Origin of the sequence: Burkholderia sp. BCC1644, from assembly GCF_902833225.1 — a bacterium.
In the GTDB taxonomy this organism is placed as follows: domain Bacteria; phylum Pseudomonadota; class Gammaproteobacteria; order Burkholderiales; family Burkholderiaceae; genus Burkholderia.
Map to the genome: position 1 here is coordinate 226,441 of NZ_CADFEI010000005.1, position 56,701 is coordinate 283,141.

51 protein-coding genes (2 of these 51 running past the window's edge) are annotated in these 56,701 nt (G+C 67.1%); 17 read left to right on the forward strand and 34 right to left on the reverse strand.

All coding sequences use genetic code 11. From position 1 onward, the window contains the following. Together HWX87_RS12015 and HWX87_RS12020 are read right to left on the reverse strand one after the other, a co-directional pair. Positions 1-50: the 5' portion of a DUF2182 domain-containing protein gene (locus HWX87_RS12015; protein WP_176047319.1), read on the reverse strand. Its footprint begins 757 nt before the window's first position; only the first 50 of its 807 coding nucleotides appear in the window; it begins with the start codon at positions 48-50; its stop codon lies off the left edge, out of view. A 30-nt stretch (positions 51-80) separates the two neighbouring features. Continuing rightward, on the reverse strand, positions 81-845 hold the full coding sequence (locus HWX87_RS12020; protein ID WP_176047320.1) for a DUF899 domain-containing protein: 765 nt from the start codon (positions 843-845) through the stop codon (positions 81-83). 114 nt (positions 846-959) lie between these two features. Here HWX87_RS12020 and HWX87_RS12025 point away from each other — a divergent pair, with 114 nt between their 5' ends. The 3 genes from HWX87_RS12025 to HWX87_RS12035 all read left to right on the forward strand — a co-directional run bounded on the left by HWX87_RS12025 (position 960) and on the right by HWX87_RS12035 (position 4,000). Further along, complete coding sequence (locus HWX87_RS12025; RefSeq protein WP_176047321.1) at positions 960-2,180, forward strand: helix-turn-helix domain-containing protein; 1,221 nt, start codon at positions 960-962, stop codon at positions 2,178-2,180. A gap of 31 nt (positions 2,181-2,211) precedes the next feature. Then, positions 2,212-2,898 (forward strand): glutaminyl-peptide cyclotransferase, encoded by a 687-nt coding sequence (locus tag HWX87_RS12030; protein ID WP_176047322.1) that lies wholly within the window; start codon positions 2,212-2,214, stop codon positions 2,896-2,898. A gap of 136 nt (positions 2,899-3,034) precedes the next feature. Further along, complete coding sequence (locus HWX87_RS12035) at positions 3,035-4,000, forward strand: DMT family transporter (RefSeq protein WP_176047323.1); 966 nt, start codon at positions 3,035-3,037, stop codon at positions 3,998-4,000. A gap of 44 nt (positions 4,001-4,044) precedes the next feature. Here HWX87_RS12035 and HWX87_RS12040 read toward each other — a convergent pair whose 3' ends face one another. Both HWX87_RS12040 and HWX87_RS12045 read right to left on the reverse strand, forming a co-directional pair. After that, the gene (locus HWX87_RS12040) at positions 4,045-4,368 is read right to left on the reverse strand and encodes an RnfH family protein (protein ID WP_176047324.1); all 324 of its coding nucleotides are present in this window, start codon (positions 4,366-4,368) and stop codon (positions 4,045-4,047) included. A gap of 4 nt (positions 4,369-4,372) precedes the next feature. Continuing rightward, positions 4,373-4,810, reverse strand: coding sequence for a type II toxin-antitoxin system RatA family toxin (locus HWX87_RS12045; RefSeq protein WP_176047325.1), 438 nt, complete (start codon positions 4,808-4,810; stop codon positions 4,373-4,375). A 99-nt stretch (positions 4,811-4,909) separates the two neighbouring features. On the opposite strand from HWX87_RS12045, the gene smpB reads away from it, so the two are divergent. Next, positions 4,910-5,356 carry an SsrA-binding protein SmpB gene (gene smpB, locus HWX87_RS12050; protein WP_014896751.1) on the forward strand — a complete coding sequence of 149 codons (447 nt, stop codon included), beginning with the start codon at positions 4,910-4,912 and terminating at the stop codon, positions 5,354-5,356. A gap of 249 nt (positions 5,357-5,605) precedes the next feature. Here smpB and HWX87_RS12055 read toward each other — a convergent pair whose 3' ends face one another. The 3 genes from HWX87_RS12055 to ppsA form a co-directional block, all read right to left on the reverse strand. After that, on the reverse strand, positions 5,606-6,541 hold the full coding sequence (locus HWX87_RS12055; RefSeq protein ID WP_166959996.1) for an SPFH domain-containing protein: 936 nt from the start codon (positions 6,539-6,541) through the stop codon (positions 5,606-5,608). Between the two features lie 33 nt (positions 6,542-6,574). Further along, positions 6,575-7,009: an NfeD family protein gene (locus HWX87_RS12060; RefSeq protein WP_176047326.1), complete on the reverse strand. Its 435-nt coding sequence runs from the start codon at positions 7,007-7,009 to the stop codon at positions 6,575-6,577. A gap of 204 nt (positions 7,010-7,213) precedes the next feature. Beyond that, on the reverse strand, positions 7,214-9,616 hold the full coding sequence (gene ppsA, locus HWX87_RS12065; RefSeq protein WP_176047327.1) for a phosphoenolpyruvate synthase: 2,403 nt from the start codon (positions 9,614-9,616) through the stop codon (positions 7,214-7,216). 375 nt (positions 9,617-9,991) lie between these two features. On the opposite strand from ppsA, the gene HWX87_RS12070 reads away from it, so the two are divergent. After that, the gene (locus tag HWX87_RS12070; protein WP_047900996.1) at positions 9,992-10,807 is read left to right on the forward strand and encodes a pyruvate, water dikinase regulatory protein; all 816 of its coding nucleotides are present in this window, start codon (positions 9,992-9,994) and stop codon (positions 10,805-10,807) included. Between the two features lie 95 nt (positions 10,808-10,902). Here HWX87_RS12070 and HWX87_RS12075 read toward each other — a convergent pair whose 3' ends face one another. From HWX87_RS12075 to rpsB, 16 genes are all read right to left on the reverse strand, one after another. Continuing rightward, a complete protein-coding gene (locus HWX87_RS12075; protein WP_176047328.1) occupies positions 10,903-11,685 on the reverse strand; it encodes an RNA methyltransferase in 783 nt (260 codons plus the stop codon). Continuing rightward, positions 11,682-12,326 carry a ribonuclease HII gene (gene rnhB / locus HWX87_RS12080; protein ID WP_176047329.1) on the reverse strand — a complete coding sequence of 215 codons (645 nt, stop codon included), beginning with the start codon at positions 12,324-12,326 and terminating at the stop codon, positions 11,682-11,684. Before rnhB ends, HWX87_RS12075 begins: the two co-directional genes overlap by 4 nt. Next, entirely contained in the window at positions 12,323-13,492 is a 1,170-nt protein-coding gene (gene lpxB / locus HWX87_RS12085) for a lipid-A-disaccharide synthase (protein ID WP_176047330.1), read from the reverse strand. The genes rnhB and lpxB overlap by 4 nt, the downstream gene beginning before the upstream one ends. A gap of 3 nt (positions 13,493-13,495) precedes the next feature. Continuing rightward, positions 13,496-14,284, reverse strand: coding sequence for an acyl-ACP--UDP-N-acetylglucosamine O-acyltransferase (gene lpxA / locus HWX87_RS12090; protein WP_175845272.1), 789 nt, complete (start codon positions 14,282-14,284; stop codon positions 13,496-13,498). 58 nt (positions 14,285-14,342) lie between these two features. Then, positions 14,343-14,810 carry a 3-hydroxyacyl-ACP dehydratase FabZ gene (gene fabZ, locus HWX87_RS12095; RefSeq protein WP_006495559.1) on the reverse strand — a complete coding sequence of 156 codons (468 nt, stop codon included), beginning with the start codon at positions 14,808-14,810 and terminating at the stop codon, positions 14,343-14,345. 129 nt (positions 14,811-14,939) lie between these two features. Next, entirely contained in the window at positions 14,940-16,049 is a 1,110-nt protein-coding gene (gene lpxD / locus HWX87_RS12100) for a UDP-3-O-(3-hydroxymyristoyl)glucosamine N-acyltransferase (RefSeq protein WP_176047331.1), read from the reverse strand. A 16-nt stretch (positions 16,050-16,065) separates the two neighbouring features. Next, entirely contained in the window at positions 16,066-16,563 is a 498-nt protein-coding gene (locus tag HWX87_RS12105; RefSeq protein WP_048248617.1) for an OmpH family outer membrane protein, read from the reverse strand. A gap of 64 nt (positions 16,564-16,627) precedes the next feature. Continuing rightward, entirely contained in the window at positions 16,628-18,937 is a 2,310-nt protein-coding gene (gene bamA / locus HWX87_RS12110; protein ID WP_176047332.1) for an outer membrane protein assembly factor BamA, read from the reverse strand. 61 nt (positions 18,938-18,998) lie between these two features. Beyond that, positions 18,999-20,384, reverse strand: a complete 1,386-nt coding sequence (rseP, locus tag HWX87_RS12115) for an RIP metalloprotease RseP (RefSeq protein ID WP_176047333.1) — start codon at positions 20,382-20,384, stop codon at positions 18,999-19,001. 11 nt (positions 20,385-20,395) lie between these two features. Continuing rightward, entirely contained in the window at positions 20,396-21,592 is a 1,197-nt protein-coding gene (locus tag HWX87_RS12120) for a 1-deoxy-D-xylulose-5-phosphate reductoisomerase (RefSeq protein ID WP_176047334.1), read from the reverse strand. 15 nt (positions 21,593-21,607) lie between these two features. Continuing rightward, positions 21,608-22,429, reverse strand: coding sequence for a phosphatidate cytidylyltransferase (locus tag HWX87_RS12125; RefSeq protein ID WP_176047335.1), 822 nt, complete (start codon positions 22,427-22,429; stop codon positions 21,608-21,610). Further along, positions 22,423-23,205 (reverse strand): polyprenyl diphosphate synthase, encoded by a 783-nt coding sequence (gene uppS / locus HWX87_RS12130; RefSeq protein WP_006478494.1) that lies wholly within the window; start codon positions 23,203-23,205, stop codon positions 22,423-22,425. The genes HWX87_RS12125 and uppS overlap by 7 nt, the downstream gene beginning before the upstream one ends. Positions 23,206-23,254: 49 nt before the next feature. Further along, the gene (gene frr, locus HWX87_RS12135; protein WP_014896735.1) at positions 23,255-23,815 is read right to left on the reverse strand and encodes a ribosome recycling factor; all 561 of its coding nucleotides are present in this window, start codon (positions 23,813-23,815) and stop codon (positions 23,255-23,257) included. Between the two features lie 90 nt (positions 23,816-23,905). Further along, positions 23,906-24,619: a UMP kinase gene (gene pyrH / locus HWX87_RS12140; RefSeq protein ID WP_011352459.1), complete on the reverse strand. Its 714-nt coding sequence runs from the start codon at positions 24,617-24,619 to the stop codon at positions 23,906-23,908. 156 nt (positions 24,620-24,775) lie between these two features. Then, positions 24,776-25,657, reverse strand: coding sequence for a translation elongation factor Ts (tsf, locus tag HWX87_RS12145; protein WP_176047336.1), 882 nt, complete (start codon positions 25,655-25,657; stop codon positions 24,776-24,778). A 162-nt stretch (positions 25,658-25,819) separates the two neighbouring features. Beyond that, a complete protein-coding gene (gene rpsB / locus HWX87_RS12150) occupies positions 25,820-26,560 on the reverse strand; it encodes a 30S ribosomal protein S2 (RefSeq protein WP_011352461.1) in 741 nt (246 codons plus the stop codon). Between the two features lie 377 nt (positions 26,561-26,937). On the opposite strand from rpsB, the gene map reads away from it, so the two are divergent. From map to HWX87_RS12165, 3 genes are read left to right on the forward strand one after another with little or no spacing between them, the layout of a single operon-like run. Continuing rightward, positions 26,938-27,753, forward strand: a complete 816-nt coding sequence (gene map, locus HWX87_RS12155; protein WP_176047337.1) for a type I methionyl aminopeptidase — start codon at positions 26,938-26,940, stop codon at positions 27,751-27,753. Positions 27,754-27,798: 45 nt separating this feature from the next. Then, positions 27,799-30,375 carry a [protein-PII] uridylyltransferase gene (locus tag HWX87_RS12160; protein WP_176047338.1) on the forward strand — a complete coding sequence of 859 codons (2,577 nt, stop codon included), beginning with the start codon at positions 27,799-27,801 and terminating at the stop codon, positions 30,373-30,375. Positions 30,376-30,391: 16 nt separating this feature from the next. Continuing rightward, positions 30,392-32,122, forward strand: coding sequence for a pseudouridine synthase (locus HWX87_RS12165; protein WP_176047339.1), 1,731 nt, complete (start codon positions 30,392-30,394; stop codon positions 32,120-32,122). An 81-nt stretch (positions 32,123-32,203) separates the two neighbouring features. Here HWX87_RS12165 and def read toward each other — a convergent pair whose 3' ends face one another. The 5 genes from def to HWX87_RS12190 form a co-directional block, all read right to left on the reverse strand. After that, positions 32,204-32,737, reverse strand: a complete 534-nt coding sequence (gene def / locus HWX87_RS12170) for a peptide deformylase (protein WP_176047340.1) — start codon at positions 32,735-32,737, stop codon at positions 32,204-32,206. Continuing rightward, positions 32,734-34,809, reverse strand: a complete 2,076-nt coding sequence (gene ligA / locus HWX87_RS12175; RefSeq protein WP_176047341.1) for an NAD-dependent DNA ligase LigA — start codon at positions 34,807-34,809, stop codon at positions 32,734-32,736. The genes def and ligA overlap by 4 nt, the downstream gene beginning before the upstream one ends. A 165-nt stretch (positions 34,810-34,974) precedes the next feature. Then, positions 34,975-36,243, reverse strand: coding sequence for a cell division protein ZipA C-terminal FtsZ-binding domain-containing protein (locus HWX87_RS12180; protein WP_176047342.1), 1,269 nt, complete (start codon positions 36,241-36,243; stop codon positions 34,975-34,977). Positions 36,244-36,329: 86 nt separating this feature from the next. Further along, complete coding sequence (gene smc, locus HWX87_RS12185) at positions 36,330-39,842, reverse strand: chromosome segregation protein SMC (protein ID WP_176047343.1); 3,513 nt, start codon at positions 39,840-39,842, stop codon at positions 36,330-36,332. 139 nt (positions 39,843-39,981) lie between these two features. Further along, on the reverse strand, positions 39,982-40,923 hold the full coding sequence (locus tag HWX87_RS12190; RefSeq protein WP_176047344.1) for a DMT family transporter: 942 nt from the start codon (positions 40,921-40,923) through the stop codon (positions 39,982-39,984). Between the two features lie 159 nt (positions 40,924-41,082). On the opposite strand from HWX87_RS12190, the gene dapC reads away from it, so the two are divergent. The 6 genes from dapC (at position 41,083) to cls (ending at position 47,247) form a co-directional block, all read left to right on the forward strand. Beyond that, positions 41,083-42,315 carry a succinyldiaminopimelate transaminase gene (gene dapC, locus HWX87_RS12195; protein ID WP_176047345.1) on the forward strand — a complete coding sequence of 411 codons (1,233 nt, stop codon included), beginning with the start codon at positions 41,083-41,085 and terminating at the stop codon, positions 42,313-42,315. Between the two features lie 43 nt (positions 42,316-42,358). Continuing rightward, positions 42,359-43,186, forward strand: coding sequence for a 2,3,4,5-tetrahydropyridine-2,6-dicarboxylate N-succinyltransferase (gene dapD / locus HWX87_RS12200; RefSeq protein WP_014896723.1), 828 nt, complete (start codon positions 42,359-42,361; stop codon positions 43,184-43,186). Further along, entirely contained in the window at positions 43,186-43,554 is a 369-nt protein-coding gene (locus HWX87_RS12205) for an ArsC family reductase (protein WP_034184733.1), read from the forward strand. Before dapD ends, HWX87_RS12205 begins: the two co-directional genes overlap by 1 nt. An 85-nt stretch (positions 43,555-43,639) precedes the next feature. Then, positions 43,640-44,779 carry a succinyl-diaminopimelate desuccinylase gene (gene dapE / locus HWX87_RS12210; RefSeq protein WP_176047346.1) on the forward strand — a complete coding sequence of 380 codons (1,140 nt, stop codon included), beginning with the start codon at positions 43,640-43,642 and terminating at the stop codon, positions 44,777-44,779. A gap of 11 nt (positions 44,780-44,790) precedes the next feature. Beyond that, the gene (prmB, locus tag HWX87_RS12215; RefSeq protein WP_176047347.1) at positions 44,791-45,699 is read left to right on the forward strand and encodes a 50S ribosomal protein L3 N(5)-glutamine methyltransferase; all 909 of its coding nucleotides are present in this window, start codon (positions 44,791-44,793) and stop codon (positions 45,697-45,699) included. A gap of 108 nt (positions 45,700-45,807) precedes the next feature. After that, positions 45,808-47,247: a cardiolipin synthase gene (cls, locus tag HWX87_RS12220; protein WP_176047348.1), complete on the forward strand. Its 1,440-nt coding sequence runs from the start codon at positions 45,808-45,810 to the stop codon at positions 47,245-47,247. 33 nt (positions 47,248-47,280) lie between these two features. Here the strand turns inward: cls and HWX87_RS12225 are convergent, their stop codons facing one another. Then, positions 47,281-47,760 carry a glutathione peroxidase gene (locus HWX87_RS12225; RefSeq protein ID WP_175845253.1) on the reverse strand — a complete coding sequence of 160 codons (480 nt, stop codon included), beginning with the start codon at positions 47,758-47,760 and terminating at the stop codon, positions 47,281-47,283. Between the two features lie 136 nt (positions 47,761-47,896). Between HWX87_RS12225 and HWX87_RS12230 the strand changes: the two genes are divergently transcribed. Next, positions 47,897-49,828, forward strand: coding sequence for an ATP-binding cassette domain-containing protein (locus HWX87_RS12230; protein WP_176047349.1), 1,932 nt, complete (start codon positions 47,897-47,899; stop codon positions 49,826-49,828). Positions 49,829-49,987: 159 nt separating this feature from the next. Here the strand turns inward: HWX87_RS12230 and HWX87_RS12235 are convergent, their stop codons facing one another. From HWX87_RS12235 to alr, 3 genes are all read right to left on the reverse strand, one after another. Then, entirely contained in the window at positions 49,988-50,254 is a 267-nt protein-coding gene (locus tag HWX87_RS12235; RefSeq protein ID WP_176047350.1) for a DUF2866 domain-containing protein, read from the reverse strand. A gap of 146 nt (positions 50,255-50,400) precedes the next feature. Then, positions 50,401-51,777: a DNA repair protein RadA gene (radA, locus tag HWX87_RS12240; RefSeq protein ID WP_176047351.1), complete on the reverse strand. Its 1,377-nt coding sequence runs from the start codon at positions 51,775-51,777 to the stop codon at positions 50,401-50,403. Between the two features lie 11 nt (positions 51,778-51,788). Next, the gene (gene alr / locus HWX87_RS12245) at positions 51,789-52,859 is read right to left on the reverse strand and encodes an alanine racemase (RefSeq protein ID WP_176047352.1); all 1,071 of its coding nucleotides are present in this window, start codon (positions 52,857-52,859) and stop codon (positions 51,789-51,791) included. A gap of 218 nt (positions 52,860-53,077) precedes the next feature. On the opposite strand from alr, the gene lplT reads away from it, so the two are divergent. Both lplT and thiD read left to right on the forward strand, forming a co-directional pair. After that, positions 53,078-54,385 carry a lysophospholipid transporter LplT gene (gene lplT, locus HWX87_RS12250; protein WP_176047353.1) on the forward strand — a complete coding sequence of 436 codons (1,308 nt, stop codon included), beginning with the start codon at positions 53,078-53,080 and terminating at the stop codon, positions 54,383-54,385. Between the two features lie 58 nt (positions 54,386-54,443). Next, on the forward strand, positions 54,444-55,253 hold the full coding sequence (gene thiD, locus HWX87_RS12255; RefSeq protein WP_176047354.1) for a bifunctional hydroxymethylpyrimidine kinase/phosphomethylpyrimidine kinase: 810 nt from the start codon (positions 54,444-54,446) through the stop codon (positions 55,251-55,253). An 18-nt stretch (positions 55,254-55,271) separates the two neighbouring features. Here thiD and HWX87_RS12260 read toward each other — a convergent pair whose 3' ends face one another. Then, the gene (locus HWX87_RS12260) at positions 55,272-56,237 is read right to left on the reverse strand and encodes a DUF1853 family protein (protein WP_176047355.1); all 966 of its coding nucleotides are present in this window, start codon (positions 56,235-56,237) and stop codon (positions 55,272-55,274) included. Further along, positions 56,234-56,701, reverse strand: partial view of a uracil-DNA glycosylase gene (locus HWX87_RS12265; protein ID WP_176047356.1) — the final stretch only. 531 nt of this gene lie beyond the right edge of the window; 468 of the gene's 999 nt are visible here — the last part of the coding sequence; its start codon lies beyond the right edge, outside the window; it ends in the stop codon at positions 56,234-56,236. The genes HWX87_RS12260 and HWX87_RS12265 overlap by 4 nt, the downstream gene beginning before the upstream one ends.

Consider the following 56,701-nt stretch of genomic DNA (forward strand, 5'->3'; position numbering starts at 1 on the left):
CCGAATGCCCGTGGATCAGGGTCTGCCCCGGCGGTTGCCGACCGCGCCATCGCACGCTCCCGCCCGTCGCCGGCCTGCGCTCAGCCGCGCGCGTACTCGTCGTGACGGCGCCACCAGGGGCCGGCCTCGTTGCGCCCGCGCGGCGCGCGATCGAGCCACTGATACATCCCCCACAGCCCGTCGAGCCCGCGCGCATAGGTCGAGTACGTGTGATGGACGACGCCATCCTCGCGCACGAATGCGCTCATCCCCGGCCGGTCGAGCGAGTACGTGGCCGCATCGGTACCGCAGGTCGCCGCGAACTGCACGACCGGCGCCGGCGGCGGATCCATGTCCATCGCATGGCCGGCCCGCGCGTAGTTGTATTCGATGTCGCCCGCGCGCTGCTGCGTTTCGGTGAACGATACGTTGAAGTCGAAGTTGAAATCGCTGCCGACCGACGATGCCCACGGGAAGGTCCACCCCATCCGCTCGCGGTACGCGAGCAGCTTCGCGAGCGGTGCGCGCGACACGGCCGAGAGCGTCACGTCGTGGTGCGCAAGGTGCACGGCAAAGCCGTCGAAGCCGTCGGCGAGCGCCGAGCACGACGGGCAACCGGCCTTGTAGTCGGGGCCGAACATGAAGTGATAGACGAGCAGTTGCGAACGGCCGCGAAACAGGCCGTCGAGCGTCACCTGCCCGTCCTCGGTGTCGAACCGGTAGGTCTTGTCGACGCGCACCCATGGCAGCGCCTGGCGCCGCCGTGCGAGTTCGTCGCTTTGCCGCGTCAGCGCCTTTTCGGCATCGAGCAGTGCGCGGCGCTCGGCCAGCCATTCGTCGCGCGTTCCGGTGAGATGGGTCGTCATTGCGGGTTCCTCCTTCCGATGGGTATCCGGGCACGGCGGACGGTGCCGTGTGCGTGGTGCTAGATTAGTGGCGGGTATCGGACCGGAGGGAGTGACAAGTGTGTCGGGATTCGGATGGATTCGCTGATCACCGCGGCCGCGCGCGCGCTCGCGGCCGGTGACGCGCTCGGCGCGCTGAACCGCGTCGCGCTGCGTGACGATGCGCCGGCGCTCGCGCTGCGCGGCATCGCGATGGCGCAGCTCGGCGATTTCGAACGCGCGCGTGCCCTCGTGCGCGGCGCCGCACGTGCATTCGGCGCGAAGGAAGCCGTTGCACGGGCGCGCTGCGTCGTCGCGGAAGCCGAGATCGCACTCGCGTCGCGCGACCTGCGCTGGCCGACGCGCGCGCTCGATGCGGCCTGCGCAACGCTCGACGCGCACGGCGACCACGCGAACGCCGCACACGCACGCTATCTCGGCGTACGCCGGCTGCTGCTGATCGGCCATATCGACGACGCCGAGCAACTGCTCGCGCATCTCGATCCCGCGCCGCTGCCAGCCGCGTCGCGCGCCGCCCACGAACTGATCGCGGCCGGCATCGCGATGCGCCGCATCCGTACGCACGCGGCCCGCGCGGCGCTCGCCCGTGCGCACGCGGCCGCGCGCGACGCCGGCATCGCCGCACTGACGGCCGAGGTCGACACCGCCGCACACGTGCTCGACGCACCGGCCGCGCGCCTCATCGCGCGCGGCACCTCGCAGCTCGTGCGGCTCGACGAAGTCGAGACGCTGTTCGCATCGAACGCGCTCGTCGTCGATGCGTGCCGCCACACGGTGCGCGATGCGCGCACGACCGTGTCGCTCGCGCGGCGCCCCGTGCTGTTCGTGCTCGCCCGCGCGCTCGGCGAGGCCTGGCCGGCCGACGTGTCGCGCAACGCGCTCGTGGCCGCCGCGTTCCGCGCGAAACATGCGGACGAATCGCATCGTGCGCGGCTGCGCGTCGAGATCGGCCGGCTGCGCGCGGTGCTGCGGCCGCTCGCGAACGTCATCGCGACACCGCGCGGCTTTGCGCTCGAACCGCTCGGCGTGCGCGAGACCGTCGTCCTCGCGCGCCCGGTCGACGATCGCCACGCGGCCGTGCTTGCACTGCTCGCCGACGGCGAGGCATGGTCGAGCTCCGCGCTGGCGCTCGCGCTCGGCGCAAGCCAGCGCACCGTGCAGCGCGCGCTCGACGCGCTCGCGGAGGCCGACAAGGTGCAGGCGCTCGGCCGCGGCCGCGCGCGCCGCTGGATGACGCCGCCGCTGCCGGGATTCGCGACGACCTTGTTACTCCCTGCCCCGCTGCCGGGCGATTAGGATGGCCTCACCGAACGACGAGGTGACGAACATGAAACGCTCCAATGCAGAAATCATTCGAGAATACGGCCCGTTTCCGGGCGTCGACGGCGTGCACGGCGTCACGTTCGACGGGCAGCACGTGTGGTACGCGTCCGGCGACAAGCTGAATGCGCTCGATCCCGAGCGCGGCACGACCGTCCGCTCGCTCGACGTCGCCGCGCATGCGGGCACGGCATTCGACGGCCGCCACCTGTTTCAGATCGTCGAGGACCGCATCGAGAAGCTCGACCCCGAATCGGGCCGCGTGCTCGCGACGATCCCGGCCCCCGGCGGCGGCGCCGATTCGGGGCTCGCGTGGGCCGAAGGCACGCTGTGGGTCGGCCAGTACCGCGAACGCAAGATTCATCAGGTCGATCCGGAATCGGGCGCCGTGCTGCGCACGATCGAATCGAACCGCTTCGTCACCGGCGTGACGTGGGTCGACGGCGAGCTGTGGCACGGCACGTGGGAAGCCGACCAGAGCGACCTGCGGCGCATCGACCCGCGCACGGGCCAGGTGCTCGAGCAGGTCGACATGCCGGCCGGCGTCGGCATATCGGGGCTCGAATCCGACGGCCGCGACCGCTTCTACTGCGGCGGCGGCAACAGCGGCAAGCTGCGCACCGTGCGGCGCCCGGCGCACTCGAGTGCAGCGGGCGACGGCGCGGGCGCGACGCCCGATCCGGCGGACGGTTGATCCGTCGCCGGTCCACGCCGCTCCGGCACGCAATGCATCGAAACCCCGCCATGCGCCGAGTGCAGGAATGAACAAGACGCCGCCGCGACGGCGTCGCTAAGATGCGCGCACATCAGTCATTTGTTCGGAGCAGTCGATGCAGCGCGGCGTGGTTTATGGTGTCCTGGCAGGTGCCCTGTGGGGCATGGTGTTTCTCGTTCCGCGGCTGCTGACCGACTTCTCGCCGCTGCTGTTGAGCGCCGGTCGTTATGCGATGTATGGCCTCGTGTCGCTCGCGGCCGCGCTGCCGGCCGCCCGCTCGCTGCTCGCGCGGCTCACCCGCGAAGATCTCGTCGCGTTGATGAAACTCGCCGTCGTCGGCAACGTCGCGTACTACATGCTGCTGTCCGGCGCCGTGCACCTGATCGGCATCGCGCCCAGCTCGCTGATCGTCGGCGTGCTGCCCGTGACCGTCACGCTCGCCGGCCTCGGCGACCATGGCGCCGTGCCGCTGCGGCGGCTCGCCGCCCCGCTTGCACTGGTGATCGCGGGCATCGTCTGCATCAACGTCGACCTGTTCACCTCCGAGGCCGCACACGCGACGACCCTCGGCCAGAAACTCGCGGGCATCGCCTGCGCGGCCGGCGCGCTCGCGAGCTGGACCTGGTACGCGGTGGCGAATGCACGCTACCTGCAACGCCATCATCGTTTCGGCGGCAACGAATGGTCGGTGCTGTGGGGTGTCGTGACGGGCCTGATCGGCGGACTCTGCTGGATCGCGATCCTCGCGCTGCCGGCGGGCACGGTGCAGGCGGCCGTCCCGGCGTCGCGCTGGCAGTTGTTCTGGCTGCTGAACCTCGTGCTCGCGATCGGCGCGTCGTGGCTCGGCAACGGGCTGTGGAATGCCGCGTCGAAGCGCCTGCCGCTCACGCTGTCGGGCCAGCTGATCGTGTTCGAAACCGTATTCGCGATGCTGTACGCGTTCGTGTACGACCAGCGGATGCCGCACGCGCTCGAAATCGCCGCGCTCGTGCTGCTGCTCGCCGGCGTGTACGGCTCGGTGCGGCAGCACGGCGACACGCCGGGCAGCGCGTCGACAAACGCAAACGCCGCGGCCCACTGAGCGCACCGCGGCGTTTGATCAGACGAACTGGAGCGGAAAACGCGTCAGCGCGCGTCCTTGTGCATCCACTTGCGGCCCTCGATCGAGCCGGCGCGGCGGGATTTGTCAACGCGCCGCTGGCGCGCCAGCTTCGGATCGACGATCAGCGGGCGGTAGATCTCGACACGGTCGTGGTCGGCGAGCGGCGCGTCGAGCGGCGCGAGCTTGCCGAACACGCCCGTCTTCGCGTGCGCGAGGTCGATCTCCGGATGCAGCGCGAGCACGCCGCTCGCGTCGATCGCCGAGCGAACGGTCGCCCCTTCGGGCAGCGACAGCGGGATCAGCGTCTGGCGATCCGGCAGCGCATAGCAGACTTCGATCGACAGCATCGCGTCACCCCTTCCCGTAGCGCTGGTCCGCACGCTTCACGAACGAATCGACGAACGTGTTCGCGATGTGGCTGAACACGGGCCCGATGATCTTCTCGAGCAGGATGCTCGAAAACTCGTAGTGCAGCGCGAATTCGATCTTGCATGCATCGGCACGCAGCGCCGTGAAGCGCCACGTGCCCGTGAACTTCTTGAACGGGCCGTCCGTGAACTCCATGTCGATCCGCGTCGGGCGTTCCTGCGTATTGCGCGTCGCGAAATGCTGCTTGATGCCCTTGAAGTTGATATCGATGCGCGCTTCCATCCCGCGCTCGTCCTGACGGCGAATCTCGACGCCGCCGCACCAGGGCAGGAAATTGGGGTAGTCGGCCACGTCGGTGACGAGGTCGAACATCTGTTCCGCCGAATGGCGGATCAATACGGTTTTCTGGACATCTGCCATAAATCGCGCGGCATCGCTGAAGGTGGAAACGCCAAGCCGGGCGATTCCCGCCCCGCTTTGCTAAAATCGTGATTTTAAACGAGTTGGCCCGATCCTTTCATGAGCATCATCGACAACAGGAAAGCGCACTTCGATTATCACATCGAGGAACGCTACGAGGCGGGGCTCGTGCTGGAGGGCTGGGAAGTCAAGGCGCTGCGCGCCGGGCGCGGCCAGATCCGGGAAGGTTACGTCGTCGTGAAGAGCGGCGAGATCTTCCTGATCGGCACCCATATCAGCCCGCTGCCCGAAGCCTCGACGCACATCACGCCCGACCCGGTTCGCACGCGCAAGCTGCTGCTGCACCGCGAGGAAATCAAGAAACTGATCGGCAAGGTCGAGCAACGTGGCTACACGCTCGTGCCGCTGAACTTCCACTACAAGGGCGGTCGCGTGAAGTGCGACATCGCGCTCGCGAAGGGCAAGAAGCTGCACGACAAGCGCGAAACCGAGAAGAAGCGCGACTGGGAGCGCGAGAAGGCACGCATCATGCGCGCCGGCACCTGACGCGCGCAACCTGCAACGCAAACGACACGGCCCGCTCGAAGCGGGCCGTGTTGCTTTGGGTTCCGTCAATCCCACATACCGATCGCCCGGAGGCGGCCGGCGGCGTTCAATACGCGGAGCCGGTGGTTTTGCCTGACGATTCGCGCCGAAGGCGCCTTACGGGCTCCGGCGGAACGCGCCCGAACGCGTGACGATTGGCCGCACGCGGATCGCAGACAGCGGCCGCCAGCGCATCAGGTACGCCCCCGCTCAGCCCTTCCCGCCGGCGGCCGGCGACGCGTGCTTGACGATCGACATCGCCGATGCGATCGCACTGCCGAGATCCGACAGGTTCGACGGCACGATCAGCGTATTGCCCTGCTTCGCGAGATTCGCGAACGCGCCGACATACTGCTCGGCGACCTTCAGGTTCACCGCGTCCATCCCGCCCTGCGACTGCATCGCATTCGCGATCTTCTGGATCGCCTGCGCGTTCGCCTCGGCGACCGCCAGAATCGCGGCGGCCTCGCCCTGCGCCTGGTTGATCGCGGCCTGCCGCTCGCCTTCGGACTTCTGGATCGCCGCTTCACGCGCGCCCGACGCGAGGTTGATCTGTTCCTGCTTGCGGCCCTCGGATGCGGCGATCAGCGCACGTTTCTCGCGCTCCGCGGTGATCTGCGCCTGCATCGCGTGCAGGATTTCCTTCGGCGGCGTCAGGTCCTTGATCTCGTAGCGCAGCACCTTCACGCCCCAGTTCGACGCGGCCTCGTCGAGCGCCGACACAATGCTGTGGTTGATGAAGTCGCGTTCCTCGAAAGTCTTGTCGAGTTCCAGCTTGCCGATCACCGAGCGCAGCATGGTCTGCGACAACTGCGTGATCGCGAGCACGAAGTTGCTCGACCCGTACGACGCCTTCATCGGGTCCATCACCTGGAAATACAGCACGCCGTCGACCTGAAGCTGCGTGTTGTCGCGCGTGATGCAGATCTGGCTCGGCACGTCGAGCGGGATTTCCTTCAGTATGTGCCGGTACGCGATGCGATCGACGAACGGCAGCACGATGTTCAGACCGGGCGACAGCGTCGCGTGATAGCGCCCGAAGCGCTCGAGTACCCATGCATGCTGCTGCGGCACGATCTTCACCGTCTTCGACACGATCACGATCGCGATGACGAGCAGGACAACCCAGATGATCAGCGAATCCATGAAGTATTCCCTCCTTGTTGTATCGGCGGACGATCAGCCCGCGGGTTTCGCCACGACCACGAGACAATTGCCGCGCACGGCACTCACCTGATACACGCGCACATCGTCGCGCTCGCCGTTCGCAAGCTCGACGTCCCAGTCGGCGCCACGATACTGCACGCGCGCGCGGCCGTCACGCCACGCATCGACCGTGACGGTCGAGCCGATGTCGAGATTGACGTCGGGATTCGTCGACGTGTCGCGCTTCTGCTTGCGGCCGAGCCCCGAGCGGCGCAGTGCGATCATCGCGACGATCGCGACCACGGCCGCCGCGCCGAACTGCGCGTGCGGCGCGAAGCCGGCCAGTTGCAGCAAGCCGCCCGCGAGAAAGCCGAGCGCGATCATCAGCAGGTAGAACGTGCCCGTCAGCAGTTCGGCCACGACCAGCACGCCCACCGCGACCCACCAGAACAGATGCCCCGACATCATTTTGGCCTCCAGAAAAACGCCCCCGATACTCACTATATTCGTTGCCGCGAGCGGAGGCGACCGGCACGCCCGGATCGGCACGTTGCGTACTGACAAAAAAAACACCCCGGTGCGTACCGGGGTGTTTATAACACGAACCTTGCATTTTGCCTTCAACGAAAACGCGGCGGCACCGCGCTTTCGCCGAGGCGGCATCACCGACCGTTACTTCCGGTTGGCGGCGAGCGCCTGCCACGTATCGATGATCGTGTCGGGGTTCAGCGAGATCGACACGATGCCTTCGTCGGTCAGCCATTGCGCGAAGTCCGGGTGATCGGACGGGCCCTGGCCGCAGATACCGACGTACTTGCCCATCTTGAGGCAGGTATCGATCGCGCGCTTCAGCAGGAACTTGACGGCCGGATCGCGTTCGTCGAAGTCGACGGCCAGCAGTTCCATGCCCGAGTCGCGGTCGAGGCCGAGCGTGAGCTGCGTGAGGTCGTTCGAGCCGATCGAGAAACCGTCGAAGTGTTCCAGGAACTCTTCGGCGAGGATCGCGTTGGTCGGCACTTCGCACATCATCACGAGACGCAGGCCGTTTTCACCGCGCTTCAGGCCGAACTTCTCGAGCAGGCCGACGACACGCTCCGCCTGCTTCACGGTCCGCACGAACGGCACCATGATCTCGACGTTGGTCAGGCCCATCTCGTCGCGCACGCGCTTCAGTGCGCGGCACTCCATCTCGAACGCCTGCGCGAAGTCTTCGGCGATGTAACGCGACGCGCCGCGGAAGCCCAGCATCGGGTTTTCCTCGTCCGGCTCGTAACGCGAACCGCCGATCAGCTTCTTGTACTCGTTCGACTTGAAGTCGGACAGACGCACGATCACGGGCTTCGGATAGAACGCCGCAGCGATCGTCGCGACGCCTTCGGTCAGCTTGTCGACGTAGAACTGACGCGGCGATGCGTGACCGCGCGCGACGCTCTCGACCGCCTTCTTCAGGTCCTGGTCGATGTTCGGGTACTCGAGGATCGCCTTCGGGTGAACGCCGATGTTGTTGTTGATGATGAACTCGAGACGCGCGAGACCCACACCGCCGTTCGGCAGTTGCGAGAAGTCGAACGCGAGCTGCGGGTTACCGACGTTCATCATGATCTTGACCGGGATTTCCGGCAGTTCGCCGCGCTGCACTTCCGTGACTTCCGTCTCGAGCAGGCCGTCGTAGATCTTGCCTTCGTCGCCTTCCGCGCACGACACCGTGACGAGCGCGCCGTCCTTCAGGATGTCGGTCGCATCGCCGCAACCGACGACTGCCGGCACGCCGAGCTCACGCGCAATGATCGCCGCGTGGCAGGTCCGGCCGCCACGGTTCGTGACGATCGCGGCCGCACGCTTCATCACCGGCTCCCAGTTCGGGTCGGTCATGTCGGCCACCAGCACGTCGCCCGGCTGCACGCGTTCCATTTCCGACGGATCCTGGATCACGCGCACGGGGCCCGCACCGATCTTCTGGCCGATCGCGCGACCCGTCGCCAGCACCTGCGACTGGCCCTTCAGCTTGAAGCGCTGCTCGGCCTTGCCGGTTGCCTGGCTCTTCACCGTTTCCGGACGCGCCTGCAGGATGAAGATCTTGCCGTCGCGGCCGTCCTTGCCCCACTCGATGTCCATCGGACGCTGGTAGTGCTTCTCGATGATGACCGCGTACTTCGCCAGCTCGATCACGTCTTCGTCGGTGATCGAGTAGCGGTTGCGCTGCTCGTGCGGCACGTCGACCGTCTTCACGCGGCCCGGCTCGCCCGGCTGCGTGAATTCCATCTTGATCAGCTTCGAGCCGATCGAGCGGCGGATGATCGGGTACTTGTCCTGTGCGAGCGTCGTCTTGAACACGTAGAACTCGTCCGGGTTCACGGCGCCCTGCACGACGGTTTCGCCCAGGCCGTAGCTCGACGTGATGAACACGGCGTCCTTGAAGCCCGATTCGGTGTCGATCGTGAACATCACGCCAGCGGCGCCGACGTCCGAGCGGACCATGCGCTGCACACCGGCCGACAGCGCGACTTCGGCGTGCGTGAAGCCCTTGTGGACGCGGTACGAGATCGCGCGGTCGTTGTACAGCGACGCGAACACGTGCTTCATGCGGTCGAGCACGTCTTCGATGCCGACGACGTTCAGGTACGACTCCTGCTGGCCGGCGAACGATGCGTCGGGCAGGTCTTCCGCGGTCGCGGACGAACGCACGGCAAACGACAACTCGGCCGGCGAGCCGTTCTTCAGGACTTCAAACTGCTCGCGAATTTCCTGCTCGAGACGTGCCTGCATCGGCGCGTCGACGATCCACTTGCGGATTTCGGCACCGGCTTCGGCGAGCGCCTTCACGTCGTCGATGTCGAGGGACTCGAGACGCTTGGCAATACGATCGGTCAGGTCGTTGTGCGTGAGGAAATCGCGGAACGCGAGCGCGGTCGTGGCGAAACCGGTGGGTACGCGAACGCCTGCTTCGGAAAGCTGGCTGATCATCTCGCCGAGCGACGCATTCTTGCCGCCCACGATCTCCACATCGGTCATCCGCAACTGCTCGAACGGAATTACATACGCCTGGTCCTTTGCGACGTTTGCTGCGTTAGTCATACAAGCCCCTAAGTGTGAAAAAAATGCTCGATTGCGCAAGTGGGCTCGGACGCGGGCGCTTGCAAAAAGGCGCGGCGCGTCTTGCGCAACCTGTTAGATAAACAATCGCAGCGGCGAAAAATCTTTCGACCCGATTTGCAAAAATCCCGGCAGAACGGCGATATTTGCAGACAAATCGCCACACTTGCCGGGAATTTTGTAATCGAGCGGCAAAGCCTGGGGCGCCGTTCGCGCCCTGCCCCCGCAATTGCTTATCCAACAGGTTGCCGCTATTCTACCGTGCCGGCTGCCGGATGTGGCGCGACCTTGTCACTGCGTCTGGAGGCGAACCTCCAGCCCCCGCGCAACCGCCCTTCACGCTCGACGCCCAGATTCATGCTGCCTACCGTATTCATCGTCTCCGACGGCACCGGGATCACTGCCGAAACCTTCGCGCACTCGATCCTCTCCCAGTTCGACCAGAAATTCCGTCTCGTGCGCGTGCCGTTCGTCGACTCGCTCGACAAGGCCTATGCGACCGTCGAGAAGATCAACGAGGCCGCCGTACACGACGGCCGCCGCGCGATCGTGTTCACGACGCTCGTCGACAGCGAATCGAACGACATCGTCAAACGCTCGAACGCGCTCGTGCTAGACATGTTCCAGCGCTTCGTCGAACCGCTCGAGCAGGAGCTGGAGCTGAAATCGAGCCACGCGATGGGGCGCGGCCACCAGAACGCCGACACCGAGGAGTACAAGACGCGGATCGAGGCGATCAACTTCTCGCTCGCGCACGACGACGGCCAGTCGAACCGCAACCTGTCGGAAGCCGACGTGATCCTGGTCGGCGTGTCGCGCAGCGGCAAGACGCCGACAAGTCTGTATCTCGCGATGCAGTACGGCGTGAAGGCGGCAAACTATCCGCTGATTCCGGAAGATTTCGAGCGCGGCAAGCTGCCGTCGGCGCTGTCCGCGCACCGCGAGAAGCTGTTCGGCCTGTCGATCGACCCGCAGCGCCTGTCGGAGATCCGCAACGAGCGCCGGCCGGGCAGCAAATATGCGGCGCCCGAGAACTGCCGTTACGAGATCAACGAGGCGGAGGCGATGATGCGTCGCGAAGGGATCAAGTGGCTGTCGTCGACGCACAAGTCGATCGAGGAAATCGCGACGACGATCCTGCAGGAAATCCGTCTCGACCGGCAGTCGTACTGAACGCCTGCGCGCTGGCGGCCGCCTGGCCGCCCGCCGGAAACAAAAAGGCCGCGTCGAACGCGGCCTTTTTTTGTGCGGCGCTTGCGCGCGCGGCGTCATGCAGGCCGCTGCTGGCGCACCTGCTCGAACAGGCACACCGCTGCCGCCGCTGCGACGTTCAGCGACTCCATCCCGCCCGGCTGCGGGATCGTCACGCGATGCGTGGCCGCGTCGCGCCAGAACGCCGACACGCCGGCGCCCTCGTTGCCGAACACCCACGCAACCGGCCCCGACAGGTCGCAGTCGTAGACCGCCTGCGCGCCGTGCGAGTCGGTCAGCGCGACCGGCACGTCGAGGCGCTCGGCGAGCGCGGCGGCGTCGACATCCTCGTGGATCGACAGCAGGAAATGCGCCCCCATGCCCGAGCGCAGCACCTTCGACGACCAGGCATACGCCGTTCCCGGCGCACAGAACACGTGGCGCACGCCGGCCGCCGCCGCGCTGCGCAGGATCGAGCCGACGTTGCCGGCATCCTGCACGCCGTCGAGCACGACCGACGTATGCGTGACGCGAGCAGGCAGCGGTTGTTCAGGCCGGTCGACGAGCAGCAGGAAGCCGACGCCGTTGACGACGTTCGACAACTGCCCGAACAGCGCGTCGGGCAACGTGACGATCCGCTGCGCGTCCACCCGCGCGACGATCGCCTGCGCTTCGGCATGGCCGAGCGCGCCTTCGGTCGCCACGCACAGCTCCGGCGTCGCGCCCGTATCGAGGTACGCGCTCGCGAGATGGAATCCTTCGAGCAGCGCCTGGCCACTGCGGCGCTGATGGGGCGTCGAACCCGCCAGCGCCTTCAGGCGCTTGTACAGCGGGTTGTCGCGGGAAGTAATGCTTTTCATCGAATCAGGTCGAGTGCCGCACGGACGGGCGCGAACGAGCGCCGATGCGCTTCGCACGGGCCGTGCTCGCGCAGTGCGGCAAGGTGTTTCGCGGTGCCGTAGCCCGCATGCACGTTGAAGCCGTACACCGGGAAGCGTTCGTGCAGGTCGACCAGCATGCGGTCGCGCGTGACCTTCGCGAGGATCGACGCAGCCGAGATGCTCGGCACCAGCGCGTCGCCGCTGACGATCGCCTCGGCTCGCACGGTCAGCGTCGGGCAGCGGTTGCCGTCGATCTGCGCGAGCGTCGGCAGGACCGACAGACCCTCGACGGCCCGCTTCATCGCGAGCATCGTCGCGTGCAGGATGTTCAGCGTGTCGATCTCGTCGACGCTCGCCGACGCGACGCAGTACGCGCGCGACCGCGCGACGATCAGGTCGTACAGCGCGTCGCGCTTCTTCGCGGACAGCGCCTTCGAATCGTCGAGCCCGTCGATCGGCTGCGCCGGATCGAGAATCACCGCGGCCGCCACCACCGGCCCCGCGAGCGGGCCGCGGCCGGCTTCGTCGACGCCGCAGACGATCTCGTCAGGACGGCTGAAGTCGAAACCGCCCTGCTCGCCGCTCGACGCACGGCGGCGTGATGCACGGACTGCGGTCATGCGCGCCCCTTGCGATGTTCGAGCACGCGTATAACGGCTTCGGCCGCCTTCACGGCCGTATTCTGCCGCAGCGAAAGATGCATTTCGGTAAACACGTCGGTCAGCGTGCGGCGGTTCGCGTCATCGCGCAGCTGCGTGAGGGTCGCATCGGCGAGCGCCTCGGGCGTCGCGAAATGCTGCAGCAGCTCGGGCACGACGAAACGCCCCGCCAGGATGTTCGGCAAGCCGACGTACGGCAAGTAACCCTGCCGGCGCATGATCTGCCCGGTCAGCCAGGGCACCTTGTACGAGATCACCATCGGCTTCTTCAGGAGCGCGGCTTCCAGCGTGACCGTGCCGCTCTTCACGAGGATCGCGTCGGCAGCCGTCATCGCGACCTGCGAGCGGCCGTCGGTGAGCGTCAGCGCGAGTTGCGGATGCGCATCGACGAGCGGCTGCAGCAGTTCGCGCAGTGCGGGCGTCGCCGCCGGCATCACGAACCGCACGCCGGGTTCGCGCTGCTGCATCAATGCCATCGCCGCGAAGAACGTCGGGCCGATCAGCGCGATCTCCGAGCGCCGGCTGCCCGGCAGCACCGCGATCACGGGACCGTCTGCGGGCAGGCCCAGCGCGATGCGCGCGCCGTGCGTGTCGGGTTCGAGCGGAATCTCGTCAGCCAGCGGATGGCCGACATACGTCGATGCGACGCCTGCCTTGTCGAGGATCGCCGGTTCGAACGGGAACAGGCACAGCATGTGATCGACGGACTTCGCGATCTTCTTGATCCGGCCGCCGCGCCATGCCCAGATCGACGGGCACACGAAGTGGATCGACGGAATGCCCGCGTCGCGCGCGGCCTGTTCGACATTGAAGTTGAAGTCGGGCGCGTCGACACCGATGAATGCGTCCGGCCGCTCGGCGAGCAGCTGGCGCTTCAGTTCGCCGCGAATCCGCAGGATCTCGGGTATCTGGCCCAGCGCCTCGACATAGCCGCGCACGGTCAGCTTGTCCATCTGCCAGTGCGAGTCGAAGCCCTGCGCGATCATCCGCTGCCCGCCGATCCCGTAATACTGGGCCGATTCGGGCAGCCGCTCGCGCAGGCCGCCGAGCAGCGATGCCCCGAGCAGGTCGCCCGACGGCTCGCCGGCCACCATCGCGAGCCGGAGCTGATTGGTCGGAAGCGTCATCGCTTAGCGGATGATGCCGCGTTGCGACGCATCGATGAAATCGACGAGCGCCTTCACCGGCGCATCGCCGTCGCCACCCGCCTCCGCCAGCTCGCGCAACTGCACCTTCGCTTCCTCGAACGACAGGCCGTTCTTGTAAAGCACGCGGTACGCGCTGCGCAGCGCCGAGATCGCATCGGCCGAGAAGCCGCGCCGGCGCAGCCCTTCGACGTTGATTCCGTGCGGTTCGGCCTTGTTGCCGGCCGCGATCACGAACGGCGGGATGTCCTGCACGAGCGCCGACGCGCCGCCCAGCATCGAGTGCGCGCCGATGCGCACGAACTGGTGGACGCCCGACATGCCGCCGACGATCGCCCAGTCGCCGATCTCGACGTGGCCGGCCATCTGCGCGTTGCTCGACAGGATCACGTTGTTGCCGACGCGGCAGTCATGGCCGATGTGCACGTAGGCCATGATCCAGTTGTCGTCGCCGAGCGTCGTCACGCCGATGTCCTGCACGGTACCCGTGTGGATCGTCGTGAATTCGCGGATCGTGTTGCGGTTGCCGATCACGAGCTTCGTCGGCTCGTCCTTGTACTTCATGTCCTGCGGACGACCGCCGACCGACGCGTAATGGCCGATGCGGTTGTCTTCGCCGAGCGTCGTATGGCCTTCGATCACGCTGTGCGAGCCGATCGTCGTGCGCGCGCCGATCGTGACGTGCGGGCCGACGATCGCGTACGGGCCGATCTCGACCGATTCGTCGATCTGCGCGCCCGGCTCGACAATCGCGGTGGGATGAATCCTGGTCATGCGCCGTTGCCTCTCGATGTGATGTGTCGCGTTGCGTTGCCCATGCGTGCCGCGTCGCTCAGGGCGCCGCGTCGGCCGTCTTGACCGTGCACATCAGTTCGGCTTCCGCCGCCACCTTGCCGTCCACTTCCGCCACCGCCTTGAACTTCCAGATACCGCGGATGTAGCGTTCGAACGTCACGTTCAGAATCAGTTGATCGCCCGGCTCGACCACGCGCTTGAAGCGCGCGCCGTCGATGCCGACGAAGTAGTACAGCGTGTTCTCCGGATCCTTCGGCTGCTCTTCCGCGAAGGTCAGCAGTGCAGCAGCCTGCGCGAGCGCCTCAAGGATCAGCACGCCCGGCATCACCGGCCGCTTCGGGAAGTGCCCCTGGAAAAACGGCTCGTTGATCGACACGTTCTTCAGCGCTTTGATCCCTTTGTGCGGCTCGAGTTCGAGCACGCGGTCGACGAGCAGAATCGGGTAGCGATGCGGCAGCAGCGTGAGGATCTTGTGGATGTCGAGATTGATTTTTTCAGTGCTCATGATGGTTCGTCTCACGCAGAGGCTGCGCGGTGGTGATGCAAAGGCTGAAGCGGGCCGCCGCGCGGCCCAGTCTGGCAAACCGGGCCGGTTGCGCTGGCCGTGCCCGGTTCGTGGTCTCGCATGATGCGCTCAGGCGTCCGTGCCGCCCTGGGCGGCGAGCGCGGCTTCGAGCGCCTTGATGCGATCGCGCAGCTTGTCGAGGTTGCGCACGAGCGCGGCGCTCTTGTTCCATTCGCCGTGGTCGACGGCCGGGAACGCGCTGGTATAGATGCCTGCCTTCGGCAGCGACTTCGATACGCCCGAATTCGCGGTGATGATGACATAGTCGCCGAGCGTCACGTGGCCGGCGATCCCGGCCGCGCCGCCGATCATGCAGTGGCGGCCGATCGTCGTGCTGCCCGCGATGCCTGCCTTGCCGGCGATCACCGTGTAGGCGCCGATCCGGCAGTTGTGGGCGATCTGCACCTGGTTGTCGATCTTCACGCATTCCTCGATGACGGTATCCGCCATCGCACCGCGATCGATCGTCGTGTTCGCGCCGATTTCGACGTCCGGGCCGATCGTCACGCCGCCGACCTGCGGGATCTTGACCCAGCTGCCGGTGCGCGCGTCGCCGTCGCCGACGAAATCCGGCGCAAAACCGAAGCCGTCGGAGCCGATCACGGCGCCCGCATGGACGATCGCGCGCGGGCCGACCTTGCAGCCGTGGTACACCGATGCGTTCGGATAGAAGTGCGAGCCGGCGCCGATCGTCGTGCCGCGGCCGACGAACACGTTCGCGTCGAGCTGCACGCCGTCCTCGATCACCGCGCCGGCCTCGACCGTCACGTTCGGGCCGATCACCGCACTCGCGGCGACCTTCGCGGCCGGATCGATCGTCGCGCTCGGATGCACGCCGGCGGCGCGCTGCGGCGTGGCTAGGTCGATGAACATCTGCGCGACGCGCGCGAAGTACGCGTACGGATTCGGCGTCACAATAAAGTTGCGGGGGCCAGCCATCTGGGGGCCGGCCGTCCGGCCGCCAGCGGCCGCGCCCAGCTTCTCCAGGTCCTTCGGCGCGATCAGCACCGCGCCTGCCCGGGTCGCCTCGACCTGCGACAGGTACTTCGGATTCGCGAGGAACGCGAGCTGCTGAGGGCCTGCCTGGTCGAGCGGTGCGAGCCCGCTCACCTTGCACTGTGCGTCGCCGGCGATCTCGCCGCCGAACCGCTTTACGAGTTCCTCAAGCGTCAATGCCATTCGTCGTCTGCTCCGTTCAGTTCGTCGAGCCGGACGCGAGCGCCTTGAGCACCTTGTCGGTGATGTCGATGCGCGGGCTGACGTACACGGCTTCCTGCACGATCAGGTCGTAATTCTGCTGCTCGGCGATCTGCTTGATGACCTTGTTCGCCCGCTCCAGCACGGCCGCCAGTTCCTCGTTGCGACGCTGGTTCAGGTCTTCGCGGAACTCGCGCTGCTTGCGCTGGAAGTCGGTATCGAGCTGGGCGAGATCGCGTTGCTTCTGCGCGCGATCGGCCGCCGACAGCGACGTGCCGTTCTTGTCCAGCGAATCGGACATCGACTTCAGGCGCGCGGCCAGGTCCTGCAGATCCTTGTCGCGCTTCGCGAACTCGGCTTCGAGCTTCGTCTGCGCCGCCTTCGCGGGCGCCGACTCGCGCAGGATCCGATCCGAATTGACCGCCGCGATGCGGGCGACGTCCTGTGCGTGCACCGTTGCCGCGCCCAAGGCCAGCGCAACGGTCAGCGCGCACATCACTCGTTTCGAAAACTTACCGGTTAGCAAAATTACCCTCTCGTTGCTGTTGTCATGCGTTCGGTCAGAACGCCGTCCCGATCTGGAACTGGAATTTCTGGTACTGGTCGCCTTCGTGCTTCTGCAGCGGGAAACCGAGGCTCAGCTTCAGCGGGCCGATCGGCGAGATCCACGCGAGACCCACACCGTAGCCGTAACGGAGGCCGTTCGCGCCCGTACTCGTGCCGCCCGGCGCGTTGCCCCACACGTTACCGCCGTCGAGGAACGTGAACACGCGCAGCGTGCGGTCGTAGCCCGTGCCCGGCAGCGGGAACGTCAGTTCGATGTTGCCGACGAGCATCTTCGAACCGCCGATCGGGTCGTTCGTCTTCGTGTCGCGCGGGCCCAGCGAGCTCGGCTCGTAGCCACGCACGGAGCCGATACCGCCCGCGTAGTAGTTCTTGAAGATCGGGTACGGGTTGCCGATACCGTTACCGTAGCCGCCCTGCAGGTTCATGCCCAGGATGAAGCCGCGCGAGAACGAATAGTAGTATTGCGCCTGCAGGTCGGCCTTGTAGTACTGGATCTTGCCGACCGGCACGCCGTACTCCATGTTCGCCTGCGTGAAGTAGCCGCGGCTCGGGATCAGCGCGCTGTCACGCGCGTCGCGCGACCATGCGATGGTCAGCGGCACCGTGTTCGACACGCGGCCGAACTGGTTCACGTAATCCTGGTAGCTCTGCGGCGTGTTCGAATCGACGTCGAGGCGGTTCTGCTCGAAGCCCGCGCCGAAGTAGACGGTGTCGACTTCCGAGAACGGAATGCCGAACTTCAGGTTGCCGCCCGCGCTGATGATCCGGAAGCTCGAGCTCGTCGAATAGTAGAGCGGCTGGTACGTGCGGTAGTAGACGTCCGTGATCCGCTTGATGCCGTCGACCGTGAAGTACGGGTCGACCTGCGTGACGGTCAGCGTACGGTAGCTCTTCGCGGTGTTGACGTTCACCGACAGGCTGGTACCCGAACCGAACACGTTGTCCTGCGACACGCCGGCCGACAGCACGACCTTGTCCGTCGACGAGAAGCCGGCACCCAGCGTGATCGCGCCGGTCGGCTTTTCGTCGACCTTCACGTTCACGTCGACCTGGTCGTTCGTACCGTCGACCGGCACCGTCGTCACGTCGACGTTGGTGAAGTAGCCGAGACGGTTCACGCGGTCCTTCGACAGCGCGAGGCGGTTCGAATCGAACCACGAGCTTTCGAGCTGGCGCATTTCGCGGCGCACCACTTCGTCGCGCGTGCGCGTGTTGCCGACGACGTTGATGCGGCGCACGTACACGCGGCGGCTCGGATCGACGACGAGGTTCAGGTTCACCTTGTGGTTCGCCTGGTCGATGTCCGGCTGTGCGTTGACGGTCGCGAATGCGTAGCCGTATTCACCGAGCTTGTCGACGATCGACTTGGTGGTCTGCTGGAGCTTTTCGGCCGAGAAACGATCGCCCGGCTTGATCTTGATCAGCTTGTTGAGTTCGGCTTCGCGATCGAGCAGGTTGCCCGACAGCTTGATGCCCGACACCGTGTACGGCTCGCCTTCGTGCAGCGTGACCGTCAGGTACATGTCCTTCTTGTCGGGCGAGATCGACACCTGGGTCGACTCGATGTTGAACTCGAGGTAGCCGCGGTTCAGGTAGTACGAGCGCACGGCCTCGAGGTCGCCCGTGAGCTTTTCCTTCGCGTACAGGTCGTTCTTCGTGTACCAGGAGAACCAGTTCGGCGTCGACAGCTGCATCTCGTCGCGCAGCGCGCTGGTGCTGAACGCCTTGTTGCCGATGAAGTTGATCTGGCGGATCTTCGCGCTCGGGCCTTCGGCCACCGCGAACAGGATCGACACGCGGTTCGCGTCGACCGGCGTGATCGTCGTCTTGACCTCGGCCGCATAGAAGCCGCGCGTCAGGTACTGGCGCTTGAGCTCCTGCTCCGCCTTGTCGACCAGCGCCTTGTCGTAATAGCGGCCATCGGCGAGACCGACGGCGCGCAGCGCCTTCGTCAGGTTGTCCTTGTCGAATTCCTTCGTGCCGGTGAAGTCGATCGACGCGATGGCCGGACGCTCCTGCACCTGCACGATGACGACGTTGCCTTGCGTGGCGATGCGAACGTCGTTGAAAAAGCCCGTCGCGTACAACGCGCGGATTGCTTCGGATGCCTTGTCGTCCGTGAAGGTATCGCCCTGCTTGATCGGCAGATAGGCGAACACCGAACCCGCTTCGACGCGCTGCAGCCCCTCGATCTTGATGTCTTGCACCACGAACGGTGCCGCTGCATGCGCCGCGAGGCCGTGAGCGGCGAGCGCGGCCGCTGCAACTGTCTTAGGTACAAAGCGATGAGGTTTGAACAACATGCATCCCCAATATTTAGCTGCATCAAATCGGGCGACTGCCGTGCAGCGGCCGCCTGACGCTTCAGAAATGGATTAACCGAGCCAGATCGTTGAACAGCGCGATCGCCGACAATGCGACGATGCAGATCAACCCGGCTCTTTGCAGAATCAGCTGCCAGCGCTCCGAGACGGCTTTCCCGGTCGCGGCTTCAACCGCATAATATAACAGATGCCCCCCGTCCAAAACGGGAATCGGCAACAAGTTCAGGACGCCGAGGCTAATGCTGACAAGGGCGAGGAACGACAGGAACGCCGACGGTCCGAGCCGTGCGCTCTTGCCCGCGTAGTCGGCGATCGTCACCGGACCCGACAGGTTCTTCAGCGACGCGTTGCCCGTGATCATCCGCCCGAACATCTTCAGCGAATACACGGAGATGTCCCACGTGCGGTGCGCACCGAGCCGCAAGCTGTCGATCGGCCCGTAGCGCACGTCGACGGACGGCGCATGCATCGACAGCGCCGCGCCGATCCGGCCGACCTGCTGCCCCGATTCGTCGTCGCGCTGCATCTGCGGCACGATCGACACCGTCTGCGCGGCACCGTCGCGCTCGATCTGCAGGTCGAGCGCCTGGCCAGCATGGTGCTTCACCGAATCGATGAAACGCGTCGCGCCGCCGATCGGCTTGCCGTCGAGCGCCACCAGCTTGTCGCCGGCCTTCAGGCCGGCCCGCTCCGCCGCGCTGCCCGGCTGCACGGATGCGACCGACAGCGTACCGCCGCCGGTCTCGAAGCCCAGATGGGCCATGAAATCGTCGTCGAGCTGACTTTCGGGAACATTGCGGAGGTCGACGCGGAAATCGAACGTCGCGTTGCCATCGCGGGCGCCGAGCACGATCTCGCGATGGTCGAACGCGGCCGACAACAGCTTCCAGCGCAGGTCCGACCACGACCGCACCGGCTCGGACTCGCCGCCCTGCGAGTCGCCTACGCGCACGTCGCGGATCGACACGATCGTCTCGTTGCCGTCGAAGCCCGCGCGGGCCGCCACCGTCCCGGCGGCCGGCGGCGCGACGATCGCGGCCGGCTCGGTCACGCCGGTGGCAAACACGATCGAGAACAGTGCGATTGCCAACAGGAAGTTCGCAATCGGCCCGGCCGCGACAATCGCGATCCGTTTGTAGACGGACTGCCGGTTGAAGGCCTGCCCGAGCTCCTCGGGCTGGATGCCAGGGCCCGGATCGCGCTCGTCGAGCATCTTCACGTAGCCGCCGAGCGGCAGAACGGACAGCGTCCACTCGGTGCCCGTCCGGCGGCTGACCCAGCGTGCGATGGGCTGGCCGAAGCCGATCGAGAAGCGCAGCACCTTCACGCCGCACCAGCGGGCGACGCGATAGTGTCCGTACTCATGCACGACGACCAGTACCCCGATCGCCACCGCAAACGCGACCAGTTCGACCAGCACGTTCATGAGCACCCCATTCAGACAGTACGCTCCACGCGTGGCGCAGGCGCTTTCGCAATGATCTCGGCGGCGAGGCGGCGTGCCTCGGCATCCGCCGCCAGGACGTCGTCGAGCCCGTTGGGCGCACGGTTCGGCAGCGCGTTGAGCACCGAGTCGACCGTCGCCGCGATCGCCATGAAGCCGATCCGGCGCTCGAGAAATGCTTCGACCGCAACTTCGTTCGCCGCGTTCAATGCGGCGCTCGCGATGCCGCCTTCCTCGAGCGCCTTCAGCGCGAGCGCGAGGCACGGGAAGCGCGTGTAATCGGGCTTCTCGAACGACAGCTGCGCGATCTGCGCGAGGTCGAGCTGGTCGACGCCCGCGTCGACGCGCTCGGGGAATGCGAGCGCGTGCGCGATCGGCGTGCGCATGTCGGGGTTGCCGAGCTGAGCGAGCACCGAGCCGTCACGGTACGACACGAGCGAATGGATCACGCTCTGCGGATGGATCAGCACGTCGATGCGATCGCCCGGCAGCCCGAAAATCCAGTGCGCCTCGATCACCTCGAGGCCCTTGTTCATCATCGTCGCGGAATCGACCGAGATCTTGCGGCCCATCACCCAGTTGGGGTGCTTGCACGCCTCGTCCGGCGTCACGTCGACGAGCGTGGCCGGTTCGCGCGTGCGGAACGGGCCGCCCGACGCGGTCAGGATGATCTTCGAGATCCCGCCGTGCTCGGCCGCGTCGCGCGGCATGCACTGGAAGATCGCGTTGTGCTCGCTGTCGACCGGCAGCAGGATCGCGCCATGGTCGCGCACGGCGTCCATGAAGATCGCGCCCGACATCACGAGCGCTTCCTTGTTCGCGAGCAGGATCCGCTTGCCGGCGCGCGCGGCCGCGAGGCTCGGCGCAAGACCGGCCGCGCCGACGATCGCCGCGACCACCGTATCGCAACCGTCGCTGTTCGACACGTCGACGAGCGCCTGCGGGCCGTACAGCACGGTCGTCTTGCTGCCCGCCGCGCGCAGCTTCGCCTCGACGTGCGAGGCCGTCGCGGCATCGCCGACCACCGCCACTTCGGGCGCGAAGCGCAGACACTGCTCGACGAGCTTGTCGCCGTTGCGGTGCGCGGTCAGTGCGTAGACCGAGAAGCGCTCGGGATGACGCGCGACCACGTCGAGCGTGCTGTCTCCGATCGAGCCCGTGGAACCGAGCAATGTCAGACGTTTTTGCATAACAGAATTAATGGTTTAACCAAGCAGCAGCATCGCGAGCGGCAGCACCGGCAGCAGCGCGTCGACACGGTCGAGCACGCCGCCATGGCCCGGCAGCAGTCCGCTCGAATCCTTCACGCCCGCCTGCCGCTTCAGCAGCGACTCGAACAGGTCGCCAATCACGCTGTACGCGACCAGCAGCGTCAGCGCGGCCCACGCGCCGGGCATCCCGTAGCGGGCGGCGAATGCGGAAAACAGGGTCGGCTCGAACGCATGCGCGGCCATCGCGCCACCGGCGACGACCATCACGGCCAGCCAGCCGCCGATCGCGCCTTCCCAGCTCTTGCCGGGGCTGATCGTGATGGCCAGTTTACGCTTTCCGAAGGCCTTGCCCGCGAAGTATGCGCCGATATCGGCCAGCCAGACGACCAGCAGCAGCGACAGTACGAACGGCACGCCCTGCGCGCGCGCCGCGACGAGCGCATGCCAGCAGGCCGCAAACACGATCAGGCCGGCAGCGAGCAGGAACGGCCGCCACACGCCGCCCGCGAGATCGGGCTTGCGCCGCAGCGCGAACGGGCCGACCAACAGCCAGAATACGCCGGCCGCCATGAAAAGGGGGCGGGATCCTGCCGCATCGATGCCGAGCGGCGTGGTGGCCGCCAGCGCAAGCGCTGCGACGACCGCATAGACGACCGGGCCGGCGCCGCCGAGCTTCAGCAGGCGCGCCCATTCCCACGCGGCGAACACGAGCACGGCGCCGATCAGCGCGCCGAACGCCGTGAGCGGCGCGAACAGCGTCACCGGCAGCAGGACCGCCAGCATCACGATCGCCGTGATCACACGGGTTTTCAGCATGAAAGGGAGTCGGCGTTCTGCGATTGCGGCTCGAGCTGCGCACTCGTGCGCCCGAAACGGCGCTCGCGCTCGGTATACGACGCCATCGCGTCGGCCAGCGCCGCGCCGTCGAAATCCGGCCAGTATTTGTCGGTGAAATAGAATTCGGCGTACGCGAGCTGCCACAGCAGGAAGTTGCTGACGCGCTGTTCGCCGCCCGTACGGATGAAGAGATCGGGCTCCGGCGCATAGGCCATCGCCAGGTGCGGCGCGAACGCGTCCTCGGTCACTTCGACCTCGCGACCCTCGCGCACGGCCTGCTCGACGAGTTTCTTCGTCGCCTGCAGGATGTCCCACCGGCCGCCGTAGTTGGCCGCGATGGTGAGCGTCAGGCGCGTATTGCGCGCCGTCTTGGTTTCGGCGCGGCGGATCAGTTCGCGGATGCGCGGCTCGAAACGGTCGAGATCGCCGACGACACGCAGGCGGATCCCGTTTGCATGCAGCTTGCCGACCTCACGCTCGAGCGCGGTGATGAACAGCCGCATCAGGAACGACACTTCGTCGTTCGGCCGGCGCCAGTTTTCCGAACTGAACGCGAACAGCGTCAGGTATTCGACGCCGGCGCGCGCGCAACCTTCGACCACCGCCCGGACGGCATCGACGCCGCGGGTGTGCCCCGCGACGCGCGGCAAGCGGCGTTCGGTCGCCCAACGGCCATTGCCGTCCATGATGATCGCGATGTGACGCGGCACGACGCCGACGTCAGGCACGCGAACGGTAGAGCTGGTATAGGTCATGGCCGTTGAGACAGTAATGCGGGAAGAAGGCGGCGCGCGAGGACGGTCGTCAGACCGTCATGATCTCGGCTTCCTTGCTCTGCACGAGCTTGTCGATTTCGGCGACGTGCTTGTCCGTCAGCTTCTGCACGTCGTCGCTCGCACGGCGCTCGTCGTCTTCCGAGATTTCCTTGTCCTTCACGAGCTTCTTGAGCGCTTCGTTCGCGTCACGGCGCAGGTTGCGGATCGCGACCTTGGCCGTTTCGCCTTCGCTCTTCACGACCTTGGTCAGCTCGCGGCGGCGCTCTTCCGTCAGCGCGGGCATCGGCACGCGGATCAGGTCGCCGGACGTTGCCGGATTCAGACCGAGATCGGCTTCGCGAATGGCCTTCTCGACCTTCGCGACCATCGGCTTTTCCCACGGTTGCACGCCGATCGTGCGTGCGTCGACGAGCGTCATGTTGGCAACCTGCGAGATCGGCACCATCGACCCATAGTAGTCGACCTGCACGTGATCCAGCATGCCGGTGTGCGCGCGGCCCGTGCGGATCTTCGCCAGATCGCTCTTGAATGCATCGATCGAGCGCAGCATCTTCTGCTCAACGCCCTTCTTGGTATCAGCGACACTCATTTCAACCTCCGAACCTTCAAACCTTCAAAAAACGCGGGTGCTGCCCGGCGCGCCACGCACACCAGGCCGACGACCCGCATCCGCGGGAGTTTACACGTGGACGAGCGTACCTTCGTCCTCGCCCAGCACGATGCGCTTGAGCGCGCCCGGCTTGTTGATCGAAAACACGCGAATCGGCAGCTTCTGGTCGCGGCAAAGCGCAAAGGCCGTCGCGTCCATCACCTGCAGGTTGCGGCTGATCGCCTCGTCGAAAGTGATCGTCGTGTAACGCGTGGCCGACGGATCCTTCTTCGGATCGGCAGAATATACGCCATCGACCTTGGTCGCCTTCAGCACGACTTCGGCGCCCACTTCCGAACCGCGCAGCGCGGCGGCCGTATCCGTCGTGAAGAACGGGTTGCCCGTACCGGCCGCGAAGATCACGACACGGCCTTCCTCGAGCTGGCGGATCGCGCGGGGCCGGATGTACGGCTCGACGACCTGGTCCATGCGCAGCGCGGACTGCACGCGCGCCTCGATCCCGGCGTGGCGCATCGCGTCCTGCAGCGCCAGCGCGTTCATCATCGTCGCGAGCATCCCCATGTAGTCGGCCGTCGCGCGGTCCATGCCGGCCGCGCCACCCGCGACACCGCGGAAAATATTACCGCCACCGATCACGACCGCGAGCTGCGTACCGAGACGCACGACTTCGGCGATATCGGCCACCATCCGTTCGATCGTCGCGCGATTGATGCCGAAGGCATCGTCGCCCATCAGCGCTTCGCCGGAGAGTTTGAGAAGGACGCGTTTATAGGCATTGGACATAGGGGCTTCCGAGCGACGAGAGGATGACAACCACGAACTGTAGGGGCGAAATACTGATTCGGGCAAGCGCCGACGACCGGACCGGGGTTCCCGGCCGGCCGGCAGCGCCGCCGGCCGCGGCGGAGCGGACGCCCGCCGCGGATACTGCCTGACTGCTTACTGCTGCTTTGCTGCTGCGACTTGCGCGGCCACTTCGGCGGCGAAGTCGTCCTGGCGCTTCTCGATGCCTTCGCCGACGACGAACAGCGCGAACTTCTGCACGGCGGAATCCGCTGCCTTCAGCATCTGCTCGATCGTCTGCTTGTCGTTCTTAACGAACGTCTGGTTCAGCAGCGACACTTCCTTCAGGTACTTCTGGACGCTACCGTCGACCATCTTCGCGACGATTTCAGCCGGCTTGCCCGATTCCGCAGCCTTCTGCTCGGCCACGCGGCGTTCCGTTTCGATCAGTTCCGCCGGCACGTCGGCCGACGACAGCGCGACCGGCTTCATTGCCGCGATGTGCATCGCGACGTCCTTGCCGACCTGCTCTTCCGCGCCCGTGTACTCGACGATCACGCCGATACGCGCGCCGTGCAGGTACGTTGCGATCTTGTTCGCGGTTTCGAAACGGACGAAACGGCGGATCGACACGTTCTCGCCGATCTTGCCGACCAGTGCCAGGCGCACTGCGTCGACCGTCGAGCCGTCGAGCGGCAGCGCCGACAGCGCAGCCACGTCGGCCGGGTTTTGCGTCGCAACGAGTTCTGCAACCGTCTTCGAGAACGCGAGGAAGTCGTCGTTCTTCGCGACGAAGTCGGTTTCGCAGTTCAGCTCGACCAGCGCGCCTGCGTTGCCGCCGACGAACGATGCGACGACGCCTTCAGCCGTCACGCGCGATGCCGCCTTGCTCGCCTTGTTGCCGAGCTTGACGCGCAGCAGCTCTTCAGCCTTGGCCAGATCGCCGTCGGCTTCCGTCAGCGCCTTCTTGCACTCCATCATCGGTGCGTCGGTCTTTGCGCGCAGTTCTGCCACCATGCTTGCGGTAATTGCCGCCATCATTCGCTCCTTGAGTCTGTATTCACAACGCCGCCCGCTTGGACGCGAACGGCCGAGATTCGTTTCCGGACCCGCGCCGATTCGGCGCGATCAGGTCCGGCGCACAAGCTTAAAAAAAGGGGGCCTGTTGAGAGCCCCCTTTTTGCGCCGGCTCGGGGCCAGTTACGCGTTTTCCTCGACGTACTCGTCGTCGCCGCGTGCGGCCTGGACCACTTCGTTGACCGCGTTCGCACGGCCTTCGAGGATCGCGTCGGCCACGCCTTCGGCGTACAGCGCGACTGCCTTGCTCGAGTCGTCGTTACCCGGGATCACGTAATCCACGCCTTCCGGCGAGTGGTTCGTATCGACCACGGCGATGACCGGCACGCCCAGCTTGTTCGCTTCCGTGACGGCAATCTTGTGGTAGCCGACGTCGACGACGAAGATTGCGTCCGGAATGCCGCCCATGTCCTTCACGCCGCCGATCGACTTCTGCAGCTTGGCGATTTCGCGTTCGAACAGCAGCGCTTCCTTCTTGCTCATCTTCTCGGTTTCGCCCGATTCGACGGCTGCTTCCATGTCCTTCAGGCGCTTGATCGATACCTTCAGCGTCTTGAAGTTGGTCATCATGCCGCCGAGCCAGCGTGCGTTGACGTACGGCATGCCTGCGCGCTGCGCTTCCTGGGCGATCGTGTCACGCGATTGACGCTTCGTGCCGACGAACAGGATCGTGCCGCGGTTCGCTGCCAGCTGGCGCACGTACTTCTGTGCGTCCGTGAACATCGGCAGCGTCTTTTCGAGGTTGATGATGTGAATCTTGTTGCGGTGACCGAAAATGAACGGAGCCATCTTCGGGTTCCAGAAGCGCGTCTGGTGACCGAAGTGGACACCCGCTTCCAGCATTTGGCGCATCGTAACTGCCATGTAAATTCTCCACGAGGGTTGGGTCTTAAGCCGGCCGCCGTACCGCCGCGCGAACCCGCCCGCAAGGGCGCAAATCCTGCGCGGCCGGCACCCTGGTTGCGCCGGCTTGTGATTCGGCACGTGCAAGACGCCCGTGCCGCAAGCCTTTCACCGCGATGCCGCCCCACAACGGGGCATTTCGGCATTTGGATGTCGACTTAGCCAAAGAGTATAGCACGCCGATTTGTCCGCCCTCAAGTCGCTCACCACTTTCGCTAGCCGTGCGGCGGCCGGCCGGACAATCCGCGAAAACCCGCATCCGCACCGCCGGCAGGGGCTGCGACGCCTGCCAGAAGGTGCGATAATCCGTCAATTCACCGCATTCCAGGCATACCTCGATGGCTATTACGCTCAAAAACGAACACGATATCGCGGAGATGCGCGTCGCCTGCCGTCTCGCCAGCGAAGTGCTCGACTTCATCACGCCGCACGTCGTCGCGGGCGTCGCGACCGCCGAACTCGATCGCCTCTGCCACGAGTTCATGCTCAACGAACAGGGCACGATCCCCGCGCCGCTGAACTACCAGCCGCCCGGTTATCCGCCGTACCCGAAGGCCACCTGCATTTCGGTCAACGACGTGATCTGCCACGGCATTCCCGGCGAGAAGGTGATCAAGAACGGCGATGCGCTGAACATCGACATCACCGTGATCAAGAACGGCTACTTCGGCGACACCAGCCGGATGTTCATCGTCGGCGAAGGCTCGATCCTCGCGAAGCGCCTCGTCCAGACCACCTACGAATGCATGTGGCTCGGCATCGACCAGGTCAAGCCCGGCGCGCACCTCGGCGACATCGGCTACGCGATCCAGAAGCACGCGGAAGCGCAGGGCTACAGCGTCGTGCGCGAATACTGCGGCCACGGCATCGGCACGGTGTTCCACGAGGATCCGCAAGTCGTCCACTACGGCCGTCCGGGCACCGGCATCGAACTGAAGGCCGGGATGATCTTCACGATCGAGCCGATGATCAACGCCGGCAAGCGCGACATCCGCACGATGCCCGACCAGTGGACGGTCAAGACGCGCGACCGCAGCCTGTCGGCGCAGTGGGAGCACACGGTGCTCGTCACCGAAACCGGCTACGACGTGCTGACCGTGTCGGCCGGCACGCCGGCGCGCCCCGTGTTCGCGCAACCGGCCGCCGCCGTCTGAGCGCCGTCGCGCCAGCCCGCCCCGCCCGCACCTGAACGGCCGCCCATGAGCGCTCACGCCGCCCCCTCGCCCGACGCGCTGTCGCGGCGCGCCGAATTCAAGGCCGCCAAGACGGAGATGCTCGAGCGCTTTCGCCGCGCGACGAACGTCGCGTCGCTGATGCACGCACTGTCGAAACTCACCGACGATGCGCTGAAGCGCGTGTGGGACGACTGCGGCCTGCCCGCGACGCTCGCGCTCGTCGCCGTCGGCGGCTACGGGCGCGGCGAGCTCGCGCCCTACTCCGACGTCGACATCCTCGTGCTGCTGCCCGATGCGCACGACCCGGCGCTCGACGCGCGCATCGAGCGCTTCATCGGAATGGCGTGGGATCTCGGCCTCGAGATCGGCAGCAGCGTGCGCACGGTCGCGCAGTGCATCGAGGAGGCGTCGCAGGACGTCACGGTGCAGACCTCGCTGCTGGAAGCGCGCCGCATCGTCGGCAGCACCGCGCTGTTCGAGCGCTTCACGGTGAGCTACCACGAGGCGCTCGACGCCCGTGCGTTCTTCACCGCGAAGGTGCTCGAGATGCGCCAGCGCCACGCGAAGTTCCAGGACACGCCGTACAGCCTCGAACCGAACGTGAAGGAAAGCCCCGGCGGGCTGCGCGACCTGCAGACGATCCTGTGGATCGCACGCGCGGCCGGCTTCGGCAGCAGCTGGCGCGAACTCGACACGCGCGGCCTCATCACCGATCGCGAAGCGCGCGAACTGCGCCGCAACGAAGGCTTCCTGAAGACGCTGCGCGCGCGGCTGCACGTGATCGCCGGCCGCCGCCAGGACATGCTCGTGTTCGACCTGCAGACGCAGGCCGCCGAGAGCTTCGGCTACCAGCCGACGCAGGCCAAGCGCGCGAGCGAGCAGTTGATGCGCCGCTACTACTGGGCCGCGAAAGCCGTCACGCAGCTCGCGACGATCCTGATCCAGAACATCGAGGCGCAACTCTTCCCCGCGACGAGCGGCATCACGCGCGTGCTGTCTCCCGATCGATTCGTCGAGAAGCAGGGCATGCTGGAGATCGTCGACGACAGCGTGTTCGAACGCCATCCCGACGCGATCCTCGAAGCGTTCCTGTTGTACGAGACGACCCGCGGCGTGAAGGGCCTGTCCGCCCGCACGCTGCGCGCGCTGTACAACTCGCGCGAAATCATGAACAACGCGTGGCGCCGCGATCCGCAGAACCGCGACACGTTCATGCGGATCCTGCAGCAGCCCGAAGGCATCACGCACGCGTTCCGGCTGATGAACCAGACGAGCGTGCTCGGCCGCTATTTGCTGAATTTCCGCCGCATCGTCGGACAGATGCAGCACGACCTGTACCACGTGTATACGGTCGACCAGCACATCCTGATGGTGTTGCGCAACATCCGCCGCTTCGCGGTGGCCGAGCATGCGCACGAATATCCGTTCTGCAGCCAGCTGATCGGCAACTTCGAGCGTCCGTGGGTGCTGTATGTCGCGGCGCTGTTCCACGACATCGCGAAGGGCCGCGGCGGCGACCACTCGACGCTCGGGATGGCCGATGCGCGACGCTTCTGCCGCGAGCACGGCATCACCGGCGACGACGCGTCGCTGATCGTATGGCTCGTCCAGCATCACCTGACGATGAGCCAGGTCGCGCAGAAGCAGGACACGAGCGACCCCGAAGTCATCAAGCGCTTTGCCGAAGTCGTCGGCAACGAACGCTACCTCACCGCGCTGTACCTGCTGACCGTCGCCGATATCCGCGGCACGAGCCCGAAGGTATGGAACACGTGGAAGGGCAAGCTGCTCGAGGACCTGTACCGCATCACGCTCGCGGTGCTCGGCGGCGCGAACCCCGACGCGCATTCGGAGCTGAAGTCGCGGCAGGAACAGGCGCTCGCGCTGCTGCGCCTCGAAACCGTGCCCGACGACGCGCACCGCGCGCTGTGGGATCAGCTCGATGTCGGCTTCTTCCTGCGTCACGACGCAGCCGACATCGCGTGGCAGACACGCGTGCTGTACCGGCACGTGAACGCCGAAACCGCGATCGTCCGCGCGCGGCCGTCGCCGATCGGCGACGCGCTGCAGGTGCTCGTGTACGTGAAGGACCGCCCCGACCTGTTCGCGGGCATCTGCGCGTATTTCGACCGCAACGGGCTGTCGGTGCTCGACGCGCGCGTCAGCACGACGCGCCACGGTTATGCGCTCGACAACTTCATCGTCACGCAGACCGAACGCGACGTGCGTTACCGCGACATCGCGAATCTCGTCGAACAGCAGCTCGCGACGCGGCTCGCCGAAACCGCACCGCTGCCGGAGCCGTCCAAGGGCCGCCTGTCGAGGCTGTCCCGGACGTTTCCGATCACACCGCGCGTCGACCTGCGGGCCGACGAGCGCGGCCAGTACTACATCCTGTCCGTGTCGGCCAACGACCGGCCGGGCCTTCTCTATTCGATCGCGCGGGTACTCGCCGAGCATCAGATCGGCGTCCACGCGGCGCGGATCAATACGCTCGGCGAACGCGTCGAGGATATCTTCCTGCTCGCGGGCGCCGGCTTGTCCGACAACCGCCTGCAGATCCAGCTCGAAACCGAATTGCTGCGAGCGATCGCAGTCTGAGTGAATTCCAGCGTTTATGCGCACCAAACTAACCGTCAAGAATCCGAAGCCGGCGTCGCCGACCCGCGCCCCTGTCCGCTCCGGCAGCCTCGTCGCCCGCAAGGCCGTACGCCCCGCGGCGGCGCCCGCCGGGGACAAGCCGGCCCGCCCGAAGAAGGCTGCCCCGGCAGCCGCCGGCGAACGCTCGTTCAAGCCGCGCGGCGCGGCAGGCGCCGAGCGCCCGGGCGCGGACCGCGCACCGGCCAAGCGTGCGCCGCGTGACGGCGGTGCCGAACGCGGCCCGCGCGCACCGTATCGCGACAACGCGGCCGGTGAAGGTGCGAAGCGCAGTTTCGGCGACCGTCGCACGTCGTCGGATCGTCCGCCGCGCCGCGATGACGACGCACGTCCGCGTCGCGCGGGTGGCGAAGGCGGTGCACGCGCGCCGTATCGCGACAACGCGTCCGGCGAAGGTGCAAAGCGCAGCTTCGGCGACCGTCGCACGTCGTCGGATCGCCCGCCCCGTCGTGATGACGACGCACGTCCGCGCCGCGCAGGTGGCGAAGGCGGTGCACGTGCGCCGTATCGTGACAATGCGTCCGGCGAAGGCGCAAAACGCAGTTTCGGCGACCGTCGCACGTCGTCCGATCGCCCGCCGCGCCGTGATGACGATGCACGTCCGCGCCGCGCGGGTGGCGAAGGCGGTGCACGCCCGCCGTATCGCGACAACGCATCCGGCGAAGGCGCAAAACGCAGCTTCGGCGACCGCCGCACGCCGTCCGATCGCCCGCCGCGCCGCAACGACGACGACGCCCGCCCGCGCCGCGCAGGCGCCGATGAAGGCAAGCGCCCGTCCTATCGCGACAAGCCCGCCGGCGAAGGCGCAAAGCGCAGCTTCGGCGACCGCCCGGCTCGCCCCGCACGCGACGGCGAACGCCGCTCGTTCGGTGCGGTCAAGACCGCGCAACCCGTCAAGCGCGCTGCGGCCGACGTCGACTACGGCGACGAAACGGGACTGATGCGCCTGTCGAAGCGGATGTCCGAGCTCGGCATGTGCTCGCGCCGCGAAGCCGACGAATGGATCGAAAAGGGTTGGGTGCTCGTCGACGGCGAACGCATCGACACGCTCGGCACCAAGGTCCGCGCCGACCAGAAAATCGAGATCGACGAGCGCGCGAGCGCCGCGCAGGCCGCGCAGGTGACGATCCTGCTGCACAAGCCGGTCGGCTATGTGTCGGGCCAGGCGGAAGACGGCTACGAGCCGGCGGCCGTGCTGATCACGCGCGCGAACCGCTGGAGCGGCGACCATTCGCCGGTACGCTTCTCGCCGCAGCACCTGCACGCGCTTGCGCCGGCCGGCCGGCTCGACATCGACTCCACCGGCCTGCTCGTGCTGACGCAGAATGGCGTGGTCGCGAAGCAGCTGATCGGCGAGCAGTCGGACATCGACAAGGAGTACCTGGTGCGCGTGCGCTTCGGCGAGCAACTCATCGACATCGACCAGCACTTCCCGGCGGAATCGCTCGCGAAGCTGCGCCACGGCCTGGAGCTCGACGGCGTCGCGCTGAAGCCCGCGATGGTGAGCTGGCAGAACGGCGAGCAGTTGCGCTTCGTGCTGCGCGAAGGCAAGAAACGCCAGATCCGCCGCATGTGCGAACTGGTCGGCCTCGACGTGATCGGCCTGAAGCGCGTGCGCATGGGCCGCGTGATGCTCGGCGCGCTGCCGCAGGGCCAATGGCGCTATCTGTCGGCCGACGAGACGTTCTGACCGCAGGCACGCCGTGTGCGCCATGCAATGAAAAAAGCCCGCGCAAGCGGGCTTTTTTCTTGTCTGCCGGAGACCGGACGATCAGTCGTCGTCGGTCGGGTCGAGCCCCGGGAACAGCACCTCGGTGAAGCCGAAGCGCGTGAAGTCGGTGATCCGCATCGGATACAGCTTGCCGATCAGGTGATCGTATTCGTGCTGGACCACGCGTGCGTGGAACCCGTCGGCAACGCGGTCGATCTTCGCGCCGAACTGGTCGAAGCCGCTGTAGCGCACCTTCGCGTAGCGGCTGACGACGCCACGCATGCCCGGCACCGACAGGCAGCCTTCCCAGCCCTCCTCCATGTCCGGCGGCATGTACTCGATCTTCGGGTTGATCAGCACGGTCTCCGGCACCGGCGGCGCATCCGGGTAACGGTTGTTGTTGCCGAAGCCGAAGATGATGATCTGCAGCCCGATGCCGATCTGCGGCGCGGCCAGCCCGGCGCCGTTCGCGTGGTGCATCGTCTCGAACATGTCAGCGACGATCTCGTGCAGTTCGGGGGTATCGAACCGTTCGACCGGCTTGGCGATTTCGAGCAGGCGCGGATCGCCCATCTTCAGGATCTCGCGAATCATGGCGTATTGCCCTCCAGGAGTTGGTGCAGACCGTCTTCGTCCAGCACGGGGATGCCGAGTTCCTCGGCCTTCACGAGCTTGCTGCCGGCTTCGGCGCCCGCGACCACGTAATCCGTCTTCTTCGATACCGAGCCCGCCACTTTCGCACCGGCCGCTTCGAGCATCTCCTTCGCGGCATCGCGCGTGAGATTCGGCAGCGTGCCCGTCAGCACGACCGTCTTGCCGGCCAGCACGCCCTGCGGCGCCTTCGGCGCGGGCGGCCCTTCCGGCCACGTGACCTTGCCCGGTGCGCGCAACTGCTCGATCACGGTCCGGTTGTGCTCTTCCGCGAAGAACTGATGAAGCGACTCGGCGACGATCGGCCCGACGTCGTTGACTTCGAGCAGTTCCTCCACCGACGCGTCCATGATCGGCGTCAGCGAGCCGAAATGCTTCGCGAGATCCTTCGCGGTCGATTCGCCGACGTGGCGGATACCGAGCCCGTAGATGAAGCGCGCGAGCGTCGTGTGCTTCGCCTTCTCGAGCGAATCGAGCAGATTCTGTGCGGACTTCTCGGCGAAGCGGTCGAGCTCGGCAAGCGTCGCGAAACCGAGATTGAACAGGTCGGCCGGCGTGCGCACGAGATTCAGCTCGACGAGCTGGTCGATGATCTTCTCGCCGAGCCCGTCGATGTCGAGCGCGCGGCGCTGCGCGAAGTGCCACAGCGCCTGCTTGCGCTGCGCCGGACAGAACAGCCCGCCCGTGCAGCGGGCGATCGCCTCGTCCGGCAGGCGCTCGATCCTGGAGCCGCACACCGGGCATTCGGTCGGCATCACGAATTCAGCCGCATCGGCCGGACGCCGATCGAGCAGCGCGCCGACCACCTCGGGAATCACGTCCCCCGCGCGGCGCACGATCACGGTGTCGCCGATCCGGATGTCCTTGCGGCGCACCTCGTCTTCGTTGTGCAGCGTCGCGTTGGTCACGGTCGCGCCGCCGACGAACACGGGCTCGAGGCGTGCGACCGGCGTGATCGCGCCGGTGCGGCCGACCTGCACGTCGATCGCGACGAGCTTCGTCAGCGCTTCCTGCGCGGGAAACTTGTGCGCGAGCGCGAAGCGCGGCGCGCGCGACACGAAGCCGAGCCGCTCCTGCTCGTCGCGCCGGTTGACCTTGTAGACGACGCCGTCGATGTCGTACGGCAGCGAGTCGCGCTTCTCGCCGACCTTGCGGAAGAACTCGAGCAAGCCCTCGGCGCCCTGCACGACCGCGCGCTCGCGGTTCACGGGCAGGCCGAGCGACTCGTACCAGTCGAGCAGCGCGCTGTGCGTGTCGGGCATCGCCATCCCGTCGAGCACGCCGATCCCGTACGCGAAGAACGACAGCGGACGCTGCGCGGTGATCTTCGAGTCGAGCTGGCGCAGGCTGCCGGCCGCCGCGTTGCGCGGGTTCGCGAATTCGCGCTGCTCGGCCGCGCGCTGGCGTTCGTTCAGGCGTGCGAAATCGCGCTTGAACATCAGCACCTCGCCGCGCACGTCGAGCACGGCCGGCACGTTCCTGCCCTTCAGCTTCAGCGGAATCGAGCGGATCGTGCGCACGTTCTCGGTCACGTCCTCGCCGGTCGTGCCGTCGCCGCGCGTCGACGCCTGCACGAACACGCCCTGCTCGTAGCGCAGCGAGATCGCGAGACCGTCGAACTTCAGCTCGCACGCGTATTCGACGGGCTCCGTCACCGAGCCGGCGAGATCGGTCGCCTTGGCGAGCGCATCGGCGATGCGCTTGTCGAACGCGACGATGTCCTCGTCGGCGAAGCCGTTGTTCAGCGACAGCATCGGCGCGTCGTGGACGACCGGCGTAAAACCGCCGGCCGCCTCGCCGCCCACGCGTTGCGTCGGCGAATCGGGCGTCACGAGTTCGGGATGGTCGGTTTCGAGCTGCTGCAGTTCGCGGAACAGCCGGTCGTATTCGGCATCGGGCAGATCCGGCTGGTCGAGTACGTAATAGGCGTGGTTCGCCCGCTCGAGTTGGTCGCGCAGCCACGCGGCGCGCGCGTCGGGCTGGCTGGCTGGCGGTTCGGCTTGGGTTCGGGCCATGCTGGCGGGGGATTCGCTCTGAAAAATCGGATGCCCGATTATCTCAGTTTGACGCCGCGGCGGGGCGTGCAATGCGAGCCCGATGAGCGTGTTGCAGCGCACACCGGAGGGTGTTTGCCGCAACGGCGGACGGCGGCACCGAAGCCCGCCGCCCGCGCGTTCGCATTACTGGCTGAAGAGGCGGCGCGTGACCGGCGAACCGGCCGGGATGCCGGCTTCCTCGAGCTTCGCGTACAGCTTCATCAATTGCTGGTCGATCGCGACGAGCGTCGATTCCGGCAGCGGCCGGCGCGAATCGTCGACGACGCGTGCGCCGATCCGTTCGGACAGCGACTTCGCGTAATCGCACATCAGCCGGAACGGCAGGATGTCCTCTTCGGCAACCGGCACGTCAAGCACCAGCGTGATCATGTTGCCGCCCTTGTACGTGAGGTCGTCACGCAGGAAGTTCGTATCGCCGAACTGCAGCATGAACACCGGGTTCTGCTTCGCGTCGAGCTTCACGAAACGCGTGCCGTCGCGCGACAGCAGCAGCCCGTCCTGCGATGCGACCGCCTGCACGTAGTTCGCCGACCACGGCGCGCCGTCCGACATCACGTTGATCGACAGCTGCGCGTCGCACTGCGCGGCAAATGCGTCGAGCTCGCGCGCCATCGCGACCGTTTCCATCATGTCCGGGAATTCCGGTGCGCCGTCGATCGCGTCGGCGAACTGCTGGACGCCCGTCACGAATTCGGAGAATTCGAGCTCGTTCAGCGCACCGCTGCGGTTCGCGAGCTGCGCGGCCGCGCGCAACTCTTCGTAGCGCACGCCGTTCTGCAGCAGCTCCCACTGGCCGCCTTCCGGCTTGCCTTCGATGTGCACGGGCTTGCTGCCCGCGCGGCGCAGCCGCTGCGCGGCCGGCAGGATCTTGTCGCCCGGCAGCGGCCCGGTGAGGCGGATCGGCACGATGCAGTCGATCCGGCGATCGACGATCGCGGGCGGCGCCGACGAGATCGTCGTCGTGGCCGGCAGCACCGGTTCGGACGGCTCGGCCGGCGCTTCGTGCGCGGCGACAGGCGCGGCTTCCTCGCCGGCTGCCTGCTCGGTCACGTCGGACGGCGTGTCGACGCCGGTCGCCTCGGCCTGCAGATCGGCCGGCATGTCAGCCGGCGCCGCCCCGCCGAACGTCGGCTCGACGCGCGCGACTTCAGCCGGTGCAGCGGCCGCCGCCGCGACCGGGGCCGCGGGCTCGCGGCGCACCGGCTGGCGCACCGGTTCGATGAACGGCAACTCTTCGTCACGCTCGGGGCGGTTCATCGCCTCGGCCGCTTCCTCCGGCATCGGGCGCGGCATCCTGCGCCGCACTTTCGCGCCCTGCCACGCGTTGTAGACCACGACGCCGCCCACCACGACAGCACCCGCGCCGATCAAACCGAGTGTCAACTCGTCCATGCACGCTCCATCAGCAATTCTTATTCGTCGGGACCGCGAACGGGCGCGTCATGCGCCGCGCGAACGCGATCCGGTTTCGTCAAACGTCAACTCTGGGCAAAACCCGCGGCCGTTTCCATGTCCACTGCAACGATCCGCGACACGCCCTGCTCCTGCATCGTCACGCCGATCAGTTGCTGCGCCATTTCCATCGCGATCTTGTTGTGCGAGATGAACAGGAACTGCGTCTTGTCGGACATCGCGCGCACGAGATTCGCGAAACGCTCGGTGTTCGCGTCGTCGAGCGGCGCGTCGACCTCGTCGAGCAGACAGAACGGCGCCGGGTTCAGCTGGAACATCGCGAACACCAGCGCGGTCGCGGTCAGCGCCTTCTCGCCGCCCGACAGCAGGTGAATCGTCGCGTTCTTCTTGCCCGGCGGCTGCGCCATCACCTGCACGCCGGCGTCGAGAATCTCGTCGCCCGTCATGATCAGCTTCGCCTGGCCGCCGCCGAACAGGCGCGGGAACAGGTCGCTGAAGTGGCGATTGACCTCGTCGAAGGTACCCTGGAGCAGCGTGCGGGTTTCCTGGTCGATCTTGTGGATCGCGTCCTCGAGCGTCGTGATCGCGTCGATCAGGTCGGCCGACTGCGCATCGAGGAACACCTTGCGCTCGCTCGCGGCCTTCAGCTCGTCGAGCGCGGCCATGTTCACCGGGCCGAGCGCGTTGATCGCATTGTTCAGGCGCGTGACTTCGCCCTGCAGGTACGACGGCTTCAGGTCCGGCGTCAGCTTCGCGGACAGCGCGGCCTCGTCGACCTCCGCCGTCACGAGCTGCTCGGCGAACTGTTCGACGGACAGGCGCGCGGCCTGCTCCTTCAGCTGCAATTCGGTGATGCGGTCGCGCAGCGGCTGCAGCGAGCGCTCGGCCACGAGGCGCTGCTCGTCCGACGCGCGCAGCTTCGCGGTCAGGTCGTCGAGCTCGATCCGCGCGGCCTGCAGCGCTTCTTCCTTCACCGCGCGAATCTCGAGCGCGTCCTGCAGGCCGGTGTGCGCGGTCTGTTCGTTGATCGTCTCGAGTTCGGCGCGCGCGTCTTCCAGCGAACCGGCAACACGCTCGCTTTGCTCGTGCGCGACCTGGATGCTGCGCTTGAGCTCGTCGATCCGCGTCACCGCATTGCGCGCAGCGAAGCGGGCGTCGTTCGCGCCGCGTTCGAGATCGCGCGCTTCCTGGCGCGCCTGCGTCAGCGATTCGTCGAGCGCTTCGAACGCGAGCTGGTTGTCTTCGAAGCGCGCCTGCAGTTCGGCGAGTTCGCCGTCGAAACGCTCGAAATTCGCTTCCGACTCCGCGCGCAGCGCGCGCTGCTCTTCGATCTGCGCGCCGATTTCCTCGAGTTCCTCGCGGATCTGCGTGCTGCGCTGTGTATAGCGTTCGTGCGCCTGCGCAAGCTTCAGCACGTCCATCTGCAGCGCGTGCACGCGCTGCGTCGCACGTTCGGCCTGCGCGCGCACGTCGCCGAGCGCCTGCGTGGCCTGCGTGTGCGCAGCTTCCGCACGCACGGCGGCCGTGCGCGCCTCGTCGGCGAGCAGCGCCTGGGCACGCACCTGGCGCGTCAGGTTTTCGATTTCCTGCTGGCGGGCCAGCATCCCGGCCTGCTCCGAATCGGCTGCGTACAACTGCACGCCGACGCGCGTGACGACGTGACCCGCCTTGACGACGAACGCGCCGCCTGCCGGCAACTGCGCACGCGCGGCAAGCGCCTGGCCGACGTCGTCGGCGACGTACACGTTGCCGAGCCAGTCGTTCAGCACCGCACGGATGCCCGCGTCGTCGATGCGCACGAGCGACAGCACCGGACGCAGCCCGGCCACCGCGGCGGGCGGCTCACCGGCCGCGGGCGGCGCGTAGAACGCGAGCTTCGCGGGCGGCGCATCGGTCGCGAACGCCTTCACCCAGTCGAGATTCGACACTTCGAGCGCCGCGAGGCGCTCACGCAGCACGGCCTCGAGCGCCGCTTCCCAGCCGGCCTCGACGTGCAGCTTCTTCCACAGACGCGGCAGCGCGCCGAGCTCGTGCTTGTCGAGCCACGGCTGCACCTTGCCTTCGGTCTGCACGTTTTCCTGCAGCTGCTTCAGCGCGGCGAGGCGCGCCTCGAGCTGGTGGATCTGCGCGGCTTCGGCCTGCACGCGCTCCTGCGCGGCACGGCGTTCGCCGTCGAGACGCGGCACCGTTTCCTGCGCGTCGGCAAGGCGCGCCTGCGCTTCGGCGAGGATCTCTTCCTGCTCGGCCAGCTGCATGCGCAGCTCCTCGAGCTGTGCCTCGTCCGGCGCGTCGAGCCCGCCCGCTTCGCCCTTCAGGCGCTCATGGCGCTGCTGAAGCTGCTGGAGCTGCTGGTCGGCGTTGCGCTGGTGCGCGGCCTCGAGCTTCAGCGACTGTTCGGTCTGCGCGATCCGCGCGCGCTCGTCGTTGAGCTGCGCCTGCGCATCGCGCCACTTCGCCTCGAGCGCCGGCAGCGCGTCGTGCTTCGACGCCGCGCTGTCTTCGGCAAGCGCGGCCTTCTCGTCGGCCATCGCACGCGCTTCCTCGGCTTCCTCGAGCTCGTCCTGCGCCTTCTCGGCCTGCGCGCGCCATTGCTCGCGCTGCGCGTTCAGCGCGGCGATCTGCGCCTGCACGCGATTGCGCGATTCGACGATGAACTTGATCTCGGCCTCGAGGCGGCTCACTTCGGCATTCGCCTCGTACAGCGAACCCTGTGCGCCCTGCATCGCATCGCTCGCCGCATAGTGCGCGACGCGCAGCGTCTCGAGCTGCGACTCGACCTCGCGCAGCTTCGCGGTCTGCGCCTCGAGGTCGATCTGCGCCTGTTCGATCGCGCGCTGCTGCTTCTGCTGCTCGCCTGCGGCCTCGTTCTTGCGCAGCAGCCACAACAGGCGCTGCTTCTCCTCGCCGTCGGCGACGAGGTCCTTGTACTTGGTCGCGACGACGGCCTGCGCCTCGAGCTTCTCGAGGTTCGCGCCGAGCTCTCGGACGATGTCCTCGACGCGCGTCAGGTTCTCGCGCGTGTCGTGCAGGCGGTTCTCGGTTTCGCGGCGGCGTTCCTTGTACTTCGACACGCCCGCGGCTTCCTCGAGGAACACGCGCAGCTCTTCCGGCTTCGCCTCGATGATCCGCGCGATCATGCCCTGCCCGATGATCGCGTACGCACGCGGCCCGAGGCCCGTGCCGAGGAAGATGTCCTGGATGTCGCGGCGGCGCGCCGGCAGGTTGTTGATGTAGTAGCTCGACGTGCCGTCGCGCGTCAGCACGCGCTTCACGGCGATCTCGCCGTACTGGCCCCACTGCCCGGCCGCGCGGCCGTCGGAGTTGTCGAAGATCAGCTCGACGCTGGCCCGGCTGCCGGGCTTGCGTGCGGTCGAGCCGTTGAAGATCACGTCCTGCATCGACTCGCCGCGCAGCTCGGAGGCACGCGACTCGCCGAGCACCCAGCGCACGGCATCGATGATGTTGGACTTGCCGCACCCGTTCGGGCCCACCACGCCGACAAGCTGGCCCGGAACCTGGAAATGCGTGGGATCGACAAAGGATTTGAAGCCAGCGAGTTTGATCGAGCTCAGACGCACGGCGGTATCGGATGTGAAGAAGGAGTGAAACGGACGGGGCCGCACAGCGCGGGGCCGGAGAGCCCATGCGCGCGACGCGCCCCGGAATTCAAAAACGGGGCCGCGCGCATACAGCGTTGGGCCCCGCAAACGGCTTCCATCATACCATCGCGCGTGCGCCGTCCCGACCGTCGCCGGGTTTGCCCGGTGCGGGCGCGGCGCGATGGACCCGACTCGACAGCAGCGTCGCCAGCACGATGCACACGCCGCCCGCCCATTCGCGCGCGGTCGGCAGCTCGCTGGCGAACACCCACGCCGACAGCGCGGTGATCACGATCTCGAACAGCATGATGATCGACGCACGGTTCGCCGGCACCCGCGCAAGGCCGTACTGCACGAGCAGGTTGTTCGATGCCATCGTCACGCCGATCGCGGCGATGATCAGCGCGGCCGTCCCGAGCTGGCCGCCCGCCGGCGCGGCCGGCAGCCCTTCGAACAGCGACGCGATCGCGCCGAACACGGCCGCGCCGCCGAACAGCGTCGCGGTGCGCATTTCCGCGCGCATCTCCGGCAGCTCGCGGCTCGCCTTGATCACGAGCACGTTGCTCATCGCGAAGCTCAGCCCGGCCGCGAGGCCGGCCCATTCGGCCGGATTGGCCGGCAGCGGCAGGCCGAGCTGCGGCGACCACAGCATCAGCATCGCGCCGCCGATCGACAGCGCCGCGAGCCCCGCGCCGGCCCAAGTCAGCCGCTCGCGCAGCAGGAAGTGCGCATAGATCGCGGTCCACGCCGGGGTCAGGTAGAACAGCAGCATCACGCGCAGCACCTCGCCGTGGATCGTGCCCCACACGAAGCCGAGGTTCGTCACGCCGGCCGTCACCGCGATGCCCGGCAGCACCCAGTGCCAGCGCAGCGTCGCGATCGTGCGGTGCCGCGCGACGATCACGAACAGGAACGCCACGAGGCTCGTCAGCGCGCTCGCGAGCGTGCCCGTCACGCCGAGCGATGCGAGGATCCGCAACGGATACCAGATCAGGCCCCATACCGATGCGCCAATCAGGATGGCCAGCGTCGGCAGGCTGCCGCGTACCGCGTTATTCATTTGGTTCGATACCCTTTATTCGGCCGGCCCGGCCGCCGTTCCGGCAGGCCGTGACCGCATTCCGTCACGCTATAATCGCTCGTTGCGACCCGCGCGCCGTCGGCGCCCGTTCGCAGCCGCGCGGCACGCCCGCCGCTTCTTTCGCTCCAACCGGCCGCGATGGCCGCTTCGCCCGTGAACCCTCGACTCGACTCGCTCCAGCCCTATCCCTTCGAAAAGCTGCGCGCCCTGTTCAAGGACGTGACGCCTTCCGGCGACCTCAAACCGATCAGCTTCGGCATCGGCGAGCCCAAGCACCCGACGCCGGCGCTGATCCGCGACGCCGTGGTGGCCGCACTCGACGGCCTCGCGTCGTACCCGGCCACGGCCGGCTCGGACGCGCTGCGCACGTCGATCGCGCACTGGCTCGAGCGCCGCTACGGGCTGCCGGCGATCGATCCGGCCACGCAGGTGCTGCCCGTGTCGGGGTCGCGCGAAGCGCTGTTCTCGCTCGCGCAGACCGTGATCGACGCGCGTCCGGCCGCGCAGGGCGAGAAGGCGATCGTACTCTGTCCGAATCCTTTCTATCAAATTTACGAAGGCGCGGCGCTGCTGGCCGGTGCCGAACCCTATTTCGCGAACAGCGACCCGGCCCGCAACTTCGCGTGCGACTACGCGGCCGTGCCCGACGCAGTCTGGGCGCGCACGCAGCTGCTGTACGTGTGTTCGCCGGGCAACCCGACGGGCGCCGTGCTGACGCTCGACGACTGGCGCGAACTGTTCGCGCTGTCCGACCGCCACGGTTTCGTGATCGCGTCCGACGAGTGCTATTCGGAGATCTATTTCGACGAAGCGGCGCCGCCGCTCGGCGGCCTCGAGGCCGCGCACCGCCTCGGCCGCGGCTTCGAGCGCCTCGTGATGCTGTCGAGCCTGTCGAAGCGCTCGAACGTGCCGGGCATGCGCTCGGGCTTCGTCGCCGGCGACGCGGCGCTGCTGAAGAAATTCCTGCTGTACCGCACGTACCACGGCGCGGCGCTGTCGCCGGTCTGGCAGCACGCGAGCATCGCCGCGTGGAACGACGAGGCGCACGTGCGCGAGAACCGCGCGCTGTACCTGCAGAAATTCAATACGGTCACGCCGATGCTCGCCGACGTGATCGACGTGAAACTGCCCGACGCCGCGTTCTACCTGTGGGCCAACGTGTCGCGCACCGGGCTGTCGGACACCGAGTTCGCCCGTCGCCTGTACGCCGACTATAATGTGACGGTTCTGCCCGGCTCGTACCTGGCGCGCGATGCGCACGGGTCGAATCCGGGCCGCGATTTCATCCGGATCGCGCTCGTCGCGGGCACCCCCGAATGCGTCGAGGGCGCGCAACGCATCGTCGATTTCTGCCGGTCTCTCGCGCGGTAATCGTCCATCCGATCAATTCCATCCATCTCCTGCGAAAACGAACATGTCGCAACAACTTCAGCAAATCATCGATACCGCCTGGGACAACCGCGCCGAGCTGTCGCCGAAGGCCGCACCGGCCGACGTCCGCGAAGCCGTCGCGCACGCGATCGAGCAGCTCGACAAAGGCGCGCTGCGCGTTGCCGAGAAGATCGACGGCAACTGGACCGTGCACCAGTGGCTGAAGAAGGCCGTGCTGCTGTCGTTCCGCCTGGAAGACAACGCACCGATGCCGGCCGGCGGCTACTCGCAGTTCTACGACAAGGTGCCGTCGAAGTTCGCGAACTACACGGCTGAAGATTTCGCCGCGGGCGGCTTCCGCGTCGTCCCGCCGGCCATCGCGCGCCGCGGCTCGTTCATCGCGAAGAACGTCGTGCTGATGCCGTCGTACACCAACATCGGCGCGTACGTCGACGAAGGCACGATGGTCGACACGTGGGCGACGGTCGGTTCGTGCGCGCAGATCGGCAAGAACGTGCACCTGTCGGGCGGCGTCGGCATCGGCGGCGTGCTCGAGCCGCTGCAGGCGAACCCGGTCATCATCGAAGACAACTGCTTCATCGGCGCACGCTCGGAAGTCGTCGAAGGCGTGATCGTCGAGGAAAACTCGGTGATCTCGATGGGCGTGTATCTCGGCCAGAGCACGAAGATCTACGACCGCGAGACGGGCGAAGTCAGCTACGGCCGCATCCCGGCCGGCTCGGTCGTCGTCGCCGGCAACCTGCCGTCGAAGGACGGTTCGCACAGCCTGTACTGCGCGGTGATCGTCAAGAAGGTCGACGCGAAGACGCGCGCGAAGGTCGGCCTGAACGAGCTGCTGCGAGGCGACTGATGGCTAAGCCGCACACCGTGGTCGTCTACGGCATTCCGAACTGCGACACCGTGAAGAAGGCCCGCGTGTGGCTTGACGATCACGGCGTCGAGTTCGAGTTTCACGACTTCAAGAAGCTCGGCGTCAGCGCGCCGCTGGTCGAAGACTGGCTGAAGGACGTGTCGCTCGACGCGCTCGTCAACAAGCGCGGCACCACGTGGCGCGGCCTGGACGACGCAATGAAGGCGGCCGCCGAAACGAAGACCGGCGCGGTCGCGCTGATGATCCACAAGCCGTCGGTCATCAAGCGTCCCGTGCTCGTCGTCAACGGCCGCGTGAAATCGCTCGGCTTCGCGGCCGATCAATACGCGGCGCTGTTTGCCGCATAGGGCTGCCCGCGCCGCGCCTGTCGGCGCGTAGTCTTGTCGCTGCCGGCCACCGCGCCGGCATTTTTTATCGAAAGTGGTCCGAACCATGTCCGCCACCCTAGCCCTTACCGAACAACTGATCGCCCGTGCGTCCGTGACGCCCGACGACCAGCACTGCCAGCAGATCATGACCGAGCGCCTCACCGCGCTCGGCTTCGAATGCGAGACCATCGCGTCGCACGGCGTGACCAACCTGTGGGCCGTCAAGCGCGGCGCCGACGGCCGCGACGGCAAGCTGCTCGCATTCGCGGGCCACACCGATGTCGTGCCGACCGGCCCGCTCGAGCAGTGGAGTTCCCCGCCGTTCGTCCCCGCCCATCGGGACGGCAAGCTGTACGGCCGCGGCGCGGCCGACATGAAGACATCGCTCGCGGCATTCGTCGTCGCGTCCGAGGAATTCGTCGCGGCCCATCCTGGCCACCGCGGCACGATCGCGTTCCTGATCACGAGCGATGAGGAAGGCCCCGCCACCGACGGCACCGTCAAGGTCGTCGAGCTGCTCGAAGCGCGCGGCGAACGCATGGACTACTGCATCGTCGGCGAACCGACATCGACCAACGCGCTCGGCGACGTCGTCAAGAACGGCCGCCGCGGCTCGATGTCGGGCGAACTGGTCGTCAAGGGCGTGCAGGGCCACATCGCGTATCCGCACCTCGCCAAGAACCCGATCCACCTGCTCGCGCCGGCGCTCGCCGAACTCGCCGCCGAGCAGTGGGACGAAGGCAACGAATACTTCCCGCCGACCACCTGGCAGGTGTCGAACCTGCACGCCGGCACCGGCGCGACCAACGTGATTCCCGGCCACGCCGACCTGCAGTTCAACTTCCGTTTCTCGACCGCCAGCACGGTCGAGGGCCTGCAGGCGCGCGTGCACGCGATCCTCGACAAGCACGGCCTCGAATACACGCTGAAGTGGTCGGTGAGCGGCCTGCCGTTCCTCACGCCGCGCGGCGAGCTGTCGGGCGCGCTGGAAAACGCGATCCGCACCGAGACCGGCATCACGACCGAGCTGTCGACGACGGGCGGCACGTCGGACGGCCGTTTCATCGCGCGCATCTGCCCGCAGGTGATCGAGTTCGGCCCGCCGAACGGCAGCATCCACAAGATCGACGAGCACATCGAGGTGCGCTTCATCGATCCGCTGAAGAACGTGTACCGCCGCGTGCTTGAACAACTGATCGCCTGATGGAGCCTCGCATGACGACACCTTTTGCCACAGTTCGCGACCTGCTGCGCTACGCGGTCACGCGCTTCTCGAAGGCGAAGCTCGCGTTCGGCCACGGCTCGGACAATGCGTACGACGAAGCGGCCTACCTCGTGCTGCGCACGCTCGACCTGCCGCTCGACACGCTCGAGCCGTTCCTCGACGCGCGCCTGCTGCCCGACGAGATCGCGGCCGTGCTCGCGGTGATCGAGCGGCGCGCGACCGACCGCGTGCCGGCCGCGTACCTCACGCATGAAGCGTGGATGCACGGCCACCGCTTCTACGTCGACGAACGCGTGATCGTGCCGCGCTCGTTCATCGGCGAGCTGCTCGACGACGGGCTGCAGCCGTATGTCGCCGATCCCGAGCAGGTCGGCGCGGTGCTCGAACTGTGCACGGGCTCCGGCTGCCTCGCGATCCTCGCCGCGAGCGCGTTCCCGAATGCCGAAATCGACGCGGTCGACCTGTCGGACAAGGCGCTCGAAGTCGCCGAGATCAACGTGCGCGACTACGGCCTCGAAGACCGCATCGGGTTGCACCGCGGCGACCTCTACGCACCGCTGCCGGCATTCCGCACCGACCCGGGCTCGCGCTACGACGTGATCCTGACGAACCCGCCGTACGTGAACGCATCGTCGATGGCCGCGCTGCCGCCCGAATACCGGCACGAGCCGGAGATGGCGCTCGCGGGAGGCGGCGACGGCATGGACATCGTGCGACGCATCGTCGCCGAAGCGCACCGCTGGCTGCACGACGACGGCGTGCTCGTCGTCGAGATCGGCAACGAGCGCGAGAACGTCGAAGCGGCGTTCGGCGGCCTCGAACTCACGTGGCTGCCCACCAGCGCGGGCGACGACGCCGTCTTCCTGATCCAGGCGTCGGACCTGCCGCGCAAGGCCTGAGCCTTTCCGGCCCGCCCGCCGTGCGGCGCACCATTGCGCCGCACGGTTGGGTAAGATGCGCGTAGGCGGCCGCCCGGCCGCACGACCTCAGGAGTCCGTCACGCGCCCATGACCCTCGACTGGCTACATCTCGGCACCCTGCTCCTGACCATCCACGTGCTCGGGATCGTCGCAGCGTGCCACGCAATCATGAACACGCGCACTTCGCAAGGCGCGATCGCATGGGCCGTCTCGCTCGCGGCCATGCCGTACCTGACGCTCGTTCCATACCTGTTCCTCGGCCGCAGCAAGTTCTCCGGCTACGTCGACGCGCGGCGCCACGAGCTGGAAATGTTGCGCATGCACACACCGCGCTCGCCGTGGCTCAGCACCGACGCGACCGACGGGCCGGCCGCCGATGCGCTCGGCCAGTCCGCCGTGCTCGCGCTGACGCGGCTCGGCGGCATGCCGTTCCTCGGCGGCAACTCGGTGCGCACGCTCGTGAACGGCGACGCGACGTTCTCGGCGATCCTGTCGGCGATCGACGCCGCGCGCGACTACGTGGTCGTCCAGTTCTTCATCGTGCGTGACGATGCGCTCGGCCAGATGCTGCGCGACGCGCTGCTCGCGCGCGCGGCCGCCGGCGTGCGCTGCTGCCTGCTGTACGACAGCATCGGCAGCTTCGACCTGCCGCACAGCTACGTCGACACCCTGCGCCGCGGCGGTGTCGAGGTCCATCCGTTCGCGACCAACCGGAAGTTCGTCAACCGCTTCCAGCTGAACTTCCGCAACCATCGCAAGATCGTCGTGGTCGACGGCAATCGCGCGTTCGTCGGCGGCCACAACGTCGGCGTCGAATATCTCGGCGCGAAACCGCGCCTGTCGCCGTGGCGCGACACGCACATCGAAATTCGCGGCCCGGTGGTCGCGAGCATCCAGTACGTGTTCGCCGAAGACTGGCACTGGGCGACGCAGAAGCTGCCGCCCATCGCGCTGCCGCCGCCCGCGCTGCCCGGCGACGGCATGCATTGCCTCGCGGTGCCGATGGGGCCGGCCGACAAGCAGGAAACCGGCTCGCTGTTCTTCGTCGAGGCGATCAACGCCGCACGCGAGCGGGTCTGGATCACCACGCCGTATCTCGTCCCCGACGAAGCGGTGATCTCCGCGCTGAAGCTCGCGGTGATGCGCGGCGTCGACGTGCGCATCCTGATCCCGAGCCGGCGCGATCACTACGTGGTGTTCGAGGCGTCGAAGCTGTACGCGCGCGACCTCGTCGACGCGGGCGTGAAGGTGTTCCGCTACCAGCCCGGCTTCCTGCACCAGAAAGTCGTGCTGATCGACGGCATCGCCGCGGCGATCGGCAGCGCGAATCTCGACAACCGCTCGTTCCGGCTCAATTTCGAGATCATGGTGCTGACCGTGGACCGCGCGTTCGCCGGCGAAGTCGAGACGATGCTCGATGCCGACTTCGCACAGGCGCACGAGGTCGATGCGAACGAATACCGCCAGTCGCCCGCGTGGCGGCGCATCGCGATGCACGTCGCGCGGCTGTTCGCGCCGATCCTGTAATGGCCGGGGCGGCGCGTACGCCGCCCGCCGCCCTCACAGCAGCTTGTCGATATCGGCGGCGATTTCGTCGGGCTTGGTCGACGGCGCGTAGCGCTTGACGATGCGGCCGTCGCGATCGACCAGGAATTTCGTGAAATTCCACTTGATCGCCTTGAGGCCGAGAATGCCGGGCGCCTCGTCGGTCAGGTAGCGGTACAGCGGATGCGCATGATCGCCCTTCACGTCGATCTTCGCGAACATCGGGAACGTGACGCCGTAGTTGCGCTCGCAGAATGCGCCAATCTGCGCGGCGTCGCCCGGCTCCTGCTTGCCGAACTGGTTGCACGGGAAACCGAGCACGAAGAAGCCGCGCGCCGCGTACTGGTCGTACAGCTTCTGCAGGCCCGCGTATTGCGGCGTGAAGCCACACTCGCTCGCGGTGTTGACGATCAGCAGCACCTTGCCGCGATACGCGTCGAGCGGGGCCGGCGCGCCGGCGAGCGTCTCTGCGCTGAACGAATACAGGGTGGACATCGGGCACTCCTTTTACGAAACCGGATCGACGTGGAGTCTAGGCGAAATTGCGCCGTTGCGGCATCCGCCGAGCGGCCGATGCCCGGCGCAACCTGCTCGCAGTCTAGAATAGCGGTTTTGGCCAGTCATTTCCGCCGTGATCCGTTTCAATCAGTTCAGCCTTGCGCGCGGCACCAAGCCGCTGTTCGAGTCGACGTCCTTCGTACTCAATCCCGGCGAGAAAGCCGGCCTGATCGGCGCGAACGGCGCCGGCAAGTCGACGCTGTTCTCGGTCCTGCGCGGCGAGCTGCACTCGGACGGCGGCGATTTCGCGATGCCGCCGTCGTGGCGGATCGCCCATGTGTCGCAGGAAACGCCCGCCGTCGACCGCTCGGCGCTCGACTACACGCTCGACGGCGACGCCGCGCTGCGCGAAATCGAAGCGCGCATCGCCGCCGCGTCCGCCGCGCATGACGGCGCCGCCGAAGCCGACGCGCACGCCGCGTTCGCCGACGCCGACGGCTACACCGCACCGGCCCGCGCCGAAGCGCTGCTGCTCGGCCTCGGCTTCACGCTCGCGCAGACGCGCGAATCCGTCTCGAGCTTCTCCGGCGGCTGGCGCATGCGCCTGAACCTCGCGCAGGCGCTGATGTGCCGTTCCGACCTGCTGCTGCTCGACGAACCGACGAACCACCTCGACCTCGACGCGATCGTCTGGCTCGAAGACTGGCTGCACCGCTACCCCGGCACGCTCGTCGTGATTTCGCACGACCGCGAATTCCTCGATTCGATCTGCAACGTCACGCTGCACCTGGAAAACCGCCAGGTGAAACGCTACGGCGGCAACTACTCGCAGTTCGAAGTGCTGCGCGCGCAGCAACTGGCGCTGCAGCAAAACGCCTACGAAAAGCAGCAGAAGACGATCGAGCACCTGCAGAGCTTCGTCGACCGCTTCAAGGCCAAGGCGACCAAGGCCAAGCAGGCGCAGAGCCGGATGAAGGCGCTCGAGAAGATGGAGCTGATCGCGCCCGCGCACATCGCGTCGCCGTTCACGTTCGAATTCCGCACGCCCGACGCCGCGCCGAACCCGATGATGGTGATGGAAGACGTCCGCTGCGGCTACCATGCAGACGGCGGCGCGGAAATCCCGATCGTCGAGCGCGTCGCGCTGTCGATCCAGAACGGCCAGCGCATCGGCCTGCTCGGCGCGAACGGCCAGGGCAAGTCGACGCTGATCAAGACGCTGGCCGGCACGCTCGCGCCGCTGTCGGGCCACGTCCGCGACGGCAAGGGTTTGACGATCGGCTATTTCGCGCAGCACCAGCTCGAAACGCTGCGTGAAGACGATTCGCCGCTCGCGCATCTGGCGCGGCTCGCACCCGATACACGCGAGCAGGAGCTGCGTGACTTCCTCGGCGGCTTCAATTTCTCGGGCGACATGGCGACGAGCCCGGTCGGCCCGTTCTCGGGCGGTGAAAAAGCGCGCCTCGCGCTTGCGCTGATCATCTGGCAGAAGCCGAACCTGCTCCTGCTCGACGAACCGACGAACCACCTCGACCTCGAAACGCGCCACGCGCTGACGATGGCGCTCGCGCAGTTCGAAGGCACGCTGATCCTCGTGTCGCACGACCGCCACCTGCTGCGCGCGACGACCGATCAGTTCATGCTGGTCGCGAAGCACCGGCTGCAACCGTTCGACGGCGACCTCGACGACTACCGCGACTGGCTGCTGCAGCACGCGGCCGAGCAGCGCGCGGCCGCGAAGGCCGACAGCGCGGCTTCGCCCGGCGCCGGCGCCGCGGCCAACCGCAAGGATCAGAAGCGGCAGGCCGCCGAGGAACGGCAACGTCTGTCGGTACTGAAAAAGCCACTGCAGACGCGCATCACGAAGCTCGAAAAGGAAATGGAGACGCTGCACACGGAGAAGGCGCGCCTCGACGCGTTCGTCGCCGATCCGGCGAGCTACGAAGCCGAGCGCAAGACCGAGCTGACCGACGCGATCCGCAAGCTCGGCGACGTCAACACGCGCCTCGAGACGGTCGAGGCCGACTGGCTCGCCGCGCAGGAAGAACTCGAGCAGATCGGCTGAGGCTGAACGCAGCGGCCGATACGCGCACGGCGTGCCGGCTGCCGCAGGTGATCGACACCGCACCGGGCCTGGTCCGGGCCCGGATACGACAAGGCCGGGCGCACTGGCCCGGCCTGTTGATTGAATTGCCGCTGCTCGGCCGTTCGCCGCACCACCGGCTCAGCGCCGCGGCAGCGTATCGCGCGGCATCTGCTCGTCGTCGCCCATCAGGTGCCGGCGCCCTTCGGTCGGCCGCCGGATCGCATCAGCGACTTCCGCTTCCGTCACGTCCTCGGACACGACCTTGCGCGCGAGGCGTCCTTCGTCGTCGATCCATTCGACGATCCGGCATCCGCCGCCCCACGGCTGGCGAATCGGCTCCGACACGCGGCAGCCGCGCAGGTTGTAAAGGCGTCCGCCCGGCGCTTCCCCATACGATTTCAACATAGGTTCCCTTCGCATTGCGCGGTTCGACATTCCGGCAAAGGATAGGGAAAAGCAATGTCCGGCGGGTTACAGAAGCCTACATATTCTTTACAGGGAATTACGCGCCAGATCGCCGGCGGGCCCGGCCCGCGTGCCTGTGCGGCCAATCACTCGAGATCGCGCACGCGGTCGATCGCGTGCTCGAGCCGATCGACGGCCATCACGTTCAGTCCTTCGATCGGCTGCTTCGGCGCATTCGCCTTCGGAATCAGCGCGGACGTGAAACCGAGCTTCGCGGCCTCGCGCAGCCGCTCCTGCCCGCGCGGCGACGGCCGGATCTCGCCGGCCAGCCCCACTTCGCCGAACACGATCAGCCCCTTCGGCAGCGCCTTGTTGCGCATCGACGAATGGATCGCGAGCAGCACCGCGAGGTCGGCGGCCGGCTCGGTGATCTTCACGCCGCCCACCGCGTTGAGGAACACGTCCTGGTCGAAGCACGCGATGCCCGCATGACGGTGCAGCACCGCGAGCAGCATCGCGAGCCGGTTCTGTTCGAGGCCGACTGCGAGCCGGCGCGGGTTCGGCACGTGCGCGGTGTCGACGAGCGCCTGGACTTCGACGAGCAGCGGCCGTGTGCCCTCCTGTGTAACGAGCACGCATGAGCCGGGCACGACCTGCTCGTGCTGCGACAGGAACAGTGCGGACGGATTCGCGACGCCGCGCAGCCCGCGCTCCGTCATTGCGAACACGCCGAGTTCGTTGACCGCGCCGAAGCGGTTCTTGAACGCGCGCACGAGCCGGAACGACGAATGCGTGTCGCCTTCGAAGTACAGCACCGTGTCGACGATGTGCTCGAGCACGCGCGGGCCGGCCAGATTGCCTTCCTTCGTCACGTGCCCGACCATGATGATCGCGGTGCCCGACTGTTTCGCGATGCGCGTGAGCTGCGCCGCGCATTCGCGCACCTGCGCGACCGAGCCCGGCGCCGACGTGAGCGCTTCCGAATAGACGGTCTGGATCGAGTCGATCACGGCCACATCCGGCCGTTCCGTGTCGATCGCGGCCTGGATCTTCTCGAGCTGGATCTCGGCGAGCAGCTTCAGTTCGTCCGCCGGCGCACCGCCGTCGAGCAGCGCAAGCCGTTGCGCGCGCAACGCGATCTGCGCGGCCGATTCCTCGCCGCTGATATAGAGCGCGCGCCGCTCGCTCGCGATGTCTGCAAGCGACTGCAGCAGCAGCGTCGACTTGCCGATGCCCGGATCGCCGCCGATCAGCACGACGCCGCCCGGGACCAGCCCGCCGCCGAGCACGCGGTCGAATTCGCCGATGCCGGTCGAGAAGCGCGGCACGTCGGCCGCTTCGATGTCGACGAGACGCTGCACGGGCGCACGCTTCGCGAGCGACTGGAAACGATGGGCAGCCGGCGCTTCGGCGACCGATTCGACCAGCGTGTTCCACGCCTGGCACGACGGGCACTGGCCCTGCCACTTCGGGGTCTGTCCGCCGCACTCGCTGCAGACATAAACGGTTTTCTGTTTGGCCACGCGCGACGCCCTTATTCCGCTCGCACGGGCACGCGGCCGGCGACCGCGCACATCAGCTCGTAACCGATCGTCCCGCAATGGCGCGCGACGTCGTCGATCGACAGCGCGTTGCCCCACAGCTCGACGCGCGCACCGACACCGGCCTGCGGGCACGGGGTCAGGTCGACGGTAATCATGTCCATCGACACGCGGCCGACGATCCGCGTACGGATGCCGTCGACGATCACCGGCGTGCCTTCGGGCGCGACGCGCGGATAGCCGTCCGCGTAGCCGCACGCGACGACACCGATCCGCATCTGCGCCTGCGCGGAGAACGTCGAGCCATAGCCGATCGCCTGGCCCTTCGCGATCGTCTGCACGGCGATCAGCTCGGACGCGAGCGTCATCGCGGGCTTCAGCCCGGTGTCGGCGATATCGGCCGACAGCCCGGACGGCGACGCGCCGTACAGCACGATGCCCGGCCGCACCCAGTCGAAGTGCGTATCCGGATGCCACAGCACGGCCGCCGAATTCGCAAGGCTGCGCGCGCCGGCGATGCTTTCCGCGCCGCGCTCGAAGGTCGCGAGCTGCTCGGCGACGCCACGCTCGTTGTCCGCATCCGAAAAATGGGTCATCAACGTGATCTGGCCGATGCCGGGGCACGCGCGGGCGCGTTCCCACGCCGCCCGGTATTTTTCCGGCACGTAGCCGAGCCGGTTCATCCCGCTGTTCATCTTGAGTTGCACGTTGACGGGCTTCGACAGCCGCGCCGTTTCCAGCATCCGCATCTGCTCGTCGTTGTGGACCGTCGTCGTCAGGCTGTAACGGTCGATCACGTCGATGTCGGTCGACCGGAAGAAGCCTTCGAGCAGCAGGATCGGGCCGGCCCAGCCGAGCTCGCGCAGCTTCACGGCCTCGTCGAGGTCGAGCAGGCCGAAGCCGTCGGTGCCGCGCAGGCCCGGAAACGCACGGGCGAGACCATGGCCGTACGCGTTGGCCTTGACGACCGCCCAGACCTTGGACGGGCCGGCAAATCGGCGGACGACGGAGAGATTGTTCGCGAGAGCGGCGGTGTGGATGGTGGCGGAGATCGGGCGCGGCATGGGAAATTTTCGTAAAGACGCTTGCGAATCATCAGCTTACCGCGCCTTTTGAGCACCGAAGCCGACAATTTGCGGAACGATCGGGGAATCTTGCTAGTCCGAATTGGCGTATTTTCATGTTATAAAGCCGTGCGCACAACCCATTTCGAACGGAATAAGCCGATCGCATACCAGGCGGCCTACGCGGCCCTGCCGCAGCGACGAAAGCATCGCATCAGATGAAAAAAGGTTTTTACACCATCATGGCCGCGCAGTTTTTCTCGTCGCTGGCCGACAATGCGCTCCTCATCGCCGCCATCGCCCTGCTGAAAGATCTCCACGCCCCCAACTGGATGACACCGCTGCTGAAGCTGTTCTTCGTGTTGTCGTACGTGGTGCTGGCGGCGTATGTCGGTGCGTTCGCGGATTCGCGTCCGAAAGGCCGCGTGATGTTCATCACCAACTCGATCAAGGTGGTCGGTTGCATGATCATGCTGTTCGGCGCCCATCCGCTGATCGCGTACGGGATCGTCGGCTTCGGTGCTGCGGCCTACTCGCCCGCCAAATACGGGATTCTCACCGAGCTGCTGCCGGCCGACCGGCTGGTCGCCGCGAACGGCTGGATCGAAGGCACGACCGTCAGCTCGATCATCCTCGGCACCGTGCTCGGCGGCGCACTGATCAGCCCGCACATCGCATCACACGTGATCGCGCACACGCCCAGCTGGATCAGCACGCCCGCCGAAGCGGCGATGGCGATCATCATGGCGATCTACGTGATTGCCGCGCTGTTCAACCTGCGCATTCCCGATACGGGCGCCCGCTACCCGAAGCAGGAGCGCGGCCCGGTCAAGCTCCTCACGGATTTCGCCGACTGCTTCATGGTGCTGTGGCGTGACAAGCTCGGCCAGATCTCGCTGGCCGTCACGACGCTGTTCTGGGGTGCCGGCGCGACGCTGCAGTTCATCGTGCTGAAGTGGGCCGAGGTGTCGCTCGGCATGTCGCTGTCGGAAGGCGCGATCCTGCAGGCCGTGGTCGCGGTCGGCGTCGCCGCCGGTGCGATCGCCGCCGCCGCGCGCATCCCGCTGAAGAAGTCGCTGTCCGTGCTGCCCGTCGGCATCATCATGGGTATCGCGGTGATGCTGATGGCGTTCTACACGCGCGACCTGTTCCCGCCGCACTGGGCCGTGCACTTCGGCCACCTGCGCATGCCCGTCTACCTGATCATCGCGTACATCTTCCTGATGTGCGTCGGCGCGCTGTCGGGCTACTTCGTCGTGCCGATGAACGCGCTGCTGCAGCATCGCGGCCATGTGCTGCTGTCGGCCGGCCACTCGATCGCGGTGCAGAACTTCAACGAGAACCTGTCGGTGCTCGTGATGCTGTGCCTGTACGCGGTGCTCGTGTGGCTCGACGTGCCGGTCGGCGTCGTGATCGTGCTGTTCGGCACGTTCGTCTGCCTGACGATGTGGCTCGTGATGCGCCGTCATCAGGCGAACCAGCGGCAGTTCGACTCGGTCGCGCTGATCGGCGAATCGCGGCACTGACGCTACACTCTCCGTTTCCGTCTGCCGGCGCCGGTCTTCGAACCGGCGCGTTGCCCTCATGACGCACCCGATACCCAACATCCTGACGATCGCCGGCTCCGATTCGGGCGGCGGCGCAGGCATCCAGGCCGACCTGAAGACCTTTTCCGCGCTCGGCGCGTACGGCGCCAGCGTGATCACCGCGCTGACCGCGCAGAACACGCGCGGCGTGACGGGCGTGCATGCGCCGGACGCCGCATTCGTGACCGCGCAGCTCGACGCGGTGTTCGACGACATCCGCATCGATGCGGTCAAGATCGGCATGCTCGCGAACGCGGCGATCGTCCACGCGGTCGCCGACGCGCTGCGGCGTTACGCGCCGCGCTTCGTCGTGCTCGACACGGTGATGATCTCGAAGAGCTCGCACGCACTGCTCGCGCCCGACGCGGTCGATGCGCTGCGCGACACACTGCTGCCGCTCGCGACGGTCGTCACGCCGAACCTGCCCGAAGCGGCCGCGCTGCTGGACGATGCGCCCGCCAACACCGAGGACGACATGGTCCGGCAAGGCCAGGCGTTGCTGCGGACGGGCGCGCGTGCGGTGCTGATGAAAGGCGGCCACTTGCCCGATGCGTCCGCCAGCCCCGACTGGCTCGTCGAAGCGGCACGCACCGTGCGGCTCGACGGTGCGCGCGTGCCGGTCAGCAATACGCACGGCACTGGCTGCACGCTGTCGTCGGCGATCGCCGCCCTGCTGCCGCAGCAGCCCGACCTCGAAAGCGCGGTGCGGGAAGCCAAGACCTACCTGACCGGCGCGATCGCCGCGAGCGGCCACCTCGACGTCGGCCACGGCGTCGGCCCCGTCCATCACTTCCATCGCTGGTGGTAAGCGCCCGCTGACGCGGTGTCAGTGATCCTGCGCGGCGAACGCCTGCGCGCGTGCCGGCCAGTCATCGGGCACGACGAAGCCGCGCGCCCGTTCGCGCCACGTGCCGTCGCTGCCCTGTTCATGGATGCCGATCAGCGCAGGCGCCTCGCGCGTCGTCAACACGGGCGGCAGTTCCAGCGCAGCCCCCAGCGGTTCGGGTTCGAAGCCGGCGTCGGCGGCGACCCGCCGCGGCGCGAGCCACGCCAGCCGCGGCAACACGCTCCACGCAAGACCGGCATGCTGCGCGGCCGCCCACGCCGGCCACTGCGCGTGCGTCAGCCAGAATCCGTGGGGATGATCCGACGCGATTTCGACTGACACCGGCGGCAACGGCGCGCCGTGCGGATAGAACAACCAGCCCTTGATGAACATCTGCGCGTCGGAAGGTGCGCCATAGCCGAGCCGCGCAAAGCCGTCGTGTTCGCCGAGCCGCAACTGGTGATCGAGCAGCCGGCTGCGCTTGCGGTCGAACCGGTCGACGAGATTGGGGCCGACGAAGTCGGCGAGCGTCGCGCCGTCGTGCACCGGTGCGCATAGATAGCACTTCACCGCGAGTTCCCAGTGCAGGCGCTGCCCGTCCGGCGCATCGACGAGGAAATCGACTTCGCCGAGCGTCCGGCCGTTGCTGCGCAGCGGGAGATTGGCCGCGACGAGCCGCAGCGACGGGCCGTGCGTGAGGAAATATTCGAGCAGGCATTCCGCGTAGCGACCAAGCCGGGTCGGCCGGAACCCGTCGAGCGCGCGATGCAGCGGCTCGGGCTGCGCATCGAGCGCGGCGAGCCACGCCTCGACGGCCGACCGTCCGGCCGCATCCGGCCACGGTCGCGCAAGCGGCGCGCCCGGCACCGCGGTCAGCAGGCTCGGGCTGGCCAGCAGCCAGCCCAGATCGCGCACCGCGGTGTCGCGCAGCGTATCGACGAATGCGTACGCCGCGCCGGTCGTCATTGCCCGGCCGGCCCGCTCGTGTCGGCGCCCTCTGCGCGCTGGAACGTGTCGCGCGCCAGGCACAGGTCGGCCCACGCCTTCGACTTGTCCTGCAGGCTGCGCAACAGGTACGCCGGGTGATAGGTGACGATCACCGGCACGCCTTCGTACGCATGCACGCGGCCGCGCAGCGACGCGATGCTCGCGTCCGTCTTCAGCAGCGTCTGCGCGGCGAAACGGCCGAGCGCGACGATCAGCTTCGGCTTCACGAGCGCGACCTGGCGCTGCAGATAAGGCTCGCAGCTCGCGACCTCGTCCGGCTCCGGGTTGCGGTTGCCGGGCGGGCGGCACTTGATCACGTTCGCGATGTACACGTTGTCGCCGCGCTTGAGCGACAGCGACTGCAGCATGTTGTCGAGCAGCTTGCCGGCCTGGCCGACGAACGGCTCGCCCTGCTTGTCCTCGTTTTCGCCCGGCGCTTCGCC

What these genes read in the sequence shown, in the direction of transcription:
- HWX87_RS12020 (WP_176047320.1), bottom strand. Translation starts at nt 845, where the DNA reads ATGACGACCCATCTCACCGGAACGCGCGACGAATGGCTGGCCGAGCGC.
- HWX87_RS12025 (WP_176047321.1), top strand. Translation starts at nt 960, where the DNA reads ATGGATTCGCTGATCACCGCGGCCGCGCGCGCGCTCGCGGCCGGTGAC.
- HWX87_RS12030 (WP_176047322.1), top strand. Translation starts at nt 2,212, where the DNA reads ATGAAACGCTCCAATGCAGAAATCATTCGAGAATACGGCCCGTTTCCG.
- HWX87_RS12035 (WP_176047323.1), top strand. Translation starts at nt 3,035, where the DNA reads ATGCAGCGCGGCGTGGTTTATGGTGTCCTGGCAGGTGCCCTGTGGGGC.
- HWX87_RS12040 (WP_176047324.1), bottom strand. Translation starts at nt 4,368, where the DNA reads ATGCTGTCGATCGAAGTCTGCTATGCGCTGCCGGATCGCCAGACGCTG.
- HWX87_RS12045 (WP_176047325.1), bottom strand. Translation starts at nt 4,810, where the DNA reads ATGGCAGATGTCCAGAAAACCGTATTGATCCGCCATTCGGCGGAACAG.
- smpB (WP_014896751.1), top strand. Translation starts at nt 4,910, where the DNA reads ATGAGCATCATCGACAACAGGAAAGCGCACTTCGATTATCACATCGAG.
- HWX87_RS12055 (WP_166959996.1), bottom strand. Translation starts at nt 6,541, where the DNA reads ATGGATTCGCTGATCATCTGGGTTGTCCTGCTCGTCATCGCGATCGTG.
- HWX87_RS12060 (WP_176047326.1), bottom strand. Translation starts at nt 7,009, where the DNA reads ATGATGTCGGGGCATCTGTTCTGGTGGGTCGCGGTGGGCGTGCTGGTC.
- ppsA (WP_176047327.1), bottom strand. Translation starts at nt 9,616, where the DNA reads ATGACTAACGCAGCAAACGTCGCAAAGGACCAGGCGTATGTAATTCCG.
- HWX87_RS12070 (WP_047900996.1), top strand. Translation starts at nt 9,992, where the DNA reads ATGCTGCCTACCGTATTCATCGTCTCCGACGGCACCGGGATCACTGCC.
- HWX87_RS12075 (WP_176047328.1), bottom strand. Translation starts at nt 11,685, where the DNA reads ATGAAAAGCATTACTTCCCGCGACAACCCGCTGTACAAGCGCCTGAAG.
- rnhB (WP_176047329.1), bottom strand. Translation starts at nt 12,326, where the DNA reads ATGACCGCAGTCCGTGCATCACGCCGCCGTGCGTCGAGCGGCGAGCAG.
- lpxB (WP_176047330.1), bottom strand. Translation starts at nt 13,492, where the DNA reads ATGACGCTTCCGACCAATCAGCTCCGGCTCGCGATGGTGGCCGGCGAG.
- lpxA (WP_175845272.1), bottom strand. Translation starts at nt 14,284, where the DNA reads ATGACCAGGATTCATCCCACCGCGATTGTCGAGCCGGGCGCGCAGATC.
- fabZ (WP_006495559.1), bottom strand. Translation starts at nt 14,810, where the DNA reads ATGAGCACTGAAAAAATCAATCTCGACATCCACAAGATCCTCACGCTG.
- lpxD (WP_176047331.1), bottom strand. Translation starts at nt 16,049, where the DNA reads ATGGCATTGACGCTTGAGGAACTCGTAAAGCGGTTCGGCGGCGAGATC.
- HWX87_RS12105 (WP_048248617.1), bottom strand. Translation starts at nt 16,563, where the DNA reads ATGTGCGCGCTGACCGTTGCGCTGGCCTTGGGCGCGGCAACGGTGCAC.
- bamA (WP_176047332.1), bottom strand. Translation starts at nt 18,937, where the DNA reads ATGTTGTTCAAACCTCATCGCTTTGTACCTAAGACAGTTGCAGCGGCC.
- rseP (WP_176047333.1), bottom strand. Translation starts at nt 20,384, where the DNA reads ATGAACGTGCTGGTCGAACTGGTCGCGTTTGCGGTGGCGATCGGGGTA.
- HWX87_RS12120 (WP_176047334.1), bottom strand. Translation starts at nt 21,592, where the DNA reads ATGCAAAAACGTCTGACATTGCTCGGTTCCACGGGCTCGATCGGAGAC.
- HWX87_RS12125 (WP_176047335.1), bottom strand. Translation starts at nt 22,429, where the DNA reads ATGCTGAAAACCCGTGTGATCACGGCGATCGTGATGCTGGCGGTCCTG.
- uppS (WP_006478494.1), bottom strand. Translation starts at nt 23,205, where the DNA reads ATGACCTATACCAGCTCTACCGTTCGCGTGCCTGACGTCGGCGTCGTG.
- frr (WP_014896735.1), bottom strand. Translation starts at nt 23,815, where the DNA reads ATGAGTGTCGCTGATACCAAGAAGGGCGTTGAGCAGAAGATGCTGCGC.
- pyrH (WP_011352459.1), bottom strand. Translation starts at nt 24,619, where the DNA reads ATGTCCAATGCCTATAAACGCGTCCTTCTCAAACTCTCCGGCGAAGCG.
- tsf (WP_176047336.1), bottom strand. Translation starts at nt 25,657, where the DNA reads ATGGCGGCAATTACCGCAAGCATGGTGGCAGAACTGCGCGCAAAGACC.
- rpsB (WP_011352461.1), bottom strand. Translation starts at nt 26,560, where the DNA reads ATGGCAGTTACGATGCGCCAAATGCTGGAAGCGGGTGTCCACTTCGGT.
- map (WP_176047337.1), top strand. Translation starts at nt 26,938, where the DNA reads ATGGCTATTACGCTCAAAAACGAACACGATATCGCGGAGATGCGCGTC.
- HWX87_RS12160 (WP_176047338.1), top strand. Translation starts at nt 27,799, where the DNA reads ATGAGCGCTCACGCCGCCCCCTCGCCCGACGCGCTGTCGCGGCGCGCC.
- HWX87_RS12165 (WP_176047339.1), top strand. Translation starts at nt 30,392, where the DNA reads ATGCGCACCAAACTAACCGTCAAGAATCCGAAGCCGGCGTCGCCGACC.
- def (WP_176047340.1), bottom strand. Translation starts at nt 32,737, where the DNA reads ATGATTCGCGAGATCCTGAAGATGGGCGATCCGCGCCTGCTCGAAATC.
- ligA (WP_176047341.1), bottom strand. Translation starts at nt 34,809, where the DNA reads ATGGCCCGAACCCAAGCCGAACCGCCAGCCAGCCAGCCCGACGCGCGC.
- HWX87_RS12180 (WP_176047342.1), bottom strand. Translation starts at nt 36,243, where the DNA reads ATGGACGAGTTGACACTCGGTTTGATCGGCGCGGGTGCTGTCGTGGTG.
- HWX87_RS12190 (WP_176047344.1), bottom strand. Translation starts at nt 40,923, where the DNA reads ATGAATAACGCGGTACGCGGCAGCCTGCCGACGCTGGCCATCCTGATT.
- dapC (WP_176047345.1), top strand. Translation starts at nt 41,083, where the DNA reads ATGGCCGCTTCGCCCGTGAACCCTCGACTCGACTCGCTCCAGCCCTAT.
- dapD (WP_014896723.1), top strand. Translation starts at nt 42,359, where the DNA reads ATGTCGCAACAACTTCAGCAAATCATCGATACCGCCTGGGACAACCGC.
- HWX87_RS12205 (WP_034184733.1), top strand. Translation starts at nt 43,186, where the DNA reads ATGGCTAAGCCGCACACCGTGGTCGTCTACGGCATTCCGAACTGCGAC.
- dapE (WP_176047346.1), top strand. Translation starts at nt 43,640, where the DNA reads ATGTCCGCCACCCTAGCCCTTACCGAACAACTGATCGCCCGTGCGTCC.
- prmB (WP_176047347.1), top strand. Translation starts at nt 44,791, where the DNA reads ATGACGACACCTTTTGCCACAGTTCGCGACCTGCTGCGCTACGCGGTC.
- cls (WP_176047348.1), top strand. Translation starts at nt 45,808, where the DNA reads ATGACCCTCGACTGGCTACATCTCGGCACCCTGCTCCTGACCATCCAC.
- HWX87_RS12225 (WP_175845253.1), bottom strand. Translation starts at nt 47,760, where the DNA reads ATGTCCACCCTGTATTCGTTCAGCGCAGAGACGCTCGCCGGCGCGCCG.
- HWX87_RS12235 (WP_176047350.1), bottom strand. Translation starts at nt 50,254, where the DNA reads ATGTTGAAATCGTATGGGGAAGCGCCGGGCGGACGCCTTTACAACCTG.
- alr (WP_176047352.1), bottom strand. Translation starts at nt 52,859, where the DNA reads ATGCCGCGCCCGATCTCCGCCACCATCCACACCGCCGCTCTCGCGAAC.
- lplT (WP_176047353.1), top strand. Translation starts at nt 53,078, where the DNA reads ATGAAAAAAGGTTTTTACACCATCATGGCCGCGCAGTTTTTCTCGTCG.
- thiD (WP_176047354.1), top strand. Translation starts at nt 54,444, where the DNA reads ATGACGCACCCGATACCCAACATCCTGACGATCGCCGGCTCCGATTCG.
- HWX87_RS12260 (WP_176047355.1), bottom strand. Translation starts at nt 56,237, where the DNA reads ATGACGACCGGCGCGGCGTACGCATTCGTCGATACGCTGCGCGACACC.